The sequence below is a fragment of the Pseudomonas tremae genome (genome assembly GCF_001401155.1).
GTDB lineage: Bacteria > Pseudomonadota > Gammaproteobacteria > Pseudomonadales > Pseudomonadaceae > Aquipseudomonas > Aquipseudomonas tremae.
Map to the genome: position 1 here is coordinate 115,343 of NZ_LJRO01000206.1, position 57,671 is coordinate 173,013.

Annotated in this window: 49 protein-coding genes and 1 pseudogene (2 of these 50 running past the window's edge); 27 read left to right on the forward strand and 23 right to left on the reverse strand. The window is 58.1% G+C overall.

Going from position 1 to position 57,671, the window contains the following annotated elements:
- A protein-coding gene (locus ALO43_RS15090; protein ID WP_005890020.1) for an amidinotransferase crosses the window boundary here: on the reverse strand, positions 1-677 show its 5' portion. It extends 424 nt beyond the left edge of the window; 677 of the gene's 1,101 nt are visible here — the first part of the coding sequence; its start codon is at positions 675-677; the stop codon falls past the left edge of the window.
- 572 nt (positions 678-1,249) lie between these two features.
- On the opposite strand from ALO43_RS15090, the gene ALO43_RS15095 reads away from it, so the two are divergent.
- From ALO43_RS15095 to ALO43_RS15105, 3 genes are all read left to right on the forward strand, one after another.
- The gene (locus ALO43_RS15095) at positions 1,250-2,575 is read left to right on the forward strand and encodes an MFS transporter (RefSeq protein ID WP_054997741.1); all 1,326 of its coding nucleotides are present in this window, start codon (positions 1,250-1,252) and stop codon (positions 2,573-2,575) included.
- A gap of 342 nt (positions 2,576-2,917) precedes the next feature.
- Complete coding sequence (locus ALO43_RS15100) at positions 2,918-6,316, forward strand: toxin VasX (protein ID WP_054997742.1); 3,399 nt, start codon at positions 2,918-2,920, stop codon at positions 6,314-6,316.
- Positions 6,313-6,999, forward strand: a complete 687-nt coding sequence (locus ALO43_RS15105) for a hypothetical protein (protein WP_024689801.1) — start codon at positions 6,313-6,315, stop codon at positions 6,997-6,999. The genes ALO43_RS15100 and ALO43_RS15105 overlap by 4 nt, the downstream gene beginning before the upstream one ends.
- Positions 7,000-7,060: 61 nt before the next feature.
- On the opposite strand, the gene ALO43_RS15110 is transcribed toward ALO43_RS15105, so the two are convergent.
- From ALO43_RS15110 to ALO43_RS15140, 7 genes are all read right to left on the reverse strand, one after another.
- Positions 7,061-9,298: an ATP-binding protein gene (locus ALO43_RS15110; RefSeq protein WP_054997743.1), complete on the reverse strand. Its 2,238-nt coding sequence runs from the start codon at positions 9,296-9,298 to the stop codon at positions 7,061-7,063.
- Positions 9,295-9,909 carry a biliverdin-producing heme oxygenase gene (locus ALO43_RS15115; RefSeq protein ID WP_005890010.1) on the reverse strand — a complete coding sequence of 205 codons (615 nt, stop codon included), beginning with the start codon at positions 9,907-9,909 and terminating at the stop codon, positions 9,295-9,297. Before ALO43_RS15115 ends, ALO43_RS15110 begins: the two co-directional genes overlap by 4 nt.
- A 341-nt stretch (positions 9,910-10,250) precedes the next feature.
- Positions 10,251-12,284: an LTA synthase family protein gene (locus tag ALO43_RS15120; RefSeq protein WP_054997744.1), complete on the reverse strand. Its 2,034-nt coding sequence runs from the start codon at positions 12,282-12,284 to the stop codon at positions 10,251-10,253.
- A gap of 10 nt (positions 12,285-12,294) precedes the next feature.
- The gene (locus ALO43_RS15125; RefSeq protein ID WP_005890005.1) at positions 12,295-12,915 is read right to left on the reverse strand and encodes a hypothetical protein; all 621 of its coding nucleotides are present in this window, start codon (positions 12,913-12,915) and stop codon (positions 12,295-12,297) included.
- Positions 12,912-14,210, reverse strand: coding sequence for a sialidase family protein (locus ALO43_RS15130; protein WP_024670188.1), 1,299 nt, complete (start codon positions 14,208-14,210; stop codon positions 12,912-12,914). The genes ALO43_RS15125 and ALO43_RS15130 overlap by 4 nt, the downstream gene beginning before the upstream one ends.
- 37 nt (positions 14,211-14,247) lie before the next feature.
- The gene (locus ALO43_RS15135) at positions 14,248-14,793 is read right to left on the reverse strand and encodes a cytochrome b/b6 domain-containing protein (protein ID WP_024689797.1); all 546 of its coding nucleotides are present in this window, start codon (positions 14,791-14,793) and stop codon (positions 14,248-14,250) included.
- Positions 14,793-15,056: a PepSY domain-containing protein gene (locus ALO43_RS15140; RefSeq protein WP_005890000.1), complete on the reverse strand. Its 264-nt coding sequence runs from the start codon at positions 15,054-15,056 to the stop codon at positions 14,793-14,795. Before ALO43_RS15140 ends, ALO43_RS15135 begins: the two co-directional genes overlap by 1 nt.
- 168 nt (positions 15,057-15,224) lie before the next feature.
- Here ALO43_RS15140 and ALO43_RS15145 point away from each other — a divergent pair, with 168 nt between their 5' ends.
- Both ALO43_RS15145 and ALO43_RS15150 read left to right on the forward strand, forming a co-directional pair.
- Complete coding sequence (locus ALO43_RS15145; protein ID WP_005889997.1) at positions 15,225-15,887, forward strand: response regulator; 663 nt, start codon at positions 15,225-15,227, stop codon at positions 15,885-15,887.
- Positions 15,884-17,257 carry a sensor histidine kinase gene (locus ALO43_RS15150; protein WP_005889995.1) on the forward strand — a complete coding sequence of 458 codons (1,374 nt, stop codon included), beginning with the start codon at positions 15,884-15,886 and terminating at the stop codon, positions 17,255-17,257. The genes ALO43_RS15145 and ALO43_RS15150 overlap by 4 nt, the downstream gene beginning before the upstream one ends.
- A 12-nt stretch (positions 17,258-17,269) precedes the next feature.
- Here ALO43_RS15150 and amaA read toward each other — a convergent pair whose 3' ends face one another.
- Both amaA and amaB read right to left on the reverse strand, forming a co-directional pair.
- Entirely contained in the window at positions 17,270-18,556 is a 1,287-nt protein-coding gene (amaA, locus tag ALO43_RS15155) for an L-pipecolate oxidase (protein ID WP_054997745.1), read from the reverse strand.
- A 41-nt stretch (positions 18,557-18,597) separates the two neighbouring features.
- Positions 18,598-20,088 (reverse strand): L-piperidine-6-carboxylate dehydrogenase, encoded by a 1,491-nt coding sequence (amaB, locus tag ALO43_RS15160; protein ID WP_024689794.1) that lies wholly within the window; start codon positions 20,086-20,088, stop codon positions 18,598-18,600.
- Between the two features lie 249 nt (positions 20,089-20,337).
- Here amaB and ALO43_RS15165 point away from each other — a divergent pair, with 249 nt between their 5' ends.
- The 3 genes from ALO43_RS15165 (at position 20,338) to ALO43_RS15180 (ending at position 24,753) form a co-directional block, all read left to right on the forward strand.
- Complete coding sequence (locus ALO43_RS15165; protein ID WP_054997746.1) at positions 20,338-21,585, forward strand: 2-aminoadipate transaminase; 1,248 nt, start codon at positions 20,338-20,340, stop codon at positions 21,583-21,585.
- A gap of 22 nt (positions 21,586-21,607) precedes the next feature.
- A complete protein-coding gene (gene hglS, locus ALO43_RS15170; protein WP_053931363.1) occupies positions 21,608-22,996 on the forward strand; it encodes a 2-oxoadipate dioxygenase/decarboxylase HglS in 1,389 nt (462 codons plus the stop codon).
- Positions 22,997-23,424: 428 nt separating this feature from the next.
- Positions 23,425-24,753, forward strand: a complete 1,329-nt coding sequence (locus ALO43_RS15180; RefSeq protein ID WP_024689791.1) for a DUF3100 domain-containing protein — start codon at positions 23,425-23,427, stop codon at positions 24,751-24,753.
- Here ALO43_RS15180 and ALO43_RS15185 read toward each other — a convergent pair.
- Positions 24,747-25,676 (reverse strand): LysR substrate-binding domain-containing protein, encoded by a 930-nt coding sequence (locus tag ALO43_RS15185; protein WP_024689790.1) that lies wholly within the window; start codon positions 25,674-25,676, stop codon positions 24,747-24,749. The genes ALO43_RS15180 and ALO43_RS15185 overlap by 7 nt on opposite strands.
- A gap of 129 nt (positions 25,677-25,805) precedes the next feature.
- Between ALO43_RS15185 and ALO43_RS15190 the strand changes: the two genes are divergently transcribed.
- A complete protein-coding gene (locus ALO43_RS15190; RefSeq protein ID WP_024670183.1) occupies positions 25,806-27,182 on the forward strand; it encodes an L-serine ammonia-lyase in 1,377 nt (458 codons plus the stop codon).
- Between the two features lie 48 nt (positions 27,183-27,230).
- On the opposite strand, the gene ALO43_RS15195 is transcribed toward ALO43_RS15190, so the two are convergent.
- Together ALO43_RS15195 and ALO43_RS15200 are read right to left on the reverse strand one after the other, a co-directional pair.
- On the reverse strand, positions 27,231-27,866 hold the full coding sequence (locus tag ALO43_RS15195) for a LysE family translocator (RefSeq protein WP_053480561.1): 636 nt from the start codon (positions 27,864-27,866) through the stop codon (positions 27,231-27,233).
- A gap of 5 nt (positions 27,867-27,871) precedes the next feature.
- The gene (locus tag ALO43_RS15200) at positions 27,872-28,654 is read right to left on the reverse strand and encodes a YqcI/YcgG family protein (RefSeq protein WP_053931365.1); all 783 of its coding nucleotides are present in this window, start codon (positions 28,652-28,654) and stop codon (positions 27,872-27,874) included.
- A 150-nt stretch (positions 28,655-28,804) separates the two neighbouring features.
- Between ALO43_RS15200 and ALO43_RS15205 the strand changes: the two genes are divergently transcribed.
- Positions 28,805-29,731 (forward strand): LysR substrate-binding domain-containing protein, encoded by a 927-nt coding sequence (locus ALO43_RS15205; protein WP_053931757.1) that lies wholly within the window; start codon positions 28,805-28,807, stop codon positions 29,729-29,731.
- Positions 29,732-29,934: 203 nt separating this feature from the next.
- On the opposite strand, the gene ALO43_RS15210 is transcribed toward ALO43_RS15205, so the two are convergent.
- The 3 genes from ALO43_RS15210 to ALO43_RS15220 are packed head-to-tail and all read right to left on the reverse strand — an operon-like array spanning position 29,935 to position 33,508.
- On the reverse strand, positions 29,935-31,092 hold the full coding sequence (locus ALO43_RS15210) for a M20 aminoacylase family protein (protein WP_054997748.1): 1,158 nt from the start codon (positions 31,090-31,092) through the stop codon (positions 29,935-29,937).
- Between the two features lie 4 nt (positions 31,093-31,096).
- Positions 31,097-32,614: an aldehyde dehydrogenase family protein gene (locus ALO43_RS15215; RefSeq protein WP_024670179.1), complete on the reverse strand. Its 1,518-nt coding sequence runs from the start codon at positions 32,612-32,614 to the stop codon at positions 31,097-31,099.
- 3 nt (positions 32,615-32,617) lie between these two features.
- Positions 32,618-33,508: an NAD(P)-dependent oxidoreductase gene (locus ALO43_RS15220; protein ID WP_005889963.1), complete on the reverse strand. Its 891-nt coding sequence runs from the start codon at positions 33,506-33,508 to the stop codon at positions 32,618-32,620.
- Between the two features lie 162 nt (positions 33,509-33,670).
- Between ALO43_RS15220 and ALO43_RS15225 the strand changes: the two genes are divergently transcribed.
- The 3 genes from ALO43_RS15225 to ALO43_RS15235 all read left to right on the forward strand — a co-directional run bounded on the left by ALO43_RS15225 (position 33,671) and on the right by ALO43_RS15235 (position 36,150).
- Positions 33,671-34,576, forward strand: coding sequence for a LysR family transcriptional regulator (locus tag ALO43_RS15225; protein WP_005889960.1), 906 nt, complete (start codon positions 33,671-33,673; stop codon positions 34,574-34,576).
- Positions 34,577-34,680: 104 nt separating this feature from the next.
- Positions 34,681-35,913, forward strand: a complete 1,233-nt coding sequence (locus tag ALO43_RS15230) for a zinc-dependent alcohol dehydrogenase (protein ID WP_054997749.1) — start codon at positions 34,681-34,683, stop codon at positions 35,911-35,913.
- A 12-nt stretch (positions 35,914-35,925) separates the two neighbouring features.
- The gene (locus ALO43_RS15235) at positions 35,926-36,150 is read left to right on the forward strand and encodes a PLD nuclease N-terminal domain-containing protein (RefSeq protein WP_024670177.1); all 225 of its coding nucleotides are present in this window, start codon (positions 35,926-35,928) and stop codon (positions 36,148-36,150) included.
- A 50-nt stretch (positions 36,151-36,200) separates the two neighbouring features.
- Here ALO43_RS15235 and ALO43_RS15240 read toward each other — a convergent pair whose 3' ends face one another.
- Together ALO43_RS15240 and ALO43_RS15245 are read right to left on the reverse strand one after the other, a co-directional pair.
- Positions 36,201-36,932: an aspartate/glutamate racemase family protein gene (locus tag ALO43_RS15240; protein WP_053480556.1), complete on the reverse strand. Its 732-nt coding sequence runs from the start codon at positions 36,930-36,932 to the stop codon at positions 36,201-36,203.
- A 10-nt stretch (positions 36,933-36,942) separates the two neighbouring features.
- A complete protein-coding gene (locus ALO43_RS15245; RefSeq protein ID WP_054997750.1) occupies positions 36,943-37,662 on the reverse strand; it encodes a GntR family transcriptional regulator in 720 nt (239 codons plus the stop codon).
- Between the two features lie 343 nt (positions 37,663-38,005).
- Here ALO43_RS15245 and ALO43_RS15250 point away from each other — a divergent pair, with 343 nt between their 5' ends.
- From ALO43_RS15250 to ALO43_RS15270, 6 genes and pseudogenes are all read left to right on the forward strand, one after another.
- Complete coding sequence (locus ALO43_RS15250) at positions 38,006-39,469, forward strand: NCS1 family nucleobase:cation symporter-1 (protein ID WP_054997751.1); 1,464 nt, start codon at positions 38,006-38,008, stop codon at positions 39,467-39,469.
- Between the two features lie 263 nt (positions 39,470-39,732).
- Positions 39,733-41,814, forward strand: coding sequence for a hybrid sensor histidine kinase/response regulator (locus ALO43_RS15255; protein ID WP_005889950.1), 2,082 nt, complete (start codon positions 39,733-39,735; stop codon positions 41,812-41,814).
- Positions 41,804-42,142, forward strand: a complete 339-nt coding sequence (locus tag ALO43_RS15260; protein ID WP_032618566.1) for a hypothetical protein — start codon at positions 41,804-41,806, stop codon at positions 42,140-42,142. Before ALO43_RS15255 ends, ALO43_RS15260 begins: the two co-directional genes overlap by 11 nt.
- A 148-nt stretch (positions 42,143-42,290) precedes the next feature.
- Positions 42,291-43,325 (forward strand): annotated as a pseudogene (locus tag ALO43_RS32130) (HAMP domain-containing protein); the annotation flags it as partial.
- Between the two features lie 90 nt (positions 43,326-43,415).
- Entirely contained in the window at positions 43,416-44,180 is a 765-nt protein-coding gene (locus ALO43_RS32135; RefSeq protein ID WP_371906681.1) for a methyl-accepting chemotaxis protein, read from the forward strand.
- A 117-nt stretch (positions 44,181-44,297) separates the two neighbouring features.
- Complete coding sequence (locus tag ALO43_RS15270) at positions 44,298-45,092, forward strand: NYN domain-containing protein (protein WP_005889941.1); 795 nt, start codon at positions 44,298-44,300, stop codon at positions 45,090-45,092.
- Positions 45,093-45,144: 52 nt separating this feature from the next.
- Here the strand turns inward: ALO43_RS15270 and ALO43_RS15275 are convergent, their stop codons facing one another.
- Positions 45,145-46,008 (reverse strand): alpha/beta hydrolase, encoded by an 864-nt coding sequence (locus ALO43_RS15275; protein ID WP_054997752.1) that lies wholly within the window; start codon positions 46,006-46,008, stop codon positions 45,145-45,147.
- 116 nt (positions 46,009-46,124) lie between these two features.
- Here ALO43_RS15275 and ALO43_RS15280 point away from each other — a divergent pair, with 116 nt between their 5' ends.
- The 4 genes from ALO43_RS15280 to ALO43_RS15295 all read left to right on the forward strand — a co-directional run bounded on the left by ALO43_RS15280 (position 46,125) and on the right by ALO43_RS15295 (position 49,807).
- Positions 46,125-46,721 carry a TetR/AcrR family transcriptional regulator gene (locus ALO43_RS15280; RefSeq protein ID WP_024670169.1) on the forward strand — a complete coding sequence of 199 codons (597 nt, stop codon included), beginning with the start codon at positions 46,125-46,127 and terminating at the stop codon, positions 46,719-46,721.
- A 251-nt stretch (positions 46,722-46,972) separates the two neighbouring features.
- Positions 46,973-48,055 (forward strand): alkene reductase, encoded by a 1,083-nt coding sequence (locus ALO43_RS15285; RefSeq protein WP_054997753.1) that lies wholly within the window; start codon positions 46,973-46,975, stop codon positions 48,053-48,055.
- Positions 48,056-48,103: 48 nt separating this feature from the next.
- Entirely contained in the window at positions 48,104-48,892 is a 789-nt protein-coding gene (locus ALO43_RS15290; protein WP_054997754.1) for an SDR family NAD(P)-dependent oxidoreductase, read from the forward strand.
- Positions 48,893-48,994: 102 nt separating this feature from the next.
- The gene (locus ALO43_RS15295) at positions 48,995-49,807 is read left to right on the forward strand and encodes an oxidoreductase (RefSeq protein WP_054997755.1); all 813 of its coding nucleotides are present in this window, start codon (positions 48,995-48,997) and stop codon (positions 49,805-49,807) included.
- A 25-nt stretch (positions 49,808-49,832) separates the two neighbouring features.
- On the opposite strand, the gene ALO43_RS15300 is transcribed toward ALO43_RS15295, so the two are convergent.
- Entirely contained in the window at positions 49,833-51,077 is a 1,245-nt protein-coding gene (locus ALO43_RS15300; protein WP_024670165.1) for an MFS transporter, read from the reverse strand.
- 78 nt (positions 51,078-51,155) lie between these two features.
- Positions 51,156-51,833, reverse strand: a complete 678-nt coding sequence (locus ALO43_RS15305; protein ID WP_005889929.1) for an RraA family protein — start codon at positions 51,831-51,833, stop codon at positions 51,156-51,158.
- A gap of 226 nt (positions 51,834-52,059) precedes the next feature.
- On the opposite strand from ALO43_RS15305, the gene ALO43_RS15310 reads away from it, so the two are divergent.
- Positions 52,060-53,043: a hydroxyacid dehydrogenase gene (locus tag ALO43_RS15310; RefSeq protein ID WP_005889928.1), complete on the forward strand. Its 984-nt coding sequence runs from the start codon at positions 52,060-52,062 to the stop codon at positions 53,041-53,043.
- Positions 53,044-53,125: 82 nt separating this feature from the next.
- Positions 53,126-54,460 carry an MFS transporter gene (locus ALO43_RS15315; protein ID WP_005889927.1) on the forward strand — a complete coding sequence of 445 codons (1,335 nt, stop codon included), beginning with the start codon at positions 53,126-53,128 and terminating at the stop codon, positions 54,458-54,460.
- A gap of 140 nt (positions 54,461-54,600) precedes the next feature.
- Here the strand turns inward: ALO43_RS15315 and ALO43_RS15320 are convergent, their stop codons facing one another.
- Positions 54,601-55,335 (reverse strand): IclR family transcriptional regulator, encoded by a 735-nt coding sequence (locus ALO43_RS15320; RefSeq protein ID WP_005889926.1) that lies wholly within the window; start codon positions 55,333-55,335, stop codon positions 54,601-54,603.
- A 303-nt stretch (positions 55,336-55,638) separates the two neighbouring features.
- Here ALO43_RS15320 and ALO43_RS15325 point away from each other — a divergent pair, with 303 nt between their 5' ends.
- Complete coding sequence (locus ALO43_RS15325) at positions 55,639-56,319, forward strand: haloacid dehalogenase type II (RefSeq protein ID WP_024689783.1); 681 nt, start codon at positions 55,639-55,641, stop codon at positions 56,317-56,319.
- A gap of 28 nt (positions 56,320-56,347) precedes the next feature.
- Here the strand turns inward: ALO43_RS15325 and ALO43_RS15330 are convergent, their stop codons facing one another.
- On the reverse strand, positions 56,348-56,782 hold the full coding sequence (locus ALO43_RS15330; protein ID WP_024670160.1) for an NUDIX hydrolase: 435 nt from the start codon (positions 56,780-56,782) through the stop codon (positions 56,348-56,350).
- 167 nt (positions 56,783-56,949) lie between these two features.
- Between ALO43_RS15330 and ALO43_RS15335 the strand changes: the two genes are divergently transcribed.
- Positions 56,950-57,671, forward strand: the 5' portion of a protein-coding gene (locus tag ALO43_RS15335; RefSeq protein WP_024670159.1) for an NUDIX hydrolase. Its footprint extends 16 nt past the window's final position; only the first 722 of its 738 coding nucleotides appear in the window; it begins with the start codon at positions 56,950-56,952; its stop codon lies off the right edge, out of view.

Below are 57,671 nucleotides of genomic sequence, written 5' to 3' on the forward strand. Positions count from 1 at the left end.
CATTCAATCCCTTTATTATTGGTCACGTGACTCCGCTGCCCGATAATGTCGCGCCCCATTTTCATGAAGTCGGCGGCATCAAACAGCGGTTCGACTTCCGTGATAATGGAATTAAACGGAATGTCCTGTTCAAAGTCGTAATCCGTTTTCCACACCGCATCCGTCAGCATCGGTTTGGGCGCGGAGATCCACTCGGCACCTCGAGTGAAATAGTCATTCAATATGTCGCGGAACGCGAAAGTTTCAAAGTAGCGGCTGCGCCAGGCCATGGGCACTTCGATAATCTTCTTGCCGATTGCAAAAAGACAGTCTCTCGGCATGGCGGAATAGAAAGTGCCGCCAGTGGTAAAGTGGGGCGTCATGATAGGTTGATGGTGATTCGTCTCGTTCGGCCTTCTTACCCTGATGCCTTCGGCTTCCAGAATCTGGGCCAGGGTATTCACTTCCTGCCTGGCTTTGACAAGCAACTCCTCCGGAAACCGTCGCCCGGAGTACGTTTGAAAAAAGTCACTGGACTCTTGGGGGATGATGGCTTTTAAACCGGTGTCCCACTCTGGCACACGAATATCGTCCATGATGCCAACGATGACTTCTTCGAGCGGGTCCCACTCGGTATAGACTTCCACGGGGCTTTGAGTATCGGAAAAGAAAGGAGGTTCTTCTTTTTGAAATAGCATGGCTATCCTTGACGACTTATTCAGGGTACTCGAACGTCGCACAGCAAAACAGGTCGACAGCGAAGACGACGTACGACATCCGTTATTTTCGAAAGCGGCTCACTGACTCAGGCTTCAACTCTTGGGCGCAGAACACATCATTGCCCATCGCGCATGGTGCACCTCCCTGTAAGATTAAAAAGGCACGCTTAATAGCTGCGCCTTGCGTTAAAAATTAAAACAGTACTGCCCTGCCATCTAAAACAGCCCGTACAAACGTGGAAGAACCGGCATTTTTGTATTAACCGCATGCAAACAACGCCAGGCAACTACGCTCAGGAAGCGCGTTGCAAATGCCCCTCAGTGGTTCGAACCATTCGACTGGTTCCATGACAAATCTTCAAAAAGCCGGTCATCCGGCCCAACAAGGCCCGACGCTCGCCACAGCGTGAGCCCCCGGGCGTTGTGCAATGACACAACGCATGCCTCGCACAGGCATGCAAAACCCCGAAGCGTTTTCGCCATCCGCACCTTATGATCAGGTGTGCACCCGGCAACTCCCCTAAAAACAAAACGCACAAGGACCACGCGCCATGACCCCTGTTTCAAACCACAAGGCGGGCGACGTTGAAGGCAATCATGTCTACCGTCGCATTACCCTGCGCCTCATCCCGTTTATCTTCATCTGCTACCTGTTCAACTACCTGGACCGCGTGAACGTCGGCTTCGCCAAGCTGCAAATGCTCGACGCGCTGAGTTTCAGCGAGACGGTCTATGGCCTGGGCGCGGGGATCTTTTTCATCGGCTACGTGTTGTGTGGCTTGCCCAGCAACCTGGCGCTGAACCGCTTCGGGCCGCGTCGCTGGATCGGTTTGATGATGATCACCTGGGGCATTTTCTCGACCTGTCTGCTGTTCGTCACCACACCGGTCGAGTTCTACGTGCTGCGCTTTCTGACCGGCATGGCAGAAGCCGGCTTCTTCCCCGGCATCGTGCTGTACCTGTCGCGCTGGTACCCGAACCAGCGTCGCGGGCGGATCATGGCGCTGTTCATGTCGGCAATCCCGGTATCCGGCCTGCTGGGCGGCCCGTTTTCCGGATGGATCCTCAATCATTTCGCTGCAGGCCAAGGCGGTATGGCAGGTTGGCAGTGGATGTTTCTGATTCAGGGCCTGCCGACAGTGGCACTCGGCGTGCTGGCCTTTTTCCTGCTGTGTGACAAGGTCGAAGACGCTCGCTGGCTGACACCGGACCAGCGCCAGCGGGTAAAGGCCGACATCACCCACGATGAACTCAGCCGCCCGGTACAAGGCACAAGCTCGGTGGCTTCGGTGCTGACCATGCCGTTCATATGGATTCTCGGGTTTATCTATTTCTGCATTCAGAGCGGTGTCTACGCGATCAATTTCTGGCTGCCGTCGATCATCAAAAATCTGGGCTTCAGCGACGCGCTGGTGATCGGCTGGATCAGCGCCGTGCCGTATCTGATGGCAGGCGTTTTCATGCTGCTGGTCGGCCGCTCCGCCGACCTGCGCAATGAGCGCCGCTGGCATTTGGTGGTGCCGATGCTGATGGGCGCAACTGGCCTGATCATCGCCGCCAACTTCGCGACTGTGCCTGTCATCGCCATCCTCGGCCTGACCATCGCCACCATGGGCGCCCTGACCAGCCTGCCAATGTTCTGGCCGTTGCCAACCGCGCTGCTGAGCGCCAGCGTCGCCGCAGGCGGCCTGGCATTGATCAACTCGATAGGCCAGATGGCAGGCTTTCTCAGCCCGTATCTGGTGGGCTGGATCAAGGATCAGACCGGCTCGACCACCCTGGCGCTGTACTCACTGGCTGCGCTGATCATCGTCGGCGGCATAGTGGCCTTGCGGGTCAGTCGCACATCGGCGGGTAAGGTGACGTCGGCAAGCTGAGTTTTAGCGCCACCCTCCTGTTTGGCCAGGCCTTATGCCTGGCTTTGCTCACTTTACGCTTGTCTCAAAAAACCTGTGATGCGCAAACTTTTGCGCACCACGTGGCCGGTCAGACCGACCAAGGCTTATATAAAAGCCCGACAGTGCGTAAACGAGCTTGCGCAGGTAAGTGCAAAAGCCTGCGCACTATTTAGCTCTTTTTACCGAGAGTATTGAGCTTGTCTTTGTTTCTTTCAGCCTATGACCTTGTTTTAAAACGATAAAAATATTATCGGCACAGTTCTTGGTATGCAGCTCTTTCAGTAGGCGGGTGAACGACCCGCTGCACAGAGAGTTTTCCGCATGACCGATAAAAACGGCACACGCCAACAGCGACGTGCGGCCTGTTTCGCCAGGACACCGGCTACGGCCACCAGCCTGTGCCCGTTCCGCGGGCCCAACGTCGCCATCGTGCCAGTGCGTTATGCGCTGGATCGCTCGCGGTATGACGTCGCGCCCGGTCAACTGAAGCCGCTGCCGAAAGACGGCAAGTGGGCCCGCCAGCCGCCGTTGAAAACGCGCAGCCATACCCTGCGCCAACTGTACGACGGCTATGTCTACGTGTTCGACGAAACCGCCGACACGCTGCACGAATACGCGGCTTCAGCCCTGAGCGGTCAACTGAGCCGTATTGTCTGGGCCGAGGCACAGATCGGCAATGACCAGCGAAACGGCGCCAGCGACGGTAAACCCTTCCTCTTCTACCCGCGCCGCAACATGCTGCACATTGCTTTTTCCCCCATCCAGTGGACATGGCGCCTCTGCGAACACATGCGCTCCAATGCCCCAAGCCGCGCCTTATGGATGAAAGCGCTGGACCTGGCCCGCTACTGCATCAGCATGGCCGAGCCCCATACCTTGCCGCTGAACCGCATCGCAGAGGCCGTGGCGGATATCGACCAGGGCCATGTAATTGAAGATGGGCGTTTGGCAGACACGTCGATCCCCACTGCCCGCCCATTGTCAGAAGACCCAGACGCACAACCGTCATGGGCCCCATTGGGGGCTGACGTCTTCTGGCAAGGCAGCGTTGACGATCAGGACAGCGCCTTGGTCATCGCCCTTGATGACCCTCTGGCCGTTTTCAACGATCTGGGCATGCAGCTGGCAGCCGATCAGGCGGCGCTTCGGGATTGGCAAAGCGAACACGAACACAAGATCCAGATCGCCCAGACCGTCGCCACCCTGTGCGGTGCAGAGAGTGAAACGGATAAACTGCCTGCCTCGGTGCGCGACAATACGCTACGAACGCATCAGTACCTGAGCGAGCTAGAAGCCTACTTTGAACAGTGTGATTTTGAAGCAGCACAGATAGGCAGCAACACCGTCCCCGGAGGCTTGCTGTTTTTGCCGGATGTTTTCAAGAGCCCGGATATGCGCAAGTCGATTAAAGCGCGTTACGGCAGTAACCCTACTGAAGAGGGTGCGCAGGTCTGGAAAGATCGTCACAAATGGCGTCGCGAAGTCGATCTGACAGGTGCGCGTGAGTACCTTTTGCAGCATCTTCCAACCCGAGACAGGCTCCGGCAACAAGTGCGCGACACGCAAAGCGATTTCCGCCTGTGGTCGACACACATAGGTACAGAACCACTCAAGCTGTTCATCGACACCACCAACCCGGAAGCCCTGCTGTATTTGCAGACGACCATGCTCAACCTGCAGATCATATACGCTCAAGACAGCGCAGCCAGCGCCTGGCTTGCCGAGCAGGAAATCAACACCAACAGCCTGTTTGGCACCCTGCGCTATGGTTTTTCAGCCGCGCTCAAACAGGCTCTGCATGAGGAAGCCGATGCGCTGATCAATGGCCTTGGCGACGTCACCAACCTCGCCACTCGTATTGGCGAACTCAATGGCGCGCTCAACCATCAGGGTTTTGCCGACAAACCGTGGATGAAGGCACTGAAACAGCCTGTCCAGGACACCTTCAAGGCTCTCGGCGAACTGGCCAGCGGTGCAGGCAAGGCGACACTCGAAAGCATCTTGCTGGCCTGGGTGCCCATCGACAGTCACATGGCCCTTGGCAAGCAGCAGAACATTGTCGCGTTGATTCGCACACTGTTGATCGGCCAGATCCTGCTCGACTCGCCTGCGCGTATCGCGATCAACCAGCAGATGCTCATAAAGTTCAAACAGTGGGTACGCGAATGGCAAGTGCTCAATAGGCAGATCAACGATATCCGGCGCAGCTGGCTCTATCCAACGGCTTACAACACACGGCAAAGCACCTCCCGCAACCTGCACGCCCATATTCAGAAACTTCGTCTGCACGAACTAAGCATGCCCGCCCTGCTCGACTTCCAGAACAATCAGTATGCAAAGCAATTGCAGGACGAAATTCGTCAGTACTTCCAGTCCGGCAAAACCCTGACCAAGGACTGGCTCGCCCGCGCCAAAGGCTGGAGCGACAAACTGGGAGGTATCGCAGGCTCGATTACCTGGGGCGTGGTCATGCTCAACCTGATCAACACTGCCTTCGTTTACAAGGATCTCAGTCAGGACGGCGATTTCAGTGCCAAGGACATCGGCAAGGTGATGTACGGGTTGGGGTACAGCTTCAATCTGCTGATGGTGGTATTTGTTGAAACGCCGTGGGCGATTATCAGTACGGCCAAGCCACTTGTCATTGGCGGGTATAACGTAGGCATTCTTGATAAGTCCGCAGCCTATTGGAAAGCACGGGGCAATGCAGTCTGGGGTGATGCGATACGTGGGTTCAGGGTTTCGATGGTGGCGATGGGTGGGTTTGGGATCGTAGCGGCTATATTGGAGATATTTGACGTATTAGATGATTCAGTCGGAGTTAAGACGCTAGAAGAAAAAAACTGGATGGCTTTGAAGATTATCTCTGTAGGTTTGACGGGAGTAGCGTCAACCGCTCAGTTAATCGCAGGTTTCTTTCCTGCTGGCAATCTTGCGATTATCGTTATGAGTCCGTGGTTCAGCGTATCGTTACTAGTAATAGGCTTAATTTATCTTTTTGCTACGATGGTCCTGAATTATTTCAAACAAGACAGTGTCGGCTGGTGGCTGCGTAAATGCTGTTGGTCGAGAACCATAGACCATCGTCACGCCGAGACGGCCAAAGGCGAGAGTGAAGAAATACGTGCGCTCATGGAAATTCATTTATCTCCGCAGGTTCATGTAAAAAGTACCGTACATCATGAAGATCGTTATTTTGGTAAAGGCGATTATTATAGCGTAGCAGTACAAAATGGCGCTGGGATACAAGTGCACTTGCCAACTCTGATACGCGGTCAGTCAGTGCATTTCAACATTGCCAGCAGCAAGCGAGCGTGGGGAGTGCTGCCTGTAGAAAAAATAGACGACCCTCTGCATGAAGCTTTTTTGGACAACGGGCAGTTCAGGAAGGCCGTACAGTTCGGAACGCTTTCCAACAAACCAGCGGGTAAAGCGAGTGAGGACTTCACCTACCCGTTGATGCCGCCTGAGAATGAAGATCTCATATGGGAAACCTGGGTGCCGCTGGACAAGGGCGCAACCTATCTTGAACTGCAAATCTGGTACCCGGCCAATCTTTTAAACCCTGGCGAAGACGATAGAAGCTATCTGTTTCAGATGGAGCTTGGCACTAGAGGCGATACTGTTATTGATGGTCTTGCTGCAGTGGAACTTGAGGTAAGGGCTTCAAGCAGAATTGGCACCCTGACCCTGGAAGTCGCAGAGGGTACACCTGTATGACACAGCAAGAAAAAGCCTTGGATCTTCCGAAAGGCAACGACATTCTAAACTGGAAAATCAAAACGATTGCCAGGCCACCTAAAGAGATCATGATCACGCAGCTTGGATTGACCGCCATTCATTTAATCGCCGCCTCATTTCTTGTTTGGGGAGGTTGGGATCATTTTTTAGAAAACTCTAACTTTCTAATTATGGTGATATTAATGTTTACGGGACACCTTGCTTACTATATAGGCTTGCTCATCCGCCAAAAAACCATCTACAACTACACCCTGAAAACCGACGGCGCTACGCTCGAGTATTACCTCCACTATCCCGACTTCGCCTCATACTTCTTCAAAGGCATTGCCATCGTCGTCATTCTGATCTTCATTACCGTCGCTGCCATCACTGGCTCAGTGCTCTTTCTGATCGGCCCGGTAGCGATGGCCGTTATCGCGGCCATCAAGCTTCTGAATTGGGAAAACCCTGTCCACCATCGACAAACCGCCCCATGGCAGATGCATGAATTTGTGACGATTGATCACAAGCGGTTAATGGTCATCATTCACTGCGACGACGTCACCACAGGCTTCCCTGCCCGCTTTCCCAGTAAGGAATTGATGAACAAATACCTGGCGTTTCTCCACGAGGTACTTCCCGAAAGTACGGAGTACACCGAGAAAGCCTCGAACTGGAAGTAGCCATCGTTGGTTGATGACAAGGCCTGAGTGATCAACTCATCACTCAGGCCCTGTCAGGCAATCAATGCGCGATCGGCACTGTAAAGCGGAATTCGCTGCCCTGCCCGACCTGGCTGTGTGCCGCCAGCTCGCCGCCGTGGGCCTTGATGATGCCTTGGGAGATGTACAAACCGAGGCCGGTGCCGGTCGGGTTACCTTCCTTGACTGTCCAGTAGCGCTCGAAAATATGTGGCAGTTGCTCAGGCGGAATGCCTTCACCGGAGTCAATGACGGTGAACACGATCTCGCTGCCGTTGGACATCGCCGCTACGCCGATCCTGCCCTGCTTCGGGGTGAACTTGATGGCATTGCCAATCAGGTTGGACAGCACCTGGAACAAACGCTCCGGGTCTGCGTTGACCTTGATATCCGGTTCGGCGCTGAAGGAAATCTCGATGGACTTGTCCATCGCCAGCGGCGCAAGCAGCGTGTAGGCCTCTTCGAATATCTGGCTGACTTCCAGCGGTTGTGGGGTGATGGTGTAGCGGCCGGCTTCGATTTTCGAGGTGTCGAGCAAATCCTCAAGCAACACGTTCATCCGGCTGGCGGCCTGCTGCATGGTGTCGATGGCCGTGGAAATGCGACGCGAGGTGTGCGGACCATCAGAGCTGAACGATTTCTGCATCATCCCGCAGAGCATTGAAATGACCGTCATCGGGTTGCGCAGGTCATGGGAAACGACCGCTACCAGCTCATCGCGAGCACGAACGGCCTGTTGTTCCTTGCTCACCTGCCTGGCGAGGTCATTTTCCAGCGCAGAGCGGCGCAGGTCTTTAGCCGCAAATACATCACCATGACTCCACTTTGCAGCAATCCCGGTCATCTCGACCTTCCAGATTTCAAACGAAGTGCGGGGCCGAAGACGCATGCCGGTTTCCGAACTTTCCATGTTCAACGGCTTTTCCGGATCTCCGCTCCACTGCACCGTCTCCTTGACCTCGGGACGAAACCAGATGACCCCGTTGTCCACCGGTTTGGGCAGGCTCATGGCCAATACGCCACTGGCAACTGGCTGGTAAACCTCGGCGGGCGCATAGACACTAGAGAGATGATGACTGGCATATACAGGCTCGCCGCTCGACATCATCCAGGCATGCAACGCCCGCACATCGGCAGGCTCCGGGCAGTTACCGAAACAATGCGTATGACGGTCCTCGATGATCGCTACGCCCGTAGCACCTACCAGATCCATCAACAGCTGCGGCTGCTGTGCCAGGCCATCGAACACTTCTGCGCCGGATGTCGCCATCAGTTGATGCAGTTGTTGCAGGGTCTGAACCTTGGTCTCGCGCTGGCGGCTGACTTCTAACGCTTCCATGGCGCTGATCTGCAGCGACAACACCTGGCCAATCGCCTGGCATGCACTGCGCAGCTCGTGAGACACGTACAGCGGCGTGCGATGCCCGCAGCTGATCAGCCCCCACAGCTTGCCGCCCTGAATCAACGAAACACTCATTGAAGACAGAACGCCCATGTTTTTCATGTATTGGCAGTGAATCGGAGAAACACTGCGCAGCGTCGAGAAACTCAGGTCGAGCTGTGTTTTGGTGTCCGGGCGCAGTTGCGGCACCAGAGGCACAGGCGTGTAATCGGCGTCCGGAATGATGCGCAGCCAATTGCGGCGATAAAGTTCGCGCGCCTGCTCGGGAATATCCGAAGCCGGGAAAAACAGGCCGTTGAACAACTCCATCGAAGGCGCCGACGCTTCAGCAATGACCTGACCGTGGCCTTCCTCTTCGAAACGATAGATCAACACCCGGTCATAACCGGTCATCTTCTGAATTTCGCGAACGCTGACTTCGTAAAGCGTCTGCAAGTCGCTGGCTGCATGCAACTGACGCAGCATGCGGCCCATGTTGCCGGTGCGCTCGGAATAACTGACTGCCTGGGTTGCCTTGTCCTGAATTTCGAGCTCCAGCACCAGAACGTTCTGACTGCGGTGGAGCATGGCTTCGAACTCGACGCCATTGGCCGACATCAGCAGGCGCGGCGCATCGGCGAACGAATCATGGACGCTTGCGCTTTTGATTACTTCAGCCCAGCCAGACCCAAGCACACAGTCAAGCGACTTGCCCAGCAGGTGTTCCGGTGCCTGGCCCAGCACTGTCTGCACGTTAGCGCTGACCTGCATGATCGTCAGCTCGGGTTCGGTCAGAGTGAACAGCACACCATGAGGCTGGATGGCGCCCGGAAACTGGATGGGCTCATCCGCGCAATTAGCCAATAGGACTTCAAAAGAGTCCTTGTCGAGTTGGCTCATAACAGTACCTCTTGACCGCCGAGCCAGTGCTCGAAACATGAAAATGTGGAGTGCGCTGCCACGGCAGCCGCTTCTGTAAAAACAACGTCTCGCGGTACGTTATCAAGGTAGTTCAAAAAAGCCTTCCAGCGCGGCCCTGTCTGGACACCATACACGTCGAGAAAAGCTGCCCCGCTCTGTTCATCCAGCCCGATGCGCTTGAGTATCTCGCGCCGCAGCACTTGCCCGCCCAGCGTTGCCCCTTCCAGCACATACATGACCCCCAGGCAGGCACCGGGCGAATCGATGACGGGCAGTTGCATGCAATGCGGAAGTTGTCCGATCTGATGTTCGGACATCTCCAGTGCTCGCAAGTCCTTCACCAGCACTTTCGTTTTGATCCGCTCATCCGGGGAGAGCGCACAGGGCACCAGACCACTGTCATGAAGTGCCACTTCGAGAGGTGCATAAAAGCCGTAGTAAGCCTGGAGTAAACGAAGGTAAAGAGCGTGGTTCAGAACCGGTGAAAAAAACGGCATGCGTTTTTCGAGTCGAACGTGCAGCTGTTTCGTTTCAGCGCGAAGTGCGTCAAGCAACTTCGGCGGGGTGACGCTTGAAGAACATGCCGGCATCCAGGAAGGCTCTTGAGTATGCGATAGACGAGAATCACATCCGAACAGAAATTGGCGGCCAAAATACAGATTCAACGCTAAAACTGACAGTTATTTCCTGTATTGGCGATGAAATGCCCTTTCGCTGAAGAAAACAGCCGACGCTGAAGACCGGCTGTTTCAATCGTCCGGTAATCCGCCGTCAATAATGGCGATAAACCTCAACAGGACGTTCTCTGTAATTCAATGGCCACTGATTCCATCATGCGGCGTTTTAACATCATCCAGCACAAGAGTGCTATCGCGCAAGCACTGGCCTAGTCCGGCGTGACCTGTGGCTGACCAGTGCATCGTTTTTTGGCTCAGCGTACATTCTGGTAGAGCATCATTCGTGAGGTTTCATGCAGGCCACGGGTGAGGTCATGCAACCGCTGAAACTCCTGTGGATGCTGCGCGGCCACATTTTCCAGCGGCGTAGGCGAGGACAAATCGTGAAGGGTTGGCGAACTGCCGTCGTGCTCCATCTGCAACAGGAAGTTGCGCGTCACACCACCGATCAGTGGAAACGTGCCTTCGCGCAGAACCAGCGGCACGACACGTTCGCCCTCAGGGGCAGGCTGCTGAATGTCACGCCCCATCGTACCGCTGGTGAACGCCATACCGGTCATGCCCGCCAGCGTTGGCAGCAAGTCCGCCAGGCCGACGGCTTCGTCGATCACTCGCGTACCGAGCAGGCCTGGGGCATGAATCAGCAAAGGGACGTTATTACTTTCAAGCCCCAGTTGCTCGAACGCAGGAGCCATGTGCGGGATCTGGCTGATACGCGTGTTGTGGTCGCCGAACAGCACGAAAATGGTGTTCTCGTAATAACCGCCCGCCTTGGCTATTTCCATCAGCCGGCCGATATTGAAGTCCAGCAAGCGCACGGCGTTGTACTGTTCGACACTGCGCGACCCTGCCGCCTGCACTTGCTCCAGGGTCTTGTCGCTGACCTGAAAACCATCATTGTTTTCAGGAATGGTGAAAGGTCGGTGATTACCCGCGGTCTGCACGTAGGCAAAAAACGGTTTGTCTGCCGGCAACGCACGCAGGATTTGGTCGCTTTCCTTGAACAGGTCAAGGTCGGAAATACCCCATACGTCCACCTGCGGCGACTTCCAGTCTCGTTCGTCGTACAGGCGCACATCATCGATGCTGCGGCGGATCAGCGCGTTCATGTTGGCCCAGCCCGAATTGCCGCCAATCATGTACAGCTTCTCGTAGCCCTTGAAGTCATTGATGATGGTGTGTTGGCGCGTCAGCAGCGGATGACGCGTCGCTGTTTCCTGACGAGTCACGTCGGGCACGCCGGTGATACTCGCCCAGACGGTTTTCGCAGTGCCCGTGACCGGCACGTAAAAATGCTTGAAGAACCAGCTCTGCCTGGCCAGATGATCGAGGTTCGGGGTCGGATTGAGCGGGTTACCGTATGCGCCGACCGCACTGGTGCCCAGTGACTCGAGCATCACAAACATTACGTTTGGCGGCCGTTCTCCCGCCAATTGGTAAGGCTGGCCGGCCTGAGGACGCTTGAAGCTCAACGTTCGCGCATCGGGCTGCTGCACGCCGAGGTAATGCGCGATCAACGGATAATGCTTGCGCACCTGAGCCTCATCGAAGTGTGACTGCGCAACCTTGAGCGTGTCGTACAAGAACAGCACCGGATTGAGCCCGACGGCCGCCAGCTGACTGTTGCCAGAGAAAAACGCATCACTCCAGCGCAACGGCACCGGGTTTTCCAGATTGAGATTGTCGACACGGCCCAGCAAACCGAGAAACGTCGCACAGGCCACCAAGGCAGATACCGACACCACTGACGCGCGCTTGATCGGCCTGGCGTCACGATCCAGGGTCAGACGTTCAAGGCGCAGCAGTGCCCAGCCCAATACGGCGACGGTCAACAGCCAGCCGGCAGTAATCCACAGCACAGGGTACGTTTGCCAGAGCATGTCACGGGATATCTGCGCGTCTTCCAGATAGCGCACCACGCTGGCATTCAGCCTGACCCCGAGGTAGGCGTAATGACCAAAGTCGACGATGTAGATCAGCGTCAGAACCGCCAGCGCGAGAATCAGGTAACCCCTTGAAAGCCAGCGCAGGGTCGGCACGCTGATCAGGTTCCAGCGCGGCAACCAGAGCAACATAGCGACCGGCAGCAAAACAATCAGCGTCAGACGCAAGTCGAAGCGCAAGCCGATACCCAGCGTCTGCAGCACTTCATTGCGGGAAAACAGCATGCCCGGCTCGATGCCGGAAAACCCGAAGAAAAACACAATTCTCAGCAGCGCCGACACCAGGAACACCAACAGCACAGCGCTCAGCCAGTAGCGCAGTCGTCGCGATTGCAAAGCACTCATTCTTGTTCCTCTACACGTTGCCGGCAGACACGCCAGCTGAACGACGCTGACCTGTTACTCGACGATATATAAAACGGACAGCCAAACCCAGCAAAGCTGCGCAACAGCAAAGCCCGAGAAGTGGGTCGATCAGGTAATCCCAATAGTTTTCCGATGGTTTTATCCTGAACGTGAACGCCAGCGTGGCGACGGCCAGCATCGCCACGGCCAGTGTGTTACGCAGACAGACCAGCCCCAACGCAATGAAAGCGACGATGATGATCATCGGCCTCGGGTTATACCCCCAGCGGTAGGGATCGAAATAAGTCAGGCCCAGCGTGGCCGGGTACAGCGTCAAGGCCAGCAGTGCGAAGACCAGCAACGCCATGAGCCGCGGCGAAACAGCCACGGGCTTCAAAACGCCCAGCCTTTGCAGCACCAGCCAGCCCAGCAGCACCAGAGTGCTGATCGCCAGATCATCGGTCAGGCTGCGGGCATAGGCAGCCATCGATAGCCCGTCAACCGGCATAACGCTCAACAACGAGGTCACTGCAAGCAGGCCGCAGCGTCGCCAGAGCGATGAGGTCAGAGGTGCCAACAGAATAAACAGTCCCCAGGCAAACGCCAGATGAGCCAAGCCCAGGGCGATCATAAGAGCTGCTCCGCCAGCCAGGCTTCGTTGAAGCTGACATGTTTGATGAAGGTGTTATTCCACGAGTAGACCAAGTGATAAAGGCCCTCCGGACTGCGGATGAAATAAGGGTATTCGTACTCGAAATCACAGCCTTGCGGCGAACAGACACGCTGATCCAGGTTACTCAGGAATTCTGCTTCCATTGGCTGGCGTCGTACGCCGCTGGAGCTTCGAAAGCCCTCGCCGATGACTTCCTTGTAGGCATCCAGCGCGAACGGCGTGCCCAATGGATCAGGTGATTTATCGAAGTCCATCAGCGGTCGCCAGACGTTCATCTGCTCGTCAGTGCCATACAGGCTGAGTTTGAAGCGGCCTTCGCGCAGGTCATTGAGCGCCACCAGCAAGCCCTTGCCCGGCACGCCGACCGCCGCCAGGGACGAGTTGGGGTTGCTCGGGGTCAGCGGATACGGCGCACTCCAGGTCTGCCCGCCATCTTCAGTGCGGCTGGCAAGTACCCGGTGGAAGGTTTCCCCGGCGTAACGCAGCAACGCCACGCCGCGCTGCCCGTCGAGCGGCACCACGGTCGGCTGCAGAGAGTTGTTGCCGCGACTGATGCGAAACTTGTCGATCACCTCGCCGTTTGCGCTCAGGTAGAGGTATTCGGCGAACTTGCCGAGAAACTCGTGATACACCGGCAGACCGATTGAGCCATCGGCGTGAAACACCGGTGCGCCACGGACCAGCGTGCTGATGTTCAGAAACGGCGAGGTCACCAGTTGACGCGGCGGCGACCAGCTGGCGCCCATGTCGCTGGAGACCATCGCGTTGACCGAGCTGCCGGCCCAGCCGCCCACCGACACAGAGACATAGAACAGCCACAAACGGTTGTCCGGAGCCAGCGCAATCACCGGGTTGCCGAGCTTGCGGATGTATTTGCCGGTACCCGACTGGGTGGATTCGCGGGTCGCCAGGACTTGCTCGCCGCCCCACTCTTCGGTACGCGCATCGAAACGCGATGTACGAATCTCGACATCCCCAGCGCCTTCGCGGGAGCCGGCAAACCACACCGACATCAGGTCGCCGCCGGGCAGCGCGGTCACGGCTGAAGAATGTACGAAATCGTTCAGGTCCGAGGAGGCGAAACGCGAACTGTAGGACGCCTTGGGCGCAAGGCTTTCAGTACCCACAGGTGCCGGGGCCACCGCAAATCCGGAAATCCGGTGCAACGGATGGCTGAGCCATGCGCTGAGAAAGATCGCTACGACAATCAGAGCTGCGCTCCATGCAGTCAGGTTTCGGGAAATAACAGGCATCAGGAGGCATCACTGTGATGAAGGGCAAGAATAGTGGTCAGCGATGGCGATCTTCAGGCAACGGACGACGTTTGCCTGTCAGCATCGACAAAGGCAGGTTGTCACGCACCTGGAAACTTTCGAAGATGGCAGCACCCATGTGCAGCACCACCACGGCACACAGTGTGTTGGCGAGCACTTCATGGGTCTGCAAGGGCCAGTCGGCGCCCCACAAAGCATCGACTTCCTGCATCAGGAAACCGGTCAGGCCCATGCCGAAGATCAACGCCATCATCAAGACCATGACCAGCGCACCCAGCGGAGAATGGCCAAGCCGATGCATCGGCTGGCGTTTTGTCAGCGAGCGAATATGCGCACGCAGACGCTCCGCGGTCGGCCAGAAATCGCTCCAGCGGGCACTGGGCGGCCCGATGAACCCCCACACCACTCGCACCGTCAGCCATGCCACTGCGTAATAGCCCAGCCAGACATGCCAGTCGTCGCCGGCTTCATTGAAGAAGAAGTTGGCAACGAAAACACCCGCGATCGAGACATGAAACAGCCTGACCAACGGGTCCCAGAGGCGCAGGGGAACCCGGCTCATTACTTGATCTCGGTCTTGACCGCTTTACCGGTGACCGGGTCGTGATAGATCTCGACCTTGCGCTTGTCCTTATCGAAGCCGTAAATCTCGTAGCAGTTGCCGTCAGTCACCTTGAACTTGCTGATCTGGTAACCCTCAGCCTTGAGCTGCTCCTGGAATTTGGCCTGATCCTGCCATTGGGATTTTTCGGCAGTGGTGCACTGCGGGCCAGCGAGCGCCAGCGGGCTGGCCAACAAAAGGGGAATCAGCAGGAACTTGTGCATGAAAAATACTCGCAGGCAGTTAAGGAGCACCTACTGTGCGAAACAAGTCTTAGGAAAAGCTTAATGTGCAACAGCTGGTAACATCTTCCCGGACCCAGGGCACTTCGCGGCACTACGCGCTGACGGCATCATGGCGCCCTTCTCCCCTATTCACATTGGTCAAACCCTATGCGCCTGCTGCTTGTCGAGGATGATCGTGCGATTGGCCAAGGCATCCGTGTAGCCCTCAATACCGAAGGCTATACGCTGGACTGGCTCGAGGACGGCCTGAGCGCGCTGCATGCCCTGCGCAGTGAGCCCTTCGACTTGTTGCTGCTCGACCTCGGCCTGCCGCGCATGGACGGCTTCGACCTGCTGCGGCAGTTGCGTGCCGAAGAACTCGCCCTTCCGGTACTGATCCTGACCGCCCGTGACGGCACCGCCGATCGCATCGCCGGGCTTGATGCGGGTGCCGACGATTACCTGATCAAGCCGTTCGACGTCGATGAATTGAAAGCCCGGGTGCGCGCATTGCTCAGGCGCAGTCAGGGCCGTGCGCAGCCGTTGCTGGAGCATGCAGGCATCAGCCTTGATCCAGCCTCGCAGCAAGTCAGCTTTCATGGCTGCGAAGTTCCGATGACGCCGATGGAATATCAACTGCTGCATCAGTTGATGATCCGACCCGGCAAAGTAGTAACCCGCGAGCGCCTGTCCGACACGCTCTACGGCTGGCAGGAAAAGGTCGAAAGCAACACGCTGGAAGTGCTGATTCACAACCTGCGCAAAAAACTGTCCACTGAGCTGATCCGCACCGTGCGCGGCGTCGGCTACCTGCTGGAGCTCAAGGCATGACCTCGGTACGCGCGCGCATTCTGGTCCCGGTCCTGCTGCTGTTGCTGCTCGGCGACCTGACGATCAGCCTGCTCGCCTTGCGCGACAGCCATCACGAAATAGAAGAAGTCTACGACGCGCAACTGGCCCAGAGCGCCCGCCTGCTGCAAGGCGTACTCAGCCAGCGAGCGGCGGGCGAACAGGATCTGGACAAGCTTTATCAGGCGTTCGACCAGGCCATGAGCCGGGTGGGCACCAGCGGCGTTGCCCACCCCTATGAAACCCGACTGACGTTTCAGATCTGGCGCACATCGGGCGAGCTGCTGGTGCGCTCGGCAGAAGCGCCATTGCTCAGCGCCCCGCCTGCCGAAGAAGGCTCACACGACCTGATCGAGAACGGCCACGAGTGGTGCGGCTTTCTGCTGGCCGATCCGCAGCAGGGTTTCCTGATCTGGGTCGGAGAGCGCGACGATGTCCGTCAGGACCTGATCCAGCGTATTGTCAGCCACACCTTGTGGCCGACCCTGATCGGCGTGCCGTTGCTGGTGGTGGCGATCTGGCTGGCCATCGGCTGGGGCCTGCGCCCGCTGCAGGCCATGGCCAAAGTGATTCGCAAACGCGACGCCGAAAGTCTCGACCCCCTCGATGTGACGCCGCTGCCCAAAGAGCTGGAGCCCATGCAGCACGCGCTCAATCGCCTGCTGACCCAGATCGACAGCGTGCTGGAGCGCGAGCGAAGATTCATTGCCGATGCCGCCCATGAACTGCGCACACCACTGACCATACTGCGCATCCACGCCCAGAACGCACGCCAGGCGCAAAGCCCGGAACAGCGCTTGGAAGCACTGGATTTTCTGGTGCATGGCGTCGACCGTGCCGCCCGCCTCGCCAGCCAGTTGCTGACCATGGCCCGGCTTGAACCACGGGTCGAGCTCAGCCAGTTGCAGACCTTCGAACTGAACACGCTGGTGCGCGAAGAAATGGCCGAGTTGACCCCCCTGGCTCTCGAGAAACGCGTCGATCTGGTGTTTGAGGCGGGTGATGATTGCGTGATCCACAGCGACCCGGCAGCCATCACCATCGCTTTGCAAAACCTGCTGACCAATGCACTCAACTTCGCTCCACCTGCCAGCGAGGTTCGTGTGCTGCTCAACCGTCAGGAGGACGGCAGCGCGCATCTTTGCGTCGAAGACTCCGGCCCCGGCATCGACGAGCGGCAGAAGGCTCGCCTGTTCGAACGTTTTTACAGCCAGGGCCACAGTAATGGCGCAGGCCTGGGGCTGGCGATTGTCGACATGATCGTGCGCAAACTGGAAAGCAGCCTGCACCTGCGCAACTCGGCGCAAGGCGGGCTGTGTGCGGAACTTAGGCTCAAGAGCCGAACGGCCTGACGTTCGATCGTGTCAGAGGACGACGCGCAGGCATTGCCCGGCGTGGTAAAGGGTAAAACCGGCGTCGTAGGCCAATGTACGCAAACCATTGGCCGACACCTTCCTAGTGCCGGAAAAGCTCACCGGAAGCGCCGCTTCATCGTTGCTCAGCAGGTAATCGGCAAAGCATTTGCCCACCAGCGTTCCGGTGGTCACGCCCCGGCCATTGAAACCGGTCGCGGCCAGCAAGCCCGGTGCAGGTTCGAACAGGCGCAGCAAATGGTCTGGGGTAAAGCCGATGCGGCCGGTCCAGGTGCTCTCCCACTCCACCCGCCCCAACTGCGGAAAGTAATGCTGCTGGACCCGATCAGCCCACCGACGAATGAACCACAATGGATAGTTGCCCGCATTGCCGAGGCTGCCCAGCAACAATCGCCCATGTGCATCGCGGCGAATGTTGCTGAGCACCGTGCGCGTATCCCAAGAACCCTGCCCACCGCGCAGAATGTCCGCTTGCGCCTCACCGCTGAGGGGCTGCGAGGCGACCTGATAGTAATAGCCGGCAAAGATATGGTCCTTGATATCGGTCCACTCACCCTCGGTGTAAGCGTTGGAGGCAATGATCACTTTCTCGGCGCGAACGCTGCCGGTTGCGGTGCAAACCTTCCAGCCATCCGCCGTGCGTTGCAGGCCAGTCACTGGCGACTCGCCGAACAGTTGGCCACCCCGTGCCACGACGTTGAGCGCCATGCCTGACACATATGCCATCGGGTTCACCGTACCCGCGCGATGGTCGAGCAACGCGCCGCTGACCTTGTCGGTGCCGCAGGCATCTTCGCAGGGTTTGCCGGTCAGCAATTCGACGTTCGCACCGCGCCGCTGCCACTGCTCTGCACGGCTTCGCAAATCTGCCAAACCCTTGGCATTGTGTGCCATGTGGAGGTTGCCGGTGCGGGTGTCCTGGCAATCGATGCGGTATTTATCGATGGTCTCAAACACCAGGGCCGGCGCCGCACCCAATGCAGTGTTGAGGCGGCCGGCCTCGACACTGCCCAGCACCTTTTCCAATGCATCGGGCGCCACCCAGGTTCCGGCATTCACCAGACCGACGTTGCGCCCGGAGCCGCCATGACCGACCTGATGTGCTTCGACTACGCAGACTGACTTGCCGCCTTCCAGCAGCCGCAACGCAGCCGACAAACCAGTGAAACCTGCGCCGATGATGCACACGTCGGCGCTCCGCTCCCCGCTCAAGGCCGGGCTGACCGGACGTTGCGGAGTCAATTGTTCCCACAGACAGCCTTCAGCAAACTGCACCATCGAAAAACTCCAGCAATGTCGGGGAAAAGCGCTCGGTTCGATCAGTCGAAAACGATGCCCTGAGCCAGTGGCAGCTCGCGGGAATAATTGACCGTGTTGGTCTGCCGCCGCATGTAGGCGCGCCATGAATCGGAGCCGGACTCGCGACCGCCGCCGGTTTCCTTCTCGCCGCCGAACGCGCCGCCGATTTCTGCACCGCTGGTGCCGATGTTAACGTTGGCAATGCCGCAATCGCTGCCCGCTGCACTCTGGAAAGCCTCGGCCTCACGCAAGTCAGTGGTAAAAATGCACGAAGACAGGCCCTGCGGCACTTCGTTGTTCAGGCGCAACGCCTCTTCGAAATCGTCGTAGGCCAGCACGTAGAGAATCGGTGCGAAAGTTTCGTGACGTACGACTTCGCTCTGGCCGGGCATTTCGGCGATGGCCGGCGTGACGTAATAGCCGTTCGGGTATTTGTCCTGCAACTGGCGCTCGCCGCCGAACACCTCTCCGCCCTCGTCGCGGGCCTTGGTCAGCGCGTTCTGCATGGCCGAGAACGCCTGCTGATCGATCAGCGGACCGATCAGATTGCCTTGGCGTGGATCACCGACACGCACCTTGGCGTAGGCCGCTTTGACGCGGGCGACTACTTCATCCTTGATCGAACGGTGCACAATCAGACGACGCAACGTGGTGCAACGCTGACCGGCAGTGCCCACGGCGCTAAACAGAATGCCCCGTACGGCCAGGTCGAGATCGGCGCTGGGGGCCAGAATCATAGCGTTGTTGCCGCCCAGTTCCAGAATGCTGCGCCCGAAACGTGCGGCCACACGCGGCCCGACTTCGCGGCCCATGCGGGTGCTGCCGGTCGCGCTGATCAATGGCACGCGGGGATCATCGACCAGCGCTTCGCCGGCATCCCGATCACCGATCACCAACTGCGCCAATGCTGCGGGCGCATCACCGAATATCTTCAATGCCTTGTCGAACAGCGCCTGGCAGGCCAGTGCAGTCAGCGGGGTCTTTTCCGACGGTTTCCAGATGACCGGGTTGCCGCAGACCAGCGCCAACGTGGTGTTCCAGGCCCAGACCGCAACCGGAAAGTTGAACGCGCTGATCACCCCGACCACACCCAATGGGTGCCAGGTTTCACGCATGTGGTGGCCAGGACGCTCCGAGGCGATGGTCAGACCATACAACTGACGCGACAAACCGACGGCGAAGTCGCAGATGTCGATCATTTCCTGCACTTCACCCAGACCTTCCTGAGTGATCTTGCCTGCCTCGATCGACACCAGCTCGCCCAGGTCAGCCTTGTGCTCGCGCAGCACTTCACCAAAAATCCGCACCAGTTCGCCACGGCGCGGCGCGGGGACGGTGCGCCATTGCAGGAACGCGCTGTGGGCGCTGTCGATGCGTGCCACTACCTGCGTCTTGTTTTCGAGCGTGACCGAGGCAATCTGGCTGCCATCAATCGGGGTGTAAACCGGGTAATTCCCTTGTGTGTGGGCACTGTTCGCCACACCCAGACGTGCTAATAATTCGGCAACCATGTTGATTCTCCTGTCATGGACTTGAAATCACGGATAACCGCAGTATTGATCCAGACACGGCCAGCCCAAAAACGACGTTTTTGAAAAACATGATTCCTTTTAGGAATGAACTTCTTGCCACTCGGAACGATTAAGCCCCTCACTTCGGGAATTATTGGAATGACCCGGTGAATTTATTTCGTTTGCGAGCGCAGTCCGATGTTTGCTTGGATACGCCCATCAAAATCACCCGACGCCAGGGCCAGGCCGATGAGCGAACACATCAGCGAATCCATTTCCTTTGTCCACAACATGACGCTGTCTCATGGCCGCAATGCCGAAGTCTGGGACACCACCGGCAAGCGTTACATCGACTTCGTCGGCGGCATCGGTGTGCTCAACCTGGGGCATTGCAACCCGCAAGTAGTCCGGGCGATTCAGGATCAGGCCGCAAAGTTGACTCACTATTGTTTCAACGCCACGCCTCACGATCCGTATATCCAGTTCATGCGACAACTCACGGAATTTGTTCCGGTGAATTACCCGCTGAGCGGCATGCTCACCAACAGCGGTGCAGAAGCGGCAGAGAATGCGCTGAAAATCGTGCGTGGGGCAACCGGGCGCACTGCAGTGATCGCCTTTGACGGCGGCTTTCACTGCCGCACGCTGTCGACGCTAAACCTTAACGGCAAGGTCGCGCCCTACAAACAGAAAGTCGGCGTGCTGCCCGGCCCGGTGTTTCACATCCCCTTCCCCAGCAAGGAAAACGGCGTGACCACCGAACAGGCGCTCATGGCAATGGATCGGCTGTTCAGCGTCGAGATCGATGTCAACGATGTAGCCTGTTTCATCTTCGAACCAGTGCAGGGTGAAGGCGGCTTTCTGGCCATGGAAGCGGACTTTGCCCAAGCGCTGCGAACGTTCTGCGATGAGCACGGCATCGTGTTGATTGCCGACGAAATCCAGTCCGGCTTCGGGCGTACCGGGCAGCGCTTCGCATTCAGCCGGCTGGGCATCGAACCGGATCTGATCCTGCTCGGCAAAAGCATCGCCGGCGGCATCCCGCTCGGGGCCGTGGTGGGACGCAAGGCGCTGATCGACAACCTGCCAAAAGGCGGACTGGGGGGTACCTATTCCGGCAACCCGATTGGCTGCGCGGCGGGCCTGGCATCGCTGGCGCAGATGACCGATGCCAATCTGTCGAGTTGGGGCGAACAACAGGAAAGCGCCATTGTTGCGCGCTACAACGCCTGGCAGGCGAGCAAACTGTCGCCCTGCCTCGGCAGGCTGACCGGCGTCGGCTGCATGCGTGGCATCGAGTTGACCACCCTGGACGGCAAACCCGGCACCCGGCAGCTCGCCGCGCTGCTTGAATCAGCCAGAGACGCCGGTCTGTTGTTGATGCCCAGCGGCAAGTCACGGCACATCATTCGATTGCTGATCCCGCTGACCATTGAGTCACAAGTACTGCACGAAGGGCTGGATATTTTCGAGCGTTGCCTGGCGGCGCTGGCTTGAACCTGTACGGAGAGACACGCTGATGAGTACCGCACGCTTTTTCGACCCTGACAGAATCCGCGCTGACTTCTCCAGTGCCATGTCGCAGATGTACCAGCACGAAGTGCCGCTGTACGGCACGCTCATGGAGCTGGTGAGCGAGGTCAATGAGCAAGTTATGAGCCGCGACAGCAAAGTACTGAACAGTCTGCGCCAGACCGGCGAAATTCAGCGCCTCAACAAGGAGCGTCACGGCGCGATACGCGTCGGTACGGCGCAGGAACTGGCTACCCTCGTCCGCCTCTTTGCCGTGATGGGCATGCAGCCGGTCGGTTACTACGACCTGACGCCCGCTGGCGTGCCGGTTCACTCCACAGCATTCCGCGCCGTGCATGAGCAGGCGTTACAGGTCAGCCCGTTTCGGGTGTTTACCTCATTGCTGCGCCTGGAGCTGATCGAGAGCGACAGACTGCGCGAATTCGCCAGTCAGGTGCTGGCCAAGCGCTCGATTTTCACACCCGGTGCCTTGGCGTTGATCGAGAAGCATGAAACCGACGGCGGGTTGAGTGAAACCGATGCGACCGAATTCATTCAGCAGGCGCTGGAAACCTTTCGCTGGCACAACACCGCCACTGTCTCGCTCGACGAATATAAAAAGCTCAACGCCCAGCACCGCTTGATCGCTGACGTAGTGGCGTTTCGTGGCCCGCACATCAATCACCTGACACCACGAACGCTGGACATTGATGCGGTGCAAAGCGGCATGCCCGGCAAAGGCATCACGCCCAAGGCCGTGGTCGAAGGTCCGCCGCGTCGCCAATGTCCCATCCTGCTGCGCCAGACCAGCTTCAAGGCGCTTGAAGAACCGATCATCTTCATCGGTCAGGGCGGCAATCAGTCAGGCAGTCATTCGGCACGCTTTGGCGAAATCGAACAGCGCGGCGCGGCCCTGACGCCCAAAGGCCGCGCGCTGTATGACCGGCTGTTGAACGAAGCCCGCGAAGAGCTGGGCGAGTTCCCCAACGAAGCCAATGCCGTGCGCTACGCAGGGCTGCTGGAAAAGACCTTCAAGGCGTTCCCGGACAGTCACGATGAAATGCGTGCGCAGGGTCTGGCCTACTTTCGCTATCTCCTGACTGAATCGGACAACGCGGAACGCAGGTCCGGCACCCTGAAGCAGCTTATCGAGGCCGGCCATGTGCGCTTCGAGCCGCTGGTGTACGAAGACTTCCTGCCGGTCAGCGCGGCGGGGATCTTTCAGTCCAACCTTGGCGACAACGCCCAGGCGCATTACGCCACCCAGTCAAACCTACAGGATTTCGAACAGGCACTGGGACGCGAGACGCTTGATGAACTGGCGCTGTACGCCGACACCGAGCGCCGCTCGCTGGAGGCGTGTGCCAGGGCGCTGGGGCTGACAACACTGGCCTGACCTGATCTCAAGCGGACGCACGATAGTCGCAACCAATCTCGTTCCCTACGCTCCGCGTGGGAACGCATTTCGTGACGCTCTGCGTCACCTTTTCAGGTCCTTTCTGTGTTCTGTTTAAAGCAACGATAAATAAAATCCGTAATATTGGTGTGCAACCCTGCGCTATGCATACTGCGGTGGCGAGTGGACATCAAAGCGCCGTATTCAAAGGCTCATCCCGGCGAACAACGCACCTGACGATCCCTCATAAAAGGCTCGAAGCAGCCTGGTCCGGCTCACGTCGGACGCCATAAAAATACTCGGCCGGATAACGGTCTCCATGACTCCATGGACTTCAACGCTGCCCTGGCGCTTCACGGCGCCGACCTGAAAACAGAATAACGATTGATAAGGCCCGAAAAAGGCCATCAGCAGGCAAGGGGATCATCATGCAAGACGCACACGCTGCAGTGGCGGGCAACGACCAAGCGGTTTCATCTATGGTGAAATTGTATGTCTGGGCTGCCGTTATCCTCATCATTGCCGAAAGCATCGGCGCAATCAGTATCCCGCTGGGCCCCGGCAAGGTGGTATTGCTGCCGATGGTCTGGGCGCTGCTGATCGGCGCGGTCGTGGGCATCGCCAGTCGGCGCCTGCCAGGCACCATCGGTATCGATCATCGCACTCAATTGCGTGCGGCCTCCATTCTGCAACCTGCCCTGCTGATCTTCATCGCCAAACTCGGCCTGGTGGTGGGTGGTTCGCTGCCTGTGGTGTTCGCGTCAGGATGGGCCTTGGTGTTTCAGGAGTTCGGCCACTTTGTCGGCACCGTGATGCTCGGCCTGCCTGTGGCGCTGATGCTCGGTATCAAGCGCGAAGCAGTTGGTGCAACCTTCTCGGTTGGCCGCGAGCCCAGCCTGGCGATCATCGGTGAGCGCTACGGCATGGACTCTCCAGAAGGTCGCGGGGTGCTCGCCGAATACCTGACCGGGACGCTGTTCGGTGCGTTGTTCATTGCTATCGTCGCGGGCTATATCGCCAGTCTGGGAATTTTTCATCCCAATTCACTGGCGATGGGCTCAGGCATCGGCTCGGGGAGCATGATGGCCGCCGCCGCGGGCGCCATTGCCGCACAGCAGACGCCGGAAGTGGCCAAGGAAGTCATGACGCTGGCCGCTGCTTCCAACCTGATCACCACCACCATCGGCACCTACTTCACGCTGTTCATTTCCTTGCCGCTGGCGGTGTGGGGCTATCGGGTGCTTGAGCCGCTGATAGGCCGCACCACCAAAGCCTCGATGAGCGATGAGGGGCTGCGCAAGAGCGATGTATTGCTGGAAGCGCCGGAGCTGGGCTGGTCGGGCAAGATCAGTGCGTGGCTGGCGGCCGGTGCGCTAGCCTTGATTGCCAACTATGTGGGTTACAAGACCTTGTCTGCAGATGCCTTTACCGGCATGGGCATCATGATTTTCTGTGCGTTCGTCGGTGAAGCGCTGTGCAGCCTCATCGGTCGCAAGATTCCTGCGGTGTGTACGGTGTCACTGGTGGCGATGTTCCTGACTTCGCCGGCCTGCCCTTGGGCTGCCGAGATCGCCCGACTGACCAGTTCGATCAACCTGCTGGCGGTCATTACCCCGATGCTGACCTTCGCCGGGCTGTCGATCGCCAAGGACCTGCCGGCTTTCCGCCGCCTGGGCTGGCGTATCGTGCTGGTGTCGTTCCTGGCTAACTTCGGCACCTTCATCGGCGCCGTGTTGATTGCCGAGCTGTTTCATTGATTCACAGCAAACTGGCTCGCCGCCTCGCTCACCAGCCAGTCATGCACGGCGCGGCGAGCCGGGGTGGTTAGCGCGCCTTCGCGATAGGCCAGGACGTATTTCTTCCTGGCCTTGATCGGATGTCCGAACGGTACGATCAGCAGACCCTGTTCCAGTTCATCGGTAATCAGCGCCTTGCGGGCAATCGCGACACCCATGCCCATGCGTGCGGCGTCGATGGTCAGGTGGTTGCGGTTGAAGGTATGGCCGCGACGCACGTCGATGCCGTCTGCGCCGATAGCCGTCAGATAAAACTCCCATTCAGCGTATTCATAGCTGCCGCGCCAGGCAGTGATGTCGTGCAGCAGTGGAAAATGCGCCAGCTGGCTTGGCGTATCCAGCGGCGGCTTACCAACCAGCAGGCTCGGCGAACAGACCGGGAACAGCTCTTCTTCCAGCAAAGGCGTAGTCGACAGACCCGGATAACTGCCGTCGTTCAGGTCGATGGCCAGATCGAAATCATCATCACGCAGCGAGCCGCTGCTGTCCTCGGCGATGATTCGCAACTGGATGTCCGGAAACGCTGCCTGCAAGCGTGGCAGACGCGGCATCAGCCACTTGCTGAGAAACGAAGGAATGCAACGCAGCCTGAACACCCCGCCGATACGCCCGGAATACAGCAACCGCAGCTCTTCGCTGATACGGCTCTGCACCTCGTTGGCGACCACCGCCAGACGCTGACCCTCAGCCGTCAGCTCAAGCCCGCGCCCGACCCGATGAAACAGCGCAAACCCCAGACGCTCTTCGAGCTGACGCATCTGCTGACTGATCGCGCCCGGAGTGACGTGTAGCTCTTCCGCGCAGCGGGTGAAGGAAAGATGTCGGGCGGCGCAGGCAAAGACCTGTAACCAGGCGTGCATCTGTGCGTTGAAGATTCTGCTCATTGAAGAGTTCCGCTAAAGCGTTGCATAGCAACAATCGTTTGTTGTTTCGACCGTCGAAGCCAAAGATGAGGACCAGAAAAAGGGGAATACCGAATTCCCGTGCATCATCTCACTTGAAGGACCTCCGTGATGGCCATCAGCGTCTTCGACATGTTCAAAATCGGCATTGGGCCGTCCAGTTCCCACACCGTAGGGCCAATGCGCGCCGGGGCGCTGTTCGTGACCGAGCTGCGCAACCAGAACCGGTTGCCCGGCGTAGAACGTATCGAGGTGCGATTGTACGGATCTCTTTCCGCCACGGGCATCGGTCATGGCAGCGACCGTGCCACTGTCATGGGCTTGATGGGCGAGTGGCCAGACCAGATCGACCCCAGTCAGGTCAATCAGCGGATCGATGCATTGCGCGCGGACAACCAGTTGCTGCTGGCGGGCGAGCAGCCCATCACTTTCGTCTGGGAGCGCGACATGTGCCTGCTCGACGAAAGCCTGCCCTACCATCCCAACGGCATGACGTTGTGCGCCTACGGCAAGAGCGGCGAAATTCACGAGCAGACCTACTACTCAGTGGGCGGCGGTTTCGTGATTGACGCCGAGCAGGCAGCCAGTGGCGTACTGGACAGTGACACGACTGTGCTGCCCTATGACTTTTTCAGCGGCGCGCAATTGCTGAGGCTGTGCAAGACCCACGGCATGAGCATTTCCGAACTGATGATGGCCAATGAAAAGGTCTGGCGCAGCGAGGAGGAAATTCGCGAAAAGATCATGGTCATCTGGGCAGCGATGCGCGCCTGCGTGGACAAGGGTTTGCTCGAAACCGGCATCCTGCCCGGCGGCCTGAAGGTGCGGCGTCGCGCTTACCGTTTGCATCAGAACCTGCAGAACCTCGATAACCCGAACGTCATCGGCTCGACCTTGAGCGCCATGGAGTGGGTCAACCTGTTCGCTCTGGCAGTCAACGAAGAAAACGCGGCCGGCGGGCGCATGGTCACCGCGCCCACCAACGGGGCAGCCGGTATCGTGCCTGCGGTGCTGCATTACTTCATGAAGTTCAAACCCACAGCCAATGACGACGACGTCGTGCGCTTCTTTCTGAGCGCCGCAGCGGTGGGCATTCTGTGCAAGAAGAATGCGTCGATCTCGGGTGCCGAGGTCGGCTGTCAGGGTGAAGTGGGCTCGGCCTGCGCCATGGCCGCTGCGGGCCTGGCAGAGATCCTTGGCGCTACGCCTGAGCAAGTGGAAAACGCCGCCGAGATCGGCCTGGAACACAACCTGGGCCTGACCTGCGACCCGGTTGGCGGGCTGGTGCAGATCCCCTGCATCGAGCGCAACGCAATTGCTGCCGTGAAGGCAATCAACGCGGCACAAATGGCCCTGCGCGGCGACGGCGAGCACCACATATCGCTGGATCATGCCATCCGTACCATGCGCGATACCGGCGCGGACATGCATGACAAATACAAGGAAACCTCACGCGGCGGGCTGGCGGTGAACCTGATCGAGTGCTGATCCGCTCAGGCGTATATCGCGGGTTCGACGAGCACTGGCTCAACTGAGTTATTGATTCAACAGCGTCGAGCCCGAATAGAAAATCCCGCCCAGCGCGATCAGCAGCAAGGTCACGCTGGAAACGATTTCGATCTTGCGCTTGTACTTCAAGGCCAGTTTCTGGCGCATCAGGAAGATGTAGGCGAACAGGATCGACAGGTCAATGATGATCCACAGCACAGACAACAAGGCGATGCTGCCCTTGAACGATTCGGTGACGTGGATGAACTGCGGAAAAAACGAGACGAAGAAGATGATGTCCTTCGGATTGGAAATCCCCACCAGAAAACCTGTCACCAGACCGCTATGCCTGCTGCGCGGGGGCAGCGGCGCTGCTTCGGTCTGCGACGGAGCGTAACGCATCGCGTGCTCCAGCGCTTGCACCGACAGGTAAGCGATAAAGAAGCAGCCGATCAGGCTGATCCAGTTGAGCATGCTCACGCTCACCGACAGCGTACCCGTCAGGATCAATGCCGCGACCAGCACCAACACCAGCGACGCCCAATTGGTGCCCAGCGCCGTCAGCATCGCGCGTTTCGGCCCGAACGCCAGGCTGGTGTTGACGATCAGTGCCACTACCGGGCCAGGGGTGATGATCAACATGAACACGCTGAACATGTAGATCAGCAGCAACGATATATCCATGGTACTCAACGCTCTTTCAAATGGTCAGTCTTGTCGACTTTGATGTGCAGAGGACAGCGGGACAATGCCAGCCCGCCCTCTTCATATAATTGGTACTGCTTCCATTCCAGGCTGTTGCGATCACCGAAAAAGCCCAGCGTGTCAGGTACAACTCCGTTGTTGTAATCGGCGACCCGCTGACGAATTTTTTCCCTGACCTTGCGGCCACTGTCCGTCTCGGCGCTTGCCACCTCGTCGAAGTTCTCCCGAGGGTTGACTACAAATACAATGTGCCCGCCCAGCGACCGGCTTTTCATCGCACTGTGGCGGGGAAAACTCATGTTGATGAACATCGGCAGCCCGGCAAAGTGGTAAGTCCACTCGAATATTTCAGGGTTGCTGCAGGCATCGGCGGGCCAAGGGGATCGGTCATCGTCATGCAAATGTTGCAACGTAGCCCAGGCATAGGCCTGTTCCTCGGCCAGGCTGTTGAAATCGTTTCTCTCGAAAATGACGATCAACGGATTGAACAGGCGATCTTCAAGTGGCGTGTCATTGACGAACCTCACGTACTCTTCCATGCCGTCGCGCAACGCCTGCTGCTCATGCTCACGGGGGATGAACAGCAGCAGGCAACTTCCGGACTTGTTGGCACGACGTCCGAACAGACAAGGGAAGCCCTTGTCACTCAGCACCTGTTCGAACTGCCTGTAAGCCTGAACTCTCCAGCCCATTTCCTGAGCGGTATCACTTTCCAGCAAGAGCCTTACAACAGATTGACGCAGCAGCATTTCGGACTTGGGCAGCATATTCGCTCACGCACGCAGCAGATAAGAACACCGCCTTATTGTTTATTTTTTACGACAGTGACGAGCCGGCGATTCTGACTGGAGTCGGGTGCGCGGAAAAATGGAAAAACGTGTAACCTACTATGATAAATAATCATGGTTAGTTATCACATGACTGAACGTATACCGCCTCTTTACGCGCTCAGAGCCTTTGAAGTGGCGGCTCGATCATGCTCCTTCACGCGTGCTGCGCAAGAGCTATCACTTACTCAAAGTGCTATCAGCCGCCATATTCGTACCTTGGAAGAAACCCTTGGCTGCCGTCTGTTCGAGCGCAATGGCCCGAGGCTTTCACTCAGTGACGAGGGCCGGCGGTTGTCCAGCCAGCTCAAGATCGGCTTCCGGATCATCGAGGACGCCTGCCAGCCGTTTCGTGGTCAGGGCGCGAATCTGCGTCTCAAATCACCTTCCACCCTGACCATGAGGTGGTTGCTGCACGCACTTGAATCCTTCAAACAGCCCGCCCCCGCTCTGCCGGTTCAACTGTCCAGCGTATGGATGGACTTTGATAGTGTGGACTTTTACTCAGAGCCTTACGACTGCGCGATTCTGCTGGGCAATGGCAACTTTGGCGCCGAGGTGGAAACCTGCAAGCTGTTCGATGAATGGCTGATCCCGATATGTTCGGCGGACACATTGGGGGATCAGCCGTGGGGGCCGGAGCGATTGCAGGCTGCCGAGCTCATCCACCCGTCCAGTGACCGCCGCGACTGGCGGCGCTGGCTGACCCGCATGGACCTGGCCGGTCAGGTGACGTTGAGCCAGGGAAAAGTCTTCGACACACTTGATCAGGGCATTACTGCTGCGGTCAGAGGGCACGGCGTATCCATCGGCGATCTGTTTCTGGTCGCCGATGACTTGAACGAGGGTCAGGTGTTTTTACCCTTCCAATCGGCGGTCGGCACCGGGGATGCCTACTACCTGGTCTGGCTGCAGGACAGCTTCAAGCGCCAGCGGGTATTGGAATTGCGCGACCACCTACTGACCTGCCTGCCGGACATATCCAGTATTCATGTGCAATTGCTCGCAGCACCTTGATTGGCAGCCTGGCCATTTATAGGCCTTAGGCCTATTGCTCCGCACGCTCTGCGTTGGAGTGCATGTCTCGACGCTCTGCGTCGAAAGCCGGACGCAGAGCCCCTACACACGAGGTCGTTGTACGCTGCTGAAACCACACAGCAGCAGACCGACCAGAAACCACTGCGGGAGTGTGTATAACGATAAGCGCGCAGGCCAACCATTCAACTCAGCGGCAGACACTGCTCCACCAGCGAAGTCCAGACCGCGACACCCGGCTCAATGACCTGGTCGTTGAAGTCGTAATACGGGTTGTGCAACGCCGCCGATGGTTTATCGCCATCGACGCCCATCCAGATGTACGCGCCCGGACAGGCATGCAGCATGAAGGCGAAATCTTCGGAGGCCATGGACGGGTTGCAGCCCCACTGCACGCTGGCCTCCCCAACCGCTGCAACCGCTGCGCGACGAATCGTGGCGGCGGCTTCGGGATGGTTTTCGGTGACCGGGTAACCGACGTTGTAGACCAGCTCGCCGCGCACACCGAAGGCCGTTGGGAGACGCTCGACGAATTCACCGATCAGTTGCTGGACCTTCTCGCGTACCGGCGTCTGCAGACAACGCACGGTGCCACGCAACGTGGCGGTTTCCGGAATAACATTGATCGCTTCACCGGCATTGAACTGGGTGATGCAGACCACCGCCGAATCCAGTGGCGAGAGACGTCGGGAAACAATGGTTTGCAAACCGAGTACCAGTTCGGCGGCCGCCACAATCGGGTCATAGCCCTTGTCCGGCATGGCCGCATGGCTACCCTTGCCGGTCAGGGTAATTTCGAAAGTGTCCAGCGACGCCATCATTGGTCCCGGATTGATCACCACCTTGCCCGCAGGCACACCCGGCCAGTTGTGCAGGCCATAAATAGCTTCCATCGGAAACAGCTCGAACAGACCGTCGTCGATCATCCGCTGAGCGCCACCCAGGTTTTCCTCGGCAGGCTGAAAGACAAAATGCACCGTACCGGCGAACCGGCGGGTTTCCGACAGGTGCCGGGCGGTGGCCAGCAGGATCGCCGTGTGGCCGTCATGCCCGCAGGCGTGCATGCAGCCTTTGTGTGCCGACTTGTGCACGCTGTCGCCCAGTTCCTGAATCGGCAAGGCGTCCATGTCGGCACGAATGCCTATAGTCGGGCCATCGCCGCTGCGCAGGGTGCCGACCACACCAGTACCACCCAGCCCGCGATGCACCTCAATACCAAAACCGGTGAGCAGATCAGCCACTTTTTCTGAGGTTTTCAGCTCTTGAAAGCCCAGCTCCGGCGCTGCATGAAGGGTACGGCGCCAGACGGTTGCTTCGTCAATCAGTGTCTTTGAAATGGACATGTGCTTACTCCAGGCTCGCGCCGTAGCCAAAACTGGCGGCAGGCTTGGCTGCGGTTTCGACCCAGACACTTTTCACTTCGCTGTATTCACGCAGTGCATCCAGGCCGGACGATCGGCCATAGCCACTCTCACCATAGCCGCCAAACGGCGAGCTGACGTGAATGGTCTTGTAACCGTTGACCCAGAACGTACCGGCACGCACCTGTTTTGCAACGCGATGAGCACGCCCGACATCGCGAGTCCAGACGCCACCGGCCAGGCCAAAGCGGCTGTCGTTGGCGATACGAATCGCGTCTTCTTCATCCTTGAACGGGATGGCCACCACCACCGGGCCGAAGATTTCTTCCTGGGAACAGTGCAAATCGTTGGTGCCCGCCAGTACGGTCGGGTTGATGTAGTAACCCGGTTTTTCCGGGACAGGATCAGCCTGCGAGCCAACTAGCCTGGCGCCATCTTTCAAGGCGCGCTCGACCATGCTTTTCACATGGTTGTATTGCTTGGCGTTGTTGATCGGGCCGATCTGGGTTTCCGGATCGCTCGGGTCACCCACCTTGAATTGCGTGGCGGCGACCGCCAGCGCGTTGGTGAACTTCTCGAAAATCGACTCTTGTACCAACAGCCGTGAACCGGAAACGCAGCTCTGCCCGGCACCGGAAAAGATCGCTGCCTGAGCACCGCGCAGGGCGACGTCCAGATCGGCATCCTCGAAGACGATGTTGGCTGACTTGCCGCCCAGCTCCAGCACTGCGGGAATACAGCGCTGCGCCGCCGCTACGGCAATATGCCTGCCGGTTGCCGGCGAACCGACGAATACCACTTTGCGTATATCAGCCTTGGCGATAAACGCCTGACCAATGGAATGGCCAAAGCCTGCGATCACGTTGACCAGCCCTTTCGGTACACCTGCACGCTCGATCAATACACCGACGATAAGCGAGCTGAGCGGCGTCAGTTCGGACGGCTTGAGGATGACGGCATTACCGGCGGCAATCGCTGGAGCAATCTGCCAGCCGCAGGTGAACACCGGCGCGTTCCACGGGGTGATCTGCAACACGGTGCCCAGCGGCTCGTAGGTCACGTAGTTGAGGTGCGTGGTCGGCACCGGGATGATCTCGCCGTGCAGTTTGTCCGCCCAACCAGCGTAATATTCGAACATTTCGGCAACTTTGAGCACTTCGACGCGAGCATCACGAATCGGCTTGTTGGCCGTCAGGGACTCGACCTGCGCGATATTTTCCAGCTCGTCGCGAATCAGATTACCTACCTGATACATGGCGCGACCACGCGCCTGGGCAGTCAATGCCCACCATTGCTGTTGCGCTGCCTTGGCAGCCTTGTCAGCGACGACGACCAACGATTCGTCGGCATCCGGAAAACTCAGCAACAGACTGTCGTCATGAGCATTGCGAACTTCAACCGGTGCGCCGTGGCCTTCGATGAACTCACCGCCGACGTAGCTGGCGATGACACTGCGGTCACCCCAATAAGGGCGCATCAGTTCGAGGATTTTTGCAGTGCTCATCAATTATTCTCCATGACCGTAAAGTGTGGCATCGGTGCGTTGCACGATGGCGCAGAAGTCTTCGTTGTCTGCCAGGGTTTCGCTGCTGGCTTGCCACAATTGCGCGACCACACGCGACAGCGGCAGGTCCATGTCCAGACTGTCGGCCAGATCACTGGCCAGGCCCACGTCCTTGCGCATCAGCCCCATCGTGAAACCGGAGTCATACGCCTTGTTGAGCACCCAGGTGGGGAACATGACTTGCGTGGCACCGCTGCGACCGGAGCCGGCGTTGAGACCTTGCAGGAGTTTTTCCGGATCGACACCTGCACGCGCCGCCATTGCGACCGCTTCGGCGGTGCTGATCAGGTGGCAGGCGGCAAGCATATTGTTGGCGATTTTGGCCACATTGCCCGCACCACACTGGCCGACATGCACGCGGGTGCCGCTCATGCCTTCCAGCACCGGCATGACGCGCGCCAGATCGGCGTCTTCGGCGCCGATGACCATCGACATGGTGCCGGTGGCTGCGCCTTTCGGGCCGCCGGAGACAGGGGCATCGATAAACGCGATACCGGTTTTTGCCAGTTCGGCGGCCACCTTGCGGCTCATTTCCGGCGTTGAGGTGGTGGTGTCGACCACCACCAGGCCCTTGCGACCGAATTCGCTGATGCCACCTGCGCCGAGGCACACCGACTCCACATGTTCAGCCTTGGGCAACGACAGAATCAGAATGTCGACGCTCTGAATCAGTTGCTTGCGGTCGGCAACCGGCTTGACGCCTTTGCTTTCGGCCTGGGCCAGCGCAGCCTGCGACAGGTCGAAGCCGCTCACGTCAAAGCCCTTGCCAGCCAGGGTGGCGGCCATGCCCCCACCCATGTTGCCCAATCCGATCACACCTGTTTTCAAAGTCATGTCTGCATCTCGATTAAAGGTTGTGTACGCATTCGAAGATGACGCTGCCAGCGGCTATCGCCAGCCCTGTGCCGATGATTCGAGTATGGACAGCGCTTTACCCTCTCAGCAATAATCCGAAAATCGAATTTATGTTGCCTTTAGCGCAACACTGGAAGCCCCATGAGCCTCGTCCAAGATCGACGCATCCTGTACTTCTTCGAAGCCGTCAGACTGGGCAGTGTCCGGGCTGCGGCAGATTTCCTGAACGTGGCGCCCTCAGCGGTCAGCCGCCAGATTGCCCAGTTGGAACAGGAACTCGGTTCGCCCCTGCTGGAACGTCATCGTCGTGGCGTCAAACCGACCGAAGCGGGCGACAGGGTGCTGGCGTACTACCGCCAGCGATTGACTCAGCAAGAGGTGCTGCTGGATTCGATTCAGGCCCTGAAAGGCCTGCACAGCGGCTCTGTAACGCTGGTCTCCGGAGAAGGGTTTCTCGAAAGTCTGGCACAACCGCTGGCGCGGTTTTCCGAGATGTATCCGAAAATCGAGTTGCTCGTGAATGTCTGCGGCAGCAATGAAGTGATCCGCCAGGTGGTCGAGGATGAAGCGCACATCGGCCTGGTATTCAACCCGGCTGCCGACCCGAAAATCCGCTCGCATGCTCATCAGCGTCAGCCAGTCTGCGTGATAACAGGGCCGGATCATCCGCTGACCGATGAACCTGGGCCGATACAGCTTCGGGCGCTCGAGCAGTACCGCGTCGCGCTGCCAGCGGTGTCTTACGGCATTCGCCAGATTCTCCTGCAGGCCGAGCATCAACTGGGCATTACGGTGCAACCGACGCTGACCTGCAGCACCTTCGCGATGCTCAAGCATTTCGCCATGCAGGGCGGTATCACGTTGCTGCCGACCTTCGTCGTGGAGGAAGAAATCAAGTCCGGAAAACTGCGCGCCCTGCCCTTGCAGCATGAAGTGTTCAGCAGCCCGCAGACGCACCTGATCAGCCGCCTGGGCCGCCAATTGAGTGTCGGTGCCAATCGTTTGATGGGCATGCTGTTACAAGATATGACGGCGTTTCGCAATTGACCGACCGTTAGTCCCAGGCTCGATTAATCTCGCTGAACCAAAAAAACCCCCGCGGTTCCTCTTTAGTAACGGAACAAACCTTCTGGTGCTAACGAGGATAAAACATGAGAGCTCTGACTTATCACGGCGCGAACAGTGTAAAGGTCGACACCGTGCCGGACCCCGTAATACAAGAAGCCGACGACATCATCCTGAAAGTGACGGCAACAGCCATTTGTGGTTCGGACCTGCATTTGTATCGCGGCAAGATTCCGACGGTCGAGCATGGCGATATATTCGGTCACGAGTTCATGGGCATCGTGGAAGAGACCGGCTCGGCAGTGACTGCCGTGCAAAAAGGTGATCGCGTAGTGATCCCTTTCGTGATCGCCTGCGGCAGCTGTTTTTTCTGCAACATCGACTTGTACGCGGCCTGCGAAACCACCAACACCGGGCGCGGTGCGATCATGAATAAAAAGTCGATTCCGCCAGGCGCGGCGCTGTTCGGCTTCAGCCATTTGTATGGCGGGATCCCGGGCGGTCAGGCCGAGTATGTTCGTGTACCCAAGGCAAACGTCGGCCCGTTCAAGGTGCCAGGCACACTGTCTGACGAAAAGGTTCTGTTCCTCTCCGACATCTTGCCCACTGCCTGGCAGGCGGTGACCAATGCGGGCATCGGTCCAGGTTCAAGCGTGGCCATCTATGGCGCTGGCCCGGTCGGCCTGATGAGCGCTGCGTGCGCGAAAATGCTCGGTGCCGAGAAAATCTTCATGGTCGATCACCACCCATACCGCCTCGCCTACGCGCAGAAGACCTATGGCGTGATCCCGATCAATTTCGACGAAGACGACGACCCGGCTGACACGATCATCCGCCAGACGCGCGGCATGCGCGGCGTCGATGGCGTGGTGGATGCCGTAGGTTTCGAAGCCAAAGGCAGCACGACTGAAACCATTCTGGCCACCCTGAAGCTGGAAGGCAGCAGTGGCAAGGCCTTGCGTCAGTGCATCGCTGCGGTAAGACGCGGTGGTGTGGTCAGCGTGCCGGGCGTTTACGCAGGGTTCATTCATGGCTTCATGTTCGGCGACGCGTTCGACAAGGGCCTGACTTTCAAGATGGGTCAGACCCATGTACAGCGTTTCCTGCCCGAATTACTGGAACACATTGAAGCGGGCCGACTTGAACCTGAAGCCATCATCACTCACCGCATGTCGCTGGAGGATGCGGCGCTGGGTTACAAGCTGTTCGACAAGAAGGAAGAGGATTGCCGCAAGATCATTCTGACGCCGGGTAATAACACAATTGTGGTGCCGGACAGAGAAACCGAAACGCTGGTGGGCGGCATACCGGCAGTCTGAAGGAGGCACGTCATGGAAGCGCTAAGTGTGTTCTGGATCGCCGCGGCGATCATCGTTGTGTTGCTGGACGTCTGGGTAATCTACAGCGTCTGGCGCTCGACCAAGACGCCAGGCACCAAGGCTGGCTGGACACTTCTGGTGCTGGCTTTACCGATAATCGGTGCCGGTATCTGGGGCATCAGCGGGCCGCGTGGTGTGGTGCAGGCGCCTGCATCAAGCAAACACAGCAGTGGCTGACAGGTGAAGTGCATGCCGACACATTCGTGTCGGCATGCGCCACTTTCACGTCATCGGCTCAAATACGCGAACCGTCCCTTGAATGGCTTGCCGATAGGGTCAGCCAGATCCCCATGCTTGCTGGTGGTCAGCCTCAGGTCGACCAGCGATTCCGCCAGTTTCACAGCTGCAGCCACACCATCGATGACCGGCAGACCAATTGCTTCGCTCAACTGCCGGCCCAGATCAGCCATGCCGCCGCAGCCCAGCACGATGGCACCGGCACCTTCCTGGTCACGGGCCATGCAAGCCTGTTCAGCCATCCGCTCAATCAGCTCCGGCCCACCGTCTTCAAGCGCCAGCACTGGCAAATCAATGCAGCGCACTGACGTACACAGGCCACTGAAGCCATAACGCTGCAACAGATGTTCGGCGATGATTCGGGTGCGGGTCAGCGTCGTGACCACTGCAAAACGAGTCGAAATCAAGCTGGCCATGTGAAACGCCGCCTCGGCAATGCCGATCACTGGCGCGCTGGCGTATTCACGCGCGGCCAACAAGCCAGGGTCGCCAAAGCAGGCGATGATGTGCGCATCGACGTTTTGCTCGCGCCCCTTGCGTATCTCTTCAAGCACGCCAAGGGTCGCGATGGCTTCGTCGAAATGCCCTTCGATAGACACCGGGCCGTCCTGCGGGCTGCACGCCAGAATCTGCGTACCGGGGCGCGCAACGGTTTGCGCTGCCAGCCCGATCTTGTCGGTCATGGCTTCGCTGGTATTGGGATTGATCACTTGAATACGCACCGGAACTCCTTCAGCGTCGTTTGAAGATGCTATGAAAATCGACTACCTCGCTGGCCGGCGCATCCACATTCAGGCTGGCCCGGATGCGTCGCAGGTGCTCGGCCATCCACTCGCGCGCCTGCTCGCCCTGCCCGGCTTCGAGCAACGTCAGCAAGTCAACATGCTGACCACAATCACACCCAACACTGCGCCGCGAACCGTACACCGCCACAACCAGCGATGAGCGCGTGGTGAGCTGTGCCACTTGTTCGGTCAATACCTGATTGCCGGCCAGCGCGCACAGTTGCACATGAAAACGCGCCGATAGCTGGATGGCTTCGCTGTGACGACCTGCATGCTGGGCTTCGTGCTCCTGCTCGCAGAGCGCTCGCAGTGACTCCAGCCGCTGACCAGCGACCCGCGCAGCAATGCTGGCCATCAGCGCAGGCTCGATCAGTTGCCTGGCCCCCAGTACATCCTGGGCCTCCTGCGCCGACGGCTGCGCAACTTCAGCGCCACGCTTGGGCCGCAAGGTGACGAGCCGTTCCAGTGCCAGACGCTGCAGAACCTTGCGAATACCGGTCCGGCTGACCTCGAAAACCTCGGCCAGTGCGTCTTCAGGCAAACGCGTGCCCGGTGCCAGCCGGTGTTCGACGATGGCTTCCAGTACATGTTGATAAATTTGCTCGTCACGGCCTTTTTCATCGGCAGCGGGCGTGAGGAACAAAGGGGCGCTGGCAGGTCGAGTCATAACTACTAATCACTTGCGTGGCACAAATCGTATACAAGAATAGTGCCCGATGTGGGGCAGGATGAGTAGCGCTATCTGGGCGACTGCGTCAGCAGGTCAAAAGGCACATGCGTGCAAATCGCACCGCAACCGCGCGAAAGCGCCCTTTTTACGTGCAATTCCGGCACTCCTTATCACTGGGTCAAAAAGAGCTTTTATCGGCCCGAATCGCCAATCAGCAAAGCCTGCGTTGCCTTGAAGCCAGCTAAAAATCCTCTGGCACATCTTTTGCGTACACGATCGTATACAAAAAAACAGGCGATCGTACCCCGATCTCTTCCCGACTCATCGAGGGAGTAGCGCAATGACACAACAACGCCCGGCCGGTTATAGCCCGCGCCTGCACAACAATGACCTGGGGCCGGTGCCCCAGAAATGGACCTGGTACAACATCCTCGCGTTCTGGATGAGTGACGTACACAGCGTCGGCGGGTACGTTTTCGCCGCAAGCCTGTTTGCGCTCGGGCTGGCCAGCTGGCAGGTACTGATCGCCTTGTTGATCGGCATCTGCATCATTCAGGTGATCGCCAACCTGGTCGCCAGACCCAGCCAGCAGGCGGCCGTGCCCTACCCTGTCATCTGCCGGCTTGCCTTCGGTGTGTTCGGGGCCAATATTCCCGCCATCATTCGCGGCCTGATCGCCGTGGCGTGGTACGGCATACAGACGTACCTGGCATCCAGCGCGCTGGTCATCGTAGTGCTACGTTTCTTTCCGGAGCTGGCCAGTTACCAGAGCATGACCTTTCTGGGTCTGTCATGGCTTGGCTGGTTCGGTTTTCTGGCGTTGTGGGTGGTCCAGGCAGCTGTATTCTGGACCGGCATGGAGTCGATCAGACGCTTCATCGACTGGGCCGGCCCTGCTGTGTATGCGGTGATGTTTGCGCTGGCGGGCTGGATTGTCTGGCGCGCAGGCTGGGACAACATCAGCTTTACCCTGGCTGAAAAAGAGTTATCCGGCTGGGCCGCATTCGGCCAGGTGGTCATGGCCATCGCCTTGGTGGTTTCGTATTTTTCCGGTCCGACTCTGAATTTTGGCGACTTCAGCCGCTACTGCCGCAGCATGGCAGACGTGCGCCGCGGCAACTTCTGGGGCCTGCCGGTGAACTTCCTGGCGTTCTCGCTGGTGACCGTGGTGATCGTTTCCGGCACCTTGCCGATCTTCGGCGAGATGATTCACGACCCAATCGCCACTGTGGCGCGCATCGACAACACCACTGCAGTGCTGCTTGGCGCCTTTACCTTCGTCACCGCCACTGTCGGCATCAACATTGTCGCCAACTTCGTCTCCCCGGCCTTCGACTTCGCCAATGTGGCACCCAGCCGCATCAGTTGGCGCGCGGGAGGCATGATCGCCGCCGTGGCCTCGATCTTCATCACCCCATGGAACCTGTTCAACAACCCTGAAGTGATTCACTACACGCTGGACGTGCTGGCTGCGTGCATCGGCCCGCTGTTCGGCATTCTGCTGGTGGATTACTACCTGATCAAAAAACAGCAGATAGATGTCGATGCCTTGTTCGATGACACGCCGAGCGGCCGTTACTGGTACACCAATGGCGTGAACTGGATTGCGGTCAAGGCCTTGCTGCTGACTGCGCTGGTGGGCCTGTGCTTCACCTTCATCGAATGGTTCAGGCCCATCGCCAACTTTGCCTGGTTTACCGGCTGCATTCTGGGCGGGGCAGTCTTCTACGCGCTGACCCGCTGGTCACCTGAGCAGGCCGCGAACGCGCCAGCGGCGGTTGGCCAGCAGCACCAGGCCCTGTAAAGAAGTCGGCGAACGGCGTGCGAGCCTGTGTCAGGTATGGCCTGAAACGCCTGCTTTGGCACAGGCCACACAAATTAAGGCGCAGAGGGGATTGATATTAATTTGACATCACGCATAGTCTAAGGTCATTGGATGATCAAGTGTCACTGACTCCTTGTACGAACGGATGCACAAAATAGAATAAATTTTGTACAACTTTCACGCCGCTGCGCTGCCCTATGACTGAGGCTTAGCGAACCAGGCGTTCAAGTGGGTTGATAGTGATGAGCAATGATGTGTCCGGTGGCAGGCCTTTTGCCCCCCAATTAGACCGAACTTCTGCGCAGGAATCTGCCGAGCGGCTGCAACTCGCCCTGGATTCAGGGGCCGTGGTCGGCACGTGGGTGTGGGACGTGGTTGCGGACAACCTGACTGGCGATGAACGGTTTGCCCGCACCTTCGGCCTGTGCCCGAAACTGTGCGCCAGAGGTTTGCCTCTGAACAAAGTAATGTCTTCCATACACCCTGAAGACAAAGCCAGCGTCCAGCAAGCCGTCGAACAAGCACTGCGCAATGGCACCGCCTACCGATACGAATACCGCGTGCTTCACGAGGACGGTGTTTATCGTTGGGTTGAGGCGAGCGGACGGCTTGAGCGCGACATCAACGGTAACCCGGTTCGCAGCCTCGGCATTCTGCTGGACATCGACAGTCGTCGCACTGCCGAGGTAGAGCGAGACAGGCTGAATGAATTGCTGCGCGTGTTCACAGCTGCAGTACCTGGTGTTGTCTACGCCAAGGACCTCGAAGGCAGAATGCTCGTGGCAAACCGCGGTACGGCGGAGCTGATTGGCAAGCCACCCGAGTTTTTTATCGGCAAGACCGACCTGGAATTTCTCGATGATCAGGATCAGGCGCGGACTCTCATGGAGACTGATCGCCGGATCATGACGAACAACGCCTGCGAACAGATAGAAGAGCACGTCAATCTTCCTGACGGCTCTGCCGCTATCTGGCTGTCCACCAAAGCACCGATGCTTGATGGCAACGGTAGCGTGATCGGCCTGATTGGCTCGTCAATTGACGTGACCGCCAGGAAGAAAGCCGAAGAGGCTGTCAGAGAACTCAATCAAACGCTGGAACAGCGCATCGAACAAGCTGTGCTGGAGCGCGAGCAGGTTGAAGATGCCTTGCGCCATTCTCAGAAAATGGATGCCGTCGGACAACTGACTGGTGGCATTGCCCATGACTTCAACAACTTGCTGGCGGGTATTTCGGGCAGCCTTGAGCTGATCACCAAACGTCTTTCGCAAGGGCGCGCTGGCGAAGTCGATCGCTATCTGTCTGTAGCGCAGAGCGCAGTGCGCCGCGCCGCATCACTGACGCATCGCTTGCTGGCCTTCTCGCGCCGCCAGACGTTGTCTCCGAAAGAGACCGATGTGAATGCGCTGATCAAGGATATGCAAGAGCTGATCACGCGCAGCGTCGGCCCTGAAATAGATATCAAAGTGGTTGCCCAGAATGACTTGTGGCCCGCGCTGATCGATCACGCGCAGCTGGAAAGTTCGTTGCTGAACCTGTGCCTGAACGCCCGTGACGCGATGCCGAACGGTGGCCGTATTCTCATCGAGACTGCAAACGCTTCACTCGATGAATGCATCGACCCCGATCACGGCATTCCGGCTGGCGAGCACCTGAGCATACGCGTCACTGATACCGGCAGCGGCATGAGCCCCGAGGTGGTTGCAAAGGCCTTCGAACCGTTCTTCACCACCAAACCCATTGGTGCCGGAACCGGACTTGGGCTTTCGATGGTCTACGGTTTCGTTCGCCAGTCTGGTGGGCAGATAAAAGTTGAATCCGTTGCAGGCCAGGGCACCAGCATCGTGATGCATCTGCCACGCCACGTGTCCGGCGTCGCTCTGAGCGACATCAAGCCGGAAACACTGGAAGAGCCTGCGGATCGTTCTGGCGAAACAGTGCTTGTGGTGGACGACGAGCCGTCAGTGCGCATGCTGGTGACCGAAGTAATCACCGGCCTTGGTTACACCTGCATTGAAGCCGCCGACGCCCAGTCCGGCCTGCAGATTCTCAAGTCGGACACGCGCATTGACCTGCTGATCAGTGACATAGGCTTGCCCGGTGGCATGAACGGCAGGGAGATGGCCGATGCTGCGTGCGAATACCGCCCCGGACTGCCCACACTGTTCATTACCGGGTATGCCAAGACTTCCGTGCTTGACGGTTGCCACCTGCGACCTTGTACACAAGTGTTGACCAAGCCCTTCGGCCTGGACGCGCTTGCAGGGCGAGTGAATGGGCTGATAGGCGCCGCCGAAACGATTAGCCAGGGTTATGTGCGCTGAGCGCAGCCAGGTGAGGCACGGCACGCCCGACGGCCGGTATTTTGTGGTCAAAGGACAGCTCTGGCGGTGCTCCAACCCTTCTTTGAGCGAAGACGTTCGCCAGCGACTGGTGAACGGACTGATGGCTGCGCGGCGCGCGGTCAAGACTGCCAAAGCGTCTGGAGACGCGAACGCACTGAAGGCTGCGCGGGCCGACGTCAATCAGGCCAAGGTCGCGCTTGGAGAACGCGGGGATGTCTGGTGGACAGATGGCGCCGAGGACTTCAATCGGCGCAAGGTGGGAAATACGCCTTATGCCGAGTGGTATGAACGACTGAGTGACGGTTAACGCTGAAACCATTCATCAGAAAACCTGAATGCGCGATTTGTTATATGACACACGACATTCATAAATAAGAAACATTGCCGATAACCCGCCTGCACCGCCCCGCTCCACACTACTTCTGCGCAATAGCTTTTTGAAGGCATCTCCCGACATGACAAAGTCTCTGAAATTCAGCCATAAAATTCTTTTGGCGGCGTCTCTCGTCGTCATCGCGGCATTCACTGCGTTCACGTCCTACAACGACTACCTGCAACGCAATGCGCTTCACGAGCAACTCAAAGAGAGCCTGAACCAGACGGGTGAAGGCACCGCTGGCAATATACGCAACTGGCTGTCAGGGCGAATTCTTCTGGTGGAAAACCTGGCGGAAAACGCCGTTGTTCCCCAGTCTGAGGAACAACAGAAATTCGCACTCGGCCAGCCCACGCTGCTCGCCACGTTCATGAGCATCTACCAGGGCAAGACGGACGGTTCTTTCGTCACTCAGCCGCCTGATGACATGCCTGCCGATTACGACCCGAGAACCCGCACCTGGTACACCGGAGCCATCGGCGCAGGCAAGACTACCCTGACCGAACCCTATCTGGATGCGGTGACCAAAGGGCTGATCGTCACCATCGCGACACCGGTAAAAAGCGCTGCGGGCGTGACAGGTGTAGTGGGCGGTGATCTGAGCCTGGAAATCCTGGTAGAGATGATCAGCTCGCTTAAACTGCATAACGACGGCTATGCCTTTCTGGTCGATTCGACCGGACGCATTCTTGTTCATCCGGATACTTCTCTGGTCATGAAGACGCTGGCGGAGGTCTACCCGGCTCATACGCCTGAGCTTTCCGAGGAGATCAGCGAGAGCGAGCGCGCCGGGAAAACGCAGATCCTGACCTTCGCCCATGTGGACGGGCTGCCCTCGGTCAACTGGTACGTGGGCGTGGCGATGGACAAAGACACTGCTTTCGCGGCACTGGGTGAGTTCAGAAACTCGGCCATCGTGGCCACTGTCATCGCAGTGGTATTGATCATTCTTCTGCTGGGCATGCTCCTGACCGTGCTGTTGCGACCGTTGAACCTGATGGGCCGCGCCATGCACGACATCGCTGCCGGCGAAGGTGATCTGACCAAGCGCCTGACGATTCAGAGCGAAGACGAGTTCGGCTATCTGGGCAATGGTTTCAATCTCTTTGTCGAGCGAATCCACGACTCGATGCGAGAAGTAGCCTCCTCGACCGTCCAACTCAACGAAGTTGCCCAGCGGGTGGTGAATGCCTCCAACTCGTCGATGCTCAATTCCGATCAGCAGTCCCACCGCACCAACAGTGTGGCTGCTGCCATTAATGAGCTGGGTGCGGCCACGCAAGAGATCGCACAGAATGCCGCGCGTGCCTCTGGCCATTCCAGCGACGCCCGCACCCTGGCTTCGGACGGTCAGGAAGTGGTCGGCCAGAACATTGCGGCAATGAGTCGTCTGTCCAGCCGAATCAGCAATGCAAGTGCGCAGATTGAAACGCTCAATACCAAGACAGCCAACATCGGCCAGATTTTGGAAGTGATTACCGGTATCTCCCAACAGACCAACCTGCTGGCCCTCAACGCTGCGATCGAGGCGGCCCGTGCTGGTGAAGCAGGACGAGGTTTTGCCGTTGTTGCGGACGAAGTCCGCAACCTCGCACATCGAACCCAGGAATCGGCGAGCCAGGTGCAAGAGATGATCGAGCAACTGCAATCCGGGGCTCGCGAGGCAGTTGCAATCATGAACGAAAGCCAACGAGAAAGCGTTGAGACTGTCGGCATCGCCAACAAAGCCGTTACAAGCCTGGAAACAGTGACCGATCGTATTGGCGAAATCGACGGCATGAACCAGTCGGTGGCAACGGCCACAGAAGAACAGACTGCAGTCGTCGAGGCCATTAACGTCGACATTACCGAAATAAATACACTGAACCAACAAGGCGTCGAAAACCTTAACGCTACGTTGCGTGCCTGCACTGACCTCGAACAGCAATCGACACGCCTGACTCAACTGGTCGGAAGTTTCCGTATCTGATGTTCCACGTGCTGCTGCCGGAGCAATTCTGGCAGCGAGCCGAGTTAAACATGTTTTAAAAAACAGCCATCATCACTCGTTTGAAGGTAGGGTAATGCTTTCATACGAGTGTTATTCATGGCCCTTCAGACCCCCAACAGTTCGCAAAAACACCTCGCCGTACTGATTGACGCCGATAACGCCCCGGCCGCCATTGTCGACGGCCTCTTTGAAGAGATCGCCAAGTATGGCGTTGCCAGTGTCAAACGTATTTATGGCGACTGGACCGGCCCGCAACTTGGCGGCTGGAAGAAAGTCCTGCTCGACTATTCCATCCAGCCCATTCAGCAATTCGCCTATACCAAAGGCAAGAATGCGACCGACAGTTCGTTGATCATCGATGCAATGGACCTTCTCTACACGCGCCGTTTCGACGGTTTTTGTCTGGTCTCCAGCGACAGTGACTTCACTCGCCTGGCCTCACGTCTGCGCGAAGAAGGCCTGACCGTTTATGGGTTTGGCGAGGAAAAAACACCCCGGCCATTCGTGGCGGCCTGCGACAAGTTCATCTATATAGAACTGCTTCGTGAAGAGCAGCCTGTGCCCGTCAGCGCAGATGCCACGCCGGATGCAACTGCAACTTCCGGCAACGTCAAACCTGCCGCTGCCGAGCCAAGCAAGAAGCCCAAGGCCCCAGTGGAGTTCATCGCGAAAATCATGGACGACATCGCCGACGAGGACGGCTGGGCGCACCTGAGTGCACTCGGCACGAACATCACCAAACTGCGACCGGAATTCGACCCGCGTACCCACGGCTATAGAAAGCTGAGCGATTTGATCAAGGGCCACTCGCACGCCTTCGAGCTACAGGCCAGAACAAGCGCAGGCGGAACCGCGGTGCTGTACGCGCGGCATAAAGTGCAGAGCAAGTGATGTTCATCAGGCAGCCGGTCACTGGCTGCCTTTCACGCGCAGCCGCAGACCATCAATGATTATCCGGTGTCAGAAACTTCATGGTTTCGGCAATAACCGAGGGATGATCAATCAGCCGATTGTGCCCCAGACCTTCGGTGGTAAAGAGACGTGCTCCCGGCCATAGTTTTGCGAACAGAGCGCCCTTTTCCCACGGCGTTTCACGATCACGCCGGTCATGAATAACCAATGCGGGACTTTTGAGCAAAGGCAGTCGCGGGCGGGCATCGTAGTCCGCAAAACGTTGGCCGGTCAGCGAATGCAGGACCCCTTCGAAGGGGTCGAACACCTCATGCGCAACACCGACGGTATCGAACAGTTGAAACACGCTCTCCGTGGGTGCCAGAAACGGCGCGATTATCACAAAGCGCTCGGGACGCCACTGCTCCTCTTGAGCGAAGACAATGGATGACGCTCCCAGCGAGTGTGCTATCACAGCGGCAGGTTTCCCGAAGTGGCGACCCACGCGTTGCTGAACGTCTACGAACTGGGTCATATGGCTGATGTGACCTGCGCTCAAGCCATGTGCGGGCTGATCAAAACCTACCACCGCATAACCCATTGACCGCAACGGCGGTATCCAGCCGATGAATCGCAACGCATAGCTTGACCAGCCGTGAGCAAGCAGCACATAAGGCTGACTCGACGGGTCGCCCCACACGTAGGTTTGAATCCTGAGCCCGTCCAGCTCCAGCGTGCTGCTTTTTACATCCGGCGCCGCGCTCAAGGCGGCTGCCGCCTGGGAACGCCCGGCTGCCTGCGGCGTGACGAAACGTCGAGCGAGGTATCTTCCTGTGATGCCCGGTAGAATACGGCTGGCAAGCATGAAACCGCCACGCAGCATAAACATTCGAAGCCTGTTGATGATCTTGCTCATTGGGATTCACCGCGTCGACCAGAAGACCTGGCGCCATTAGAGCAGCCTATCTTGTCACCGACAAGATAGAGTGAATCAACAGACCATAACTTTTATTTCATGACAGGGAGCCTCACATGTCGACGTCCGAGACCTCGCGGGCCTACCACCACGGCAATCTGCCCGCAGTCCTGCGCCAGGCGGCGTGGGACATCGTGGGCGAATCTGGCGTGCGGGCCATGTCTCTGCGCGAGTGCGCCAGACGAGCCAATGTCTCTCACGCGGCCCCCGCTCACCATTTCGGCTCTCTGGAAAACCTGTTGGCTGAGGTGGTGGCAGATGGTTACGAGCGCATGGCGAATTTCATCCTTGCTGCGCAGCAAGATCTTGAGGACACCGTACTGGGCTGCGGCATAGGCTACGTGAACTTCGCCAAAAGCTACCCGGAGCATTTCCGGTTGATGTTTGGCGCTGGCGTAAACCGGACACTGCCCAGGCTTCTCGAGTCAGGCGAAACCACGCTGCAATTGCTTCGCCAGTCGATACGCAGCGCCTGGATCGAAAAAAACGGCACCGAACCTGATACGCAGGTGCTGGAGCAGCGTACCTTTTCGGCCTGGAGTACCGCACATGGCTATGCATCGCTGACGATCGACAGAAAGATAGATGAACCCTCCTCCGTGGCCGCCGAGTCGATATTCAAACCGATGGCCGTTTTCCTGCTTACACCATAAAGCACACGGAGCACGGATCGCTCAATCCGCCACTCCCCCCTGAAAGCGAACGTCACTGTAACCGCGGCCATGAACGGGGGAAGGCGGTTCAGGTGTGCGTACGATCTGCCTTCCCCCTCACCTCAATCTTCGCCAATCACCAGGCACATCTGAGCTTTCGGCATTTTTGATGTTACTCAACATCAATGCGTTGACTTTTTAGAGTTTGATCGTAATCATAAGCGCCATCCCCTCCTCTGGAAGTCGACACAATGTCCGAGAAAGCGCTTTTTGAAACCTTTGCCTTGGGTCACATGACACTCGCGAACCGTATCGTGATGGCGCCGCTCACTCGCAACCGCGCGGGTGCAGGTCTGGTCCCTACAGACTTGGCGGTGACTTACTACGCTCAACGCGCTTCTGCCGGGCTGATCATTACCGAAGCGACGCAAGTCTCAGCTCAGGCGCAGGGTTATCAGGACACTCCAGGCCTGTACACAGCTGAGCAAATCGCTGGCTGGCGCAAGGTCACAGATGCCGTGCATGCCAAGGGCGGACACATTTTTGTGCAGCTTTGGCACGTAGGCCGCGTATCCCACGTTGACCTGCAGCCGGGCGGCGCAGCGCCGGTTGCCCCCTCCGCGATTCGCGCTCAGACCAAAACCTTCGTCAATAACGGTTTCGCAGACGTTTCCGAGCCCCGCGCGCTGGAGCTGAACGAGCTGCCGGGCATTGTGGACGACTTCCGTCAGGCGGCGGCGAACGCCATCGCTGCGGGCTTCGACGGCGTGGAGATTCACGGTGCCAACGGTTACCTGCTCGATCAGTTCATCAAGGACAACGCCAACGTGCGTACCGACGCCTACGGCGGCTCGATAGAGAACCGGGCACGCCTGCTGCTGGAGGTGGTCGGCGCCGTGGTGAAGGAAATAGGTGCGCAGCGCATCGGTGTCCGGATCTCGCCGGTTTCTCCAGCCAATGGTGTGTCCAGCAGCGACCCGCAAGCGCAGTTCGACTACATCGCACAACAGCTCGGTGAGCTGGGCATTGCCTATATGCATGTGGTGGAAGGCGCGACCGGCGGCCCGCGTGATGTTGCGCCGTTCGATTACGACGCACTGCGCCAGCGCTTCAAGCACACCTACCTGGCCAACAACGGCTACGACCTGACGCTCGCTACCGCCCGCGTCAACGCGAACCAGGCGGATCTGATCGCCTTCGGCCGTCCGTTCATCAGTAACCCTGACCTGGTCGAACGCTTGAAAACAGGCGCGCCACTGGCAGCGCTCAGCCAGGCGACGCTTTATGGCGGTCACGCCAAAGGCTACACCGACTACCCGCCACTCAACGGCTGAAACACGTCGCTGCACTGCCCCGCTGCGTATTTTTAAAGGACATTCTCGATGACAACACTTTCCACTGTACTCATCACCGGCGCCTCCAGCGGTATCGGTGCCGTCTATGCCGAACGGTTTGCCCGCCGTGGTCATAACCTGGTGCTGGTCGCCCGCGACAAGCAACGTCTAAATACGCTGGCTGCGCGCCTGCGCGAAGAAAACCAGGTGACTGTGGAGGTGCTTCAGGCTGACCTGACCGAGCCTGCGGACCTTGGCGCACTCGAGACCCGCCTGCGCGACGACGCCCGAATCGGCGTGCTGATCAATAACGCCGGCATTGCCCAATCCGGATGGCTCGTCCAGCAGAACGCCGAAGCCATCGACAAACTGATAGCGCTTAACGTCACCGCGCTCACGCGTCTTGCCGCCGCCGTAGCGCCACGCTTTGCGCAATCAGGCACCGGGGCGATCGTGAACATTGGCTCGGTGGTGGGCTTCATGCCTGAGTTCGGCATGTCCATCTACGGTGCCAGCAAGGCCTTCGTGCTTTACCTGTCGCAAGGCATGCACCTGGAGCTGTCGCCCAAAGGGGTCTACGTGCAGGCGGTATTGCCAGCAGCCACCCGCACCGAAATCTGGGAGCGCGCAGGGATCGACGTCAACACGCTCTCTGAGGTAATGGACGTTGCGGAACTGGTCGATGCGGCGTTGCTCGGTTTCGACCGACGCGAGCTGGTGACCATTCCGCCGCTGCACGTGGCGGGCCGTTGGGATGCGCTGGAAGGCGCGCGTCAGGGCCTGCTGTCGGACATTCAACAAGCCAGGGCCGCAGAGCGCTACCGGCCGGACGCCTGAGGACAGGACTCGTATCCGAGCCTGTTTTTAACCCAGCAACATCGAGCGCAGCCACTTTTCGTACATTGCCCAAGGCTGGCCTGCCCAACGCCGGAGTATCAGATGAATCAGTTTTCCGAAAAAACCGCAATCGTAACGGGTGCATCCTCCGGTATTGGCAGGGCGATTGCCGAGGCGCTTGCGCAGGCAGGCTATACGGTATTTGGCACCAGTCGCAAAACCGGCGACAGTCCTCAGCAAGTGTCGATGCTCCCTTGCGATGTGACAGATGATGAGTCTGTCAGCGCTCTCGTATCCTCGGTACTTGCCCAGACCGGGAGGATCGACCTGTTGGTCAACAACGCTGGCATCGGTCTGCTGGGTGGCGCCGAAGAGTTTTCGATTTCGCAGGTGCAGGCACTTTTCGATGTCAATCTGTTCGGCGTCATCCGCATGATCAACGCAGTGCTGCCGTCGATGCGGCAACGTGGCCAAGGGCGCATCATCAATATCGGTTCGATTCTGGGAGTGATACCTGCGCCCTACTCGTCTCATTATTCGGCGGTCAAACACGCGCTGGAAGGCTATTCGGAATCTCTCGATCACGAGATTCGGGCCTTCAATATCAGAGTCTCGGTCATTGAACCTGCATTTATAAGAACCGTTTTCGATCAAAACGGCATCGAGCCGGATTCACGATTGAAGGAGTACGACCAGGCGCGAGCCGGGTTCAAGGCACTGTTGGCCGATGTGATGCCCAAAGCCGACCTGCCGGAAGTCGTGGCAGCTGTCGTGCTGAACGCCGCAGGCGATGCCAGCCCCAAACAGCGTTACACGGCCGGCAAGGCGGCACGACAAATCAGCATTCTGCGTCGCTTCGCCCCCGCCGGGCTGTTTGATAAAAGCCTGCGCAAGCAATTCCGCTTGCCGACCTGAACCACAGCGCTCCGATCGCAGCCACTTAACGTGCAAAGCCTGGTGAGCGCTTCGCAAACCAGTAGGCATCGGCGATAAAAAACAGCGCCAGCAGGGCACCGCTGATGCCCAGGGTCGCGGGCGCGCCCAAAGCCGCCGCACACAGCCCTGCCAAGAGGCCGCCGATGGCCTCGAAGCCAAACCTCATCGCGATATAGAACGAGATGATGCGCCCACGAAGCTCAGATGGCGCATGGCTTTGCAGCAACATGTTGGTGCTGACGTTACTGGCGGTAATGCCGAAACCCACCAGCGCCAATAACCCCAACGCGGCCGTCAGCGGAAGACTGAAACCCAGCCCGAGCATTGCGACTGAACAGCTGACTACAGCCACCGAGATGAACACTTGAAGCCGATCAAGCGACCCGCCTAACGCAAGCATCAGCGTGGCAATAAATGCGCCCGCCCCGGCAGCACCCCACAACCAGCCCAGTGTCTGCGCGTCACCGGCGTAGTCGGTTTTTGCCAGGATGGGCAGCAGTACCGCGTAGTTCGAGGCCAGCAGGTTCACCGCGACGACGCTGATAATCAAACGACGGACGCTCATCGTGCGCCAGATGTAATTCAGGCCCTCCTTGAACATCTCGCCTGTCGAGCCTGTGGCCCTCGCGACAGGCGCTATTTTCGTTCTGCTCAAGCTGACCAGCAGCAACGTGAAGGCGATGGAGGTCATGAGAAAGCACGCGCCTTCACCACTGAGCATAATGAGCACGCCTGCCAGGGGTGGACCAATGAACCGGGCAGCATTGATAAGCATGGCGTTGAGTGCCAATGCATTTGGGAGGTCGGACGGTTTCGGGACAAAGCTTGCAATGAGTGCCTGCCGCAAGGGTGTTTCCACAGCGTTCAGCAACCCAAGGATCAACGCCATGACGATCATTGCGACGTCCGTCAGCCAGCCTGTCCAGGCGAGCACAGCCATGCAGAACGACTGCACAGCCAGCAGCCCTTGAGCCCAGATCAGAAGCTGGCGCTTGTCATGCCGATCGATCCAGGCGCCAGCCAAAGGCCCCACCACCAACTGCGGCGCCAACATCAGAAACGTCAGAAGCCCCAACAATAACGCGGAAGATGTCAGGTGGTAGGCCAACCAGGATAACGCGACCTGCTGTACCCACTTGCCGAGGGTAGAGATGGCCTGGCCGGCAAAATAAATCTGGAAATTTCGATGCGCCAATGCCCGAACAGGGCCGGGCCAGCGCGTCGATGCTGAATCTGGGGAAGATTGCATGGAGCCCTCACATAAAGCCCTTCGCGCTCAACCCCTGGCAAGCTGGAGATCGTGCGCGAAAGGCACGATTACACCAGCTCATTCTGGAAGCTGGCAGCCTTTTTTCTTCAATGATTCAAGTACCCAGGAGCGATCATTTTCGCCCTTGGCGATCTGCTCCAGTTGCTTTTGCTCTGCATGATGCTTGGCTGCTGCCCGGTCATACACCTCTGCAACCTGGTCGTAAGGGACACACAGCAAGCCGTCGTCATCGCCTATCACCAGATCCCCCGCCTCGATGACCATGCCGTCGATGGCGATCGGGACATTGATTTCGCCTGGCCCGTCTTTATAAGGACCCCGATGCGATACACCGGCTGCAAACATCGGGAAGTCGCCTGCACCGATGCTGGCGGCATCACGGATGGCGCCGTTGATGACGATGCCAGCCACACCACGTTTTACAGCATAAGCCACCATCATTTCGCCAATCAGCGCGTTAGTCAGGTCGCCCCCGGCATCCACCACAATCACGTCGCCCGGCTGAGCAATATCAATAGCGTAATGCAGCATCAGGTTGTCACCCGGACGGGCCTTGACCGTCAAGGCCGGCCCGGCGAGAACGCCCGCACGGTGCATGGGGCGCAGCCTGGACCCGCCAGCGGTCATCCGGTTCATCGAGTCACTGACATTGGCCACCGGAACATCGCGGTAGCGGGCGACCCATTCCGGGCTGACTTTGCGGGCTGCACTGAGAACTCTGAATCCGATCGTCATGTGGCTTTTCTCTCTTGAAATTATTGGATGCGGCCAGGCACTAAACCAAATAACAGAATGGCATTTCATTTTAACAGGATCAATAGGCGGATCCCCGAATGAAAGCCACTCATCAAGATTATCAATTCATCTATATTGCAACGCCATTTCATTATGTTAGGGTTCAGCCAGGTGCAGATGTCTTCTCGACGCCGCACACGACCTCTATAAAAACAAGGTATCGATCATGAATCGGAAGATCCTGCTGACAGGCCCCGAACTGGCAGCCGATGCGATGGCCTACGCCGCATCTCAAGGCATTACCATCATCCCCACCACGCCCTACATGCCCGCCGAAGAGCTGACTGCAATAATCCGCGACGAACAACCTCACGCGATCATCGTGCGCCAAGGCAAGCTGACCAAGGACATGATCCAGGCCTCAGGCAATCTGAAAATCATTGCCAAGCATGGTGTGGGTTACGACACCATCGACATTCAGGCGGCGGCTGACAGCAACATTCCCGTGACAATCGCACTCGGTGCCAATGCCCAATCGGTTGCAGAACATGCCTTTGCGCTGATGTTCAGTGTGGCTCGCCAGACAGCGGCACTTGATGCCCGCATGCGCGCGGGGCATTGGGACAAGGCAACGGCCAATGGGGTCGAGCTTTTTGGCAAGACGCTGGGCCTGGTAGGCCTGGGCTCTATTGGCAGCATCCTGATGGAACTGGTTGCTCCGTTGCGCATGAAAGTGAAAGTCTTCGATCCCTACCTCAAGACGCTTCCTGATCGCGATTACGTCGAGCGTGAAACCGACTTCAACAACCTGCTGGCAACCAGCGATGTCATCAGCCTTCACTGCCCGCTGACCGACGACAACGGCAACCTCTTCGGCCGCGAACAATTCGAGCGCATGCGCCCTTACAGCATTCTGATCAATACTGCTCGCGGCGAACTTGTCGACACTGCTGCACTGGTCGAAGCCCTGAAGACAGGTCAGATCCTGGGCGCCGGGCTGGACACTTTCAACCCTGAACCACCGCCTGCAGACAGCTCTTTGTGGAGCCTCGCAAACCTGATAGCAACACCTCACGTGGGCGCCAATACCACCGACTCCCGTGATCGGGTCGGACTGCTGGCCGTTCAGCAGATCGTGAGCGTTTGGGCAGGTGGCGATCTGGATCCGCGCTGCATCGTCAACCGACGCTTGCTATCGGCTGAAGCCTGACGTTTCACGATCGGATCGGCATTCCCGAACCGGCGATAACCTGCACACCGATTCTCCAAAAAAATAAACATAGGAGAGCATCATGGCCGTAGCCCCAGCCTCACCCGGCATCAGTGAATTAGAACGTCTGACCATGAAACGCGTGGCCTGGCGCCTGCTTCCATTTCTGATCATCTGCTACCTGATCGCTATTATCGATCGTGGCAACATCGGGATGGCATCGCTGCAAATGAACCATGACCTGGGCCTGAGCCCGGCCATTTTCGGGTTTGCCAGCAGTCTGTTTTTCGTTTCATATTTTCTGGTCGAAGTGCCCAGCAACCTTGCGCTGCAGAAATTCGGCGCACGGCTGTGGATCGCCAGAATCATGATCACCTGGGGGATCGTCTCCGCAGGCACTGCGTTCGTGCAAGGCGCGAACTCTCTGTATGTCATGCGTTTTCTTCTAGGGGCGGCGGAAGCCGGCTTTTTCCCCGGCGTGCTGCTCTACCTCACCTACTGGCTGCCGGCCGCTTATCGGGCGCGCATGGTTGCGATCTTCATGGTTGCCATCCCGGGCGCCAACTTCATAGGCTCTCCGCTGTCCGGGTTGCTGCTCAGTCTCGATGGCTGGATGGGCATGCGCGGCTGGCATTGGTTGTTCATTCTGGAAGGCATCCCGGCTGTATTGCTCGGTATTGCCTGCCTGTTTGTTTTGACCGATCGCCCCGAACAGGCGACATGGCTGACCGACGAGCAGCGCCATTGGCTCACGGGCAGGCTCGCAGAAGAGCGTCAGAAAAAAACCAACATCGGGCATATGTCGCTCTGGAAGCTGCTCAAGCACAAAGATATCTGGGTGCTTGCACTGATCTACTCCGGGGCCTCGGCAGCCGGTAGTACCATGAGCGTATGGGCCCCGCAGCTGTTGAAAACCTTCGGCCTGTCCAACCTGGAAATAGGCCTGGTCAATGCCATTCCCTACGGCATTGCCTCGGTGGCGATGATCATTTGGGGGCGCAGTTCCGACCGCACCAACGAGCGTCGCTGGCACACTTCGCTGACATTGCTGCTGATTACCGCAGGCTTGCTGCTGGCGCTGGTAACGTCCTCGCTCGCCGCAACCGTCTTCCTGCTCACCATGGTTCTGATTGGCGCCTACTCGATGAAAGGCCCTTTCTGGGCGCTGGTATCTGGTTGGCTGTCCTCGTCGACCGCTGCGGCTGGCCTGGCGGCAATCGGGGCACTTGCCAACCTGATAGGCGGCGGCCTGATGGTCAACGCTTATGGCGCCATTCATGAAGCAACCGGCAGCTATGCCATTGCCATGCTGCCACTGGCAGCGCTGTGCGCAACAGGCGGAATTATGGTGCTGGTCATGGGCCGCAAGCGTCAGAAAGAAGCGTCTTCCAGCGCAACTCCGTCGAAAGCAAGCTGACCCGCCCTCTGCGCAACGCCATAGGCACTGACACGGCCAATGGCGTTGACGCCAGCATTCTGGATGGCGTTGATTCAATGGGTTTATGAAGAAGGATCACCGCCCAACTCTTCGCGACAACCTGGTAAAACGTCAAGGTTTCAGCTAACCGCGCCTGCTTTCAGAGCATCCTTTGCAAGCGGATCAGCCCGATGATGCTTGCCACCCAGGCTGCGTGTCAGGTCATCAGCGACATCAGAGAAAATCTTCCCTAACTGCCTGGCATGCTCCTCCGTCAAGCGGCTGGCCGGCCCGGAAATAACCAGCGCCCCCACCAGCTCGTTCAACGGCCCGAACACAGGCAGCGCCATCGATGCCGCGTGTGGATCAGTCGCGCCACACGAGTAGATAGGTTCCATGCCTTCGACGGCACCAGTGGCACGCAAAGCCTGCGCCCCCGCTGCGCGATCCATCGGTCGCATATCCCCGGGCTGAAGATGAAGCCGAAGCGGATGAGGCGAGTTGACGCGGTACTGACACAGTCGATAAGCCCCGTGCCGGACATAGAAAGAGGCCGTTTCTCCGGTCTCATCGGTCAGCCGCTGCAGCCTTGGCAGTACGTGCCGCTCCAGATCCAGCGCCTCCTGATAGACCGCATTCAGGCGCATCACCTCGCTGGCCAGCATATAGCGACCATCAGACAGACGCGTCACAAAACCATGATTCTCCAGAGAAACCATGAGGCGCATGATCGTACTTTTTATCAGGCCCGTGCGCTCTGTGAGCTCCACAAGGTTCAGGGCCGTGTCCCCAACCTGAAACGCGGTCAGAACGGTCAGCACACGATCAGCAGATGCGACACCACTGACGGCGGGTCTTGGACGCGTTTTAACCATTGAATAGATGCTCCGTTTGTCTTGGATCGTTCAGCAGAAACCGAACGCGTGAGCACCATTATCCGTTAGCGGCGGCCTGATCGCTATTGGTGAGGGGTAAACAGGTTATAGCGAGCTGGCTACCAGCTTCGTTTGGCGCCAGCAGGCAAAAGCCGAAAGCTGACATCGTTGCTCGCCCGGGCGTCCTCGATGCTGAACTCTCACCTGACTTCGTTCTCTTTATCAAATGAGGTCAACGGCGAACCGGCAGCCTGCCGAGTCAACGCCCGTTCCAGAAAATCATGCCCGGAGGGGACCTGCAGCATGCTCAAAACTATTGTTTTTGATGTAAACGAAACACTGCTGGACCTGGCTGCACTCGACCCCTTATTCGAAAACCTGTTCGGCAACAACTGCGTGCGAACCGAATGGTTTTTGACGCTGCAAGAGTGCTGGATGACCAACGTCATAACCGGCCAGTATCAACCGTTCGGCGATCTGGCACAGGCCGCGTTGAACATGGTCGGCTCACGACATCAGGTAAAGATCGGCAACCACCAGTGCCGGGAACTGACAGATGGAATCACGTCGCTTCCTCCGCACAAGGATGTTCGTCAGGCTCTTCAAATGCTGAGTGACAACGGGTTTGTCCTGGTTGCCCTGAGCAATGGCGCGCTGGAAGCGCTAAGCAAACAGCTCAACTCGTCAGGACTGACCGACTGCTTCGACTACATCATGGCGGGTAGCGAAATCAGTCGATTCAAGCCAGCGCTGCAAACCTATCAAATGGTCGCAGACCGTTTGAGCGTCAACACGGACCAGATGATCATGGTCGCGGCCCATGCCTGGGACATCGCCGGGGCGGCCCGGGCCGGTTGCAAGTCGGCTTTTGTCGAACGTCCGGGAAAGGTACTCAACCCGATCGGAACGAAGCCCGACTGGATCGGCAAAGATCTCGAGGATGTCGCCAGAAAAATATGCGCAGCCAATACCGAAGCGTCGTAGCGGCGCTTCGAGAGGGGTGCTTTGCAGATCAATCGATTGGATATGAACTGTCTTGGGGTGCTTGAGCGAGGCTGCGCTTGAGGAAACCCAAGGCATCTTGGTAGATTTGATGCCATGCGCCAGAGGGCTCGCTATCCAGCGGATGCCAAAAGAATTCAAAGGCGTGGCCTCCGTCATCTTCGGCAAAATGAACCCAGGTATCGGGAAGCTCTTGCGTAACGTGACATTGGTGAAATGCCCACGTCTGTCCTGTTATAGAACGCAACAAACCGAGATATCGTCCAGCCTTGCCACGGATACCGGCTTCCTCAAGCAGCTCACGCACAGCAGCCACTTCGGTTGACTCTCCCGGCTCAACACTTCCCTTGACCAGTTGCACCCCTGCCATTGGATGGACGAACGCCAAAATCTCTATGGTTTCCCGACTTCGCAGCACTACCGGGCAAGCTTTGTCCACCACCATGCCGTGCCACCTCTTGGTCAATAATTTTTAGTCTTGAACGAGTTGAAACGACAGTAGCCTACAACGGAATGTATTGATTTAGATGCGTCGTCAAGGTATGGCTGCCATTCTTGGAGCGGCCCCTCCAGCACTACAATCTCGACAAATCGACAATTCAAAGGTGTGACGTGGAGTTCAAACGGGATAAATTCAACGGCATCATTATTGCCGCCGCCTCGCTGCCGGTTGACCCGCAAGCGTTGCGTAGCGCCGTCGACGCGTTAGTCGTCCTCATCCAGCAGGAGCGTCTTGCTCTTGCCTGGATTACCCTGCCGATCAGCGATGCTCAAGCCATTCCGGTCTTCACCGCCGCCGGTTTCTCCTTCCATAGCTGTCTGAGCGACCAGTTGACCTTGGTACGCCGCCACTTCGAGCAAGCCTTTGTGCCATTCATACCCACCCATACAGTAGGGGCCGGGGCCATCGTCATAAACGACGCGGGAGAACTTCTTGTCATAAGGGAACGAGGTACTACTGGTTTCAAACTACCGGGAGGCCATGTAGACCCAGCCGAGCGAATTCAGGATTCGATCGAGCGCGAGGTACTCGAAGAGACAGGGATTGAATCGAAGTGCGATTCTATTGTGGCGTTCACTACCAAACACCCCTACCAGTTTGGCAAATCCAACATTCACTTTATTTGCCGAATGACAGCCATGACGCAACGTATCAACATACAGGACACCGACGAGATTGAAGAAGCAAAATGGGTAGCGCTGCAGACCTACGTGGCAGACGCTCGCAACAGCTTGTTCAACCGGCAGTTGGTTACCGATGTAGCATTCAGTCAAGGGCTGATCTCCACTCCCTATTCGGGCAACATTGGGCCTCACAAAAAACAGGAAATTTT

What these genes read in the sequence shown, in the direction of transcription:
- ALO43_RS15100 (WP_054997742.1), top strand. Translation starts at nt 2,918, where the DNA reads ATGACCGATAAAAACGGCACACGCCAACAGCGACGTGCGGCCTGTTTC.
- ALO43_RS15295 (WP_054997755.1), top strand. Translation starts at nt 48,995, where the DNA reads ATGAATCAGTTTTCCGAAAAAACCGCAATCGTAACGGGTGCATCCTCC.
- ALO43_RS15190 (WP_024670183.1), top strand. Translation starts at nt 25,806, where the DNA reads ATGGCCATCAGCGTCTTCGACATGTTCAAAATCGGCATTGGGCCGTCC.
- ALO43_RS15205 (WP_053931757.1), top strand. Translation starts at nt 28,805, where the DNA reads ATGACTGAACGTATACCGCCTCTTTACGCGCTCAGAGCCTTTGAAGTG.
- ALO43_RS15110 (WP_054997743.1), bottom strand. Translation starts at nt 9,298, where the DNA reads ATGAGCCAACTCGACAAGGACTCTTTTGAAGTCCTATTGGCTAATTGC.
- ALO43_RS15125 (WP_005890005.1), bottom strand. Translation starts at nt 12,915, where the DNA reads ATGATCGCCCTGGGCTTGGCTCATCTGGCGTTTGCCTGGGGACTGTTT.
- ALO43_RS15200 (WP_053931365.1), bottom strand. Translation starts at nt 28,654, where the DNA reads ATGCTGCCCAAGTCCGAAATGCTGCTGCGTCAATCTGTTGTAAGGCTC.
- ALO43_RS15165 (WP_054997746.1), top strand. Translation starts at nt 20,338, where the DNA reads ATGAGCGAACACATCAGCGAATCCATTTCCTTTGTCCACAACATGACG.
- ALO43_RS15275 (WP_054997752.1), bottom strand. Translation starts at nt 46,008, where the DNA reads ATGAGCAAGATCATCAACAGGCTTCGAATGTTTATGCTGCGTGGCGGT.
- hglS (WP_053931363.1), top strand. Translation starts at nt 21,608, where the DNA reads ATGAGTACCGCACGCTTTTTCGACCCTGACAGAATCCGCGCTGACTTC.
- ALO43_RS15270 (WP_005889941.1), top strand. Translation starts at nt 44,298, where the DNA reads ATGGCCCTTCAGACCCCCAACAGTTCGCAAAAACACCTCGCCGTACTG.
- ALO43_RS15330 (WP_024670160.1), bottom strand. Translation starts at nt 56,782, where the DNA reads ATGGTGGTGGACAAAGCTTGCCCGGTAGTGCTGCGAAGTCGGGAAACC.
- ALO43_RS15235 (WP_024670177.1), top strand. Translation starts at nt 35,926, where the DNA reads ATGGAAGCGCTAAGTGTGTTCTGGATCGCCGCGGCGATCATCGTTGTG.
- ALO43_RS15255 (WP_005889950.1), top strand. Translation starts at nt 39,733, where the DNA reads ATGAGCAATGATGTGTCCGGTGGCAGGCCTTTTGCCCCCCAATTAGAC.
- ALO43_RS15105 (WP_024689801.1), top strand. Translation starts at nt 6,313, where the DNA reads ATGACACAGCAAGAAAAAGCCTTGGATCTTCCGAAAGGCAACGACATT.
- ALO43_RS15120 (WP_054997744.1), bottom strand. Translation starts at nt 12,284, where the DNA reads ATGAGTGCTTTGCAATCGCGACGACTGCGCTACTGGCTGAGCGCTGTG.
- ALO43_RS15315 (WP_005889927.1), top strand. Translation starts at nt 53,126, where the DNA reads ATGGCCGTAGCCCCAGCCTCACCCGGCATCAGTGAATTAGAACGTCTG.
- ALO43_RS15130 (WP_024670188.1), bottom strand. Translation starts at nt 14,210, where the DNA reads ATGCCTGTTATTTCCCGAAACCTGACTGCATGGAGCGCAGCTCTGATT.
- ALO43_RS15215 (WP_024670179.1), bottom strand. Translation starts at nt 32,614, where the DNA reads ATGAGCACTGCAAAAATCCTCGAACTGATGCGCCCTTATTGGGGTGAC.
- ALO43_RS15115 (WP_005890010.1), bottom strand. Translation starts at nt 9,909, where the DNA reads ATGCCGGCATGTTCTTCAAGCGTCACCCCGCCGAAGTTGCTTGACGCA.
- ALO43_RS15225 (WP_005889960.1), top strand. Translation starts at nt 33,671, where the DNA reads ATGAGCCTCGTCCAAGATCGACGCATCCTGTACTTCTTCGAAGCCGTC.
- ALO43_RS15230 (WP_054997749.1), top strand. Translation starts at nt 34,681, where the DNA reads ATGAGAGCTCTGACTTATCACGGCGCGAACAGTGTAAAGGTCGACACC.
- ALO43_RS15250 (WP_054997751.1), top strand. Translation starts at nt 38,006, where the DNA reads ATGACACAACAACGCCCGGCCGGTTATAGCCCGCGCCTGCACAACAAT.
- ALO43_RS15150 (WP_005889995.1), top strand. Translation starts at nt 15,884, where the DNA reads ATGACCTCGGTACGCGCGCGCATTCTGGTCCCGGTCCTGCTGCTGTTG.
- amaA (WP_054997745.1), bottom strand. Translation starts at nt 18,556, where the DNA reads ATGGTGCAGTTTGCTGAAGGCTGTCTGTGGGAACAATTGACTCCGCAA.
- ALO43_RS15300 (WP_024670165.1), bottom strand. Translation starts at nt 51,077, where the DNA reads ATGCAATCTTCCCCAGATTCAGCATCGACGCGCTGGCCCGGCCCTGTT.
- ALO43_RS15320 (WP_005889926.1), bottom strand. Translation starts at nt 55,335, where the DNA reads ATGGTTAAAACGCGTCCAAGACCCGCCGTCAGTGGTGTCGCATCTGCT.
- ALO43_RS15280 (WP_024670169.1), top strand. Translation starts at nt 46,125, where the DNA reads ATGTCGACGTCCGAGACCTCGCGGGCCTACCACCACGGCAATCTGCCC.
- ALO43_RS15310 (WP_005889928.1), top strand. Translation starts at nt 52,060, where the DNA reads ATGAATCGGAAGATCCTGCTGACAGGCCCCGAACTGGCAGCCGATGCG.
- ALO43_RS15325 (WP_024689783.1), top strand. Translation starts at nt 55,639, where the DNA reads ATGCTCAAAACTATTGTTTTTGATGTAAACGAAACACTGCTGGACCTG.
- ALO43_RS15305 (WP_005889929.1), bottom strand. Translation starts at nt 51,833, where the DNA reads ATGACGATCGGATTCAGAGTTCTCAGTGCAGCCCGCAAAGTCAGCCCG.
- ALO43_RS15210 (WP_054997748.1), bottom strand. Translation starts at nt 31,092, where the DNA reads ATGTCCATTTCAAAGACACTGATTGACGAAGCAACCGTCTGGCGCCGT.
- ALO43_RS15260 (WP_032618566.1), top strand. Translation starts at nt 41,804, where the DNA reads ATGTGCGCTGAGCGCAGCCAGGTGAGGCACGGCACGCCCGACGGCCGG.
- ALO43_RS15095 (WP_054997741.1), top strand. Translation starts at nt 1,250, where the DNA reads ATGACCCCTGTTTCAAACCACAAGGCGGGCGACGTTGAAGGCAATCAT.
- ALO43_RS15245 (WP_054997750.1), bottom strand. Translation starts at nt 37,662, where the DNA reads ATGACTCGACCTGCCAGCGCCCCTTTGTTCCTCACGCCCGCTGCCGAT.
- ALO43_RS15195 (WP_053480561.1), bottom strand. Translation starts at nt 27,866, where the DNA reads ATGGATATATCGTTGCTGCTGATCTACATGTTCAGCGTGTTCATGTTG.
- ALO43_RS15145 (WP_005889997.1), top strand. Translation starts at nt 15,225, where the DNA reads ATGCGCCTGCTGCTTGTCGAGGATGATCGTGCGATTGGCCAAGGCATC.
- amaB (WP_024689794.1), bottom strand. Translation starts at nt 20,088, where the DNA reads ATGGTTGCCGAATTATTAGCACGTCTGGGTGTGGCGAACAGTGCCCAC.
- ALO43_RS15290 (WP_054997754.1), top strand. Translation starts at nt 48,104, where the DNA reads ATGACAACACTTTCCACTGTACTCATCACCGGCGCCTCCAGCGGTATC.
- ALO43_RS32135 (WP_371906681.1), top strand. Translation starts at nt 43,416, where the DNA reads ATGCTCAATTCCGATCAGCAGTCCCACCGCACCAACAGTGTGGCTGCT.
- ALO43_RS15180 (WP_024689791.1), top strand. Translation starts at nt 23,425, where the DNA reads ATGCAAGACGCACACGCTGCAGTGGCGGGCAACGACCAAGCGGTTTCA.
- ALO43_RS15220 (WP_005889963.1), bottom strand. Translation starts at nt 33,508, where the DNA reads ATGACTTTGAAAACAGGTGTGATCGGATTGGGCAACATGGGTGGGGGC.
- ALO43_RS15140 (WP_005890000.1), bottom strand. Translation starts at nt 15,056, where the DNA reads ATGCACAAGTTCCTGCTGATTCCCCTTTTGTTGGCCAGCCCGCTGGCG.
- ALO43_RS15135 (WP_024689797.1), bottom strand. Translation starts at nt 14,793, where the DNA reads ATGAGCCGGGTTCCCCTGCGCCTCTGGGACCCGTTGGTCAGGCTGTTT.
- ALO43_RS15185 (WP_024689790.1), bottom strand. Translation starts at nt 25,676, where the DNA reads ATGAGCAGAATCTTCAACGCACAGATGCACGCCTGGTTACAGGTCTTT.
- ALO43_RS15285 (WP_054997753.1), top strand. Translation starts at nt 46,973, where the DNA reads ATGTCCGAGAAAGCGCTTTTTGAAACCTTTGCCTTGGGTCACATGACA.